At 58.6% G+C, this 57,671-nt stretch carries 49 protein-coding genes and 1 pseudogene (1 of these 50 running past the window's edge); 22 read left to right on the top strand and 28 right to left on the bottom strand.

Annotation, left to right across the window (positions count from 1 at the left end; translation table 11 throughout):
- The 5 genes from rbsA to ACB042_RS03960 form a co-directional block, all read left to right on the top strand.
- Positions 1-357, top strand: partial view of a ribose ABC transporter ATP-binding protein RbsA gene (rbsA, locus tag ACB042_RS03980; protein ID WP_371177852.1) — the final stretch only. Its footprint begins 1,173 nt before the window's first position; the window shows 357 of its 1,530 coding nt (coding positions 1,174-1,530); its start codon lies beyond the left edge, outside the window; its stop codon occupies positions 355-357.
- A complete protein-coding gene (gene rbsC, locus ACB042_RS03975; RefSeq protein WP_371177851.1) occupies positions 354-1,322 on the top strand; it encodes a ribose ABC transporter permease in 969 nt (322 codons plus the stop codon). Before rbsA ends, rbsC begins: the two co-directional genes overlap by 4 nt.
- A gap of 30 nt (positions 1,323-1,352) precedes the next feature.
- Positions 1,353-2,228 (top strand): ribose ABC transporter substrate-binding protein RbsB, encoded by an 876-nt coding sequence (rbsB, locus tag ACB042_RS03970; protein WP_005360585.1) that lies wholly within the window; start codon positions 1,353-1,355, stop codon positions 2,226-2,228.
- A gap of 108 nt (positions 2,229-2,336) precedes the next feature.
- On the top strand, positions 2,337-3,269 hold the full coding sequence (gene rbsK / locus ACB042_RS03965; RefSeq protein ID WP_144713129.1) for a ribokinase: 933 nt from the start codon (positions 2,337-2,339) through the stop codon (positions 3,267-3,269).
- The gene (locus ACB042_RS03960) at positions 3,269-4,273 is read left to right on the top strand and encodes a substrate-binding domain-containing protein (protein ID WP_371177850.1); all 1,005 of its coding nucleotides are present in this window, start codon (positions 3,269-3,271) and stop codon (positions 4,271-4,273) included. Before rbsK ends, ACB042_RS03960 begins: the two co-directional genes overlap by 1 nt.
- Positions 4,274-4,356: 83 nt before the next feature.
- Here the strand turns inward: ACB042_RS03960 and ACB042_RS03955 are convergent, their stop codons facing one another.
- The 14 genes from ACB042_RS03955 to ACB042_RS03890 form a co-directional block, all read right to left on the bottom strand.
- Positions 4,357-6,006, bottom strand: a complete 1,650-nt coding sequence (locus ACB042_RS03955; protein WP_371177849.1) for a diguanylate cyclase domain-containing protein — start codon at positions 6,004-6,006, stop codon at positions 4,357-4,359.
- On the bottom strand, positions 6,006-6,482 hold the full coding sequence (locus ACB042_RS03950) for a hypothetical protein (RefSeq protein ID WP_371177848.1): 477 nt from the start codon (positions 6,480-6,482) through the stop codon (positions 6,006-6,008). Before ACB042_RS03950 ends, ACB042_RS03955 begins: the two co-directional genes overlap by 1 nt.
- Positions 6,483-6,573: 91 nt before the next feature.
- Positions 6,574-7,347, bottom strand: coding sequence for a Sir2 family NAD+-dependent deacetylase (gene cobB / locus ACB042_RS03945; RefSeq protein ID WP_371177847.1), 774 nt, complete (start codon positions 7,345-7,347; stop codon positions 6,574-6,576).
- Positions 7,348-7,407: 60 nt separating this feature from the next.
- On the bottom strand, positions 7,408-8,049 hold the full coding sequence (locus tag ACB042_RS03940; protein WP_371177846.1) for a GNAT family N-acetyltransferase: 642 nt from the start codon (positions 8,047-8,049) through the stop codon (positions 7,408-7,410).
- A 3-nt stretch (positions 8,050-8,052) separates the two neighbouring features.
- A complete protein-coding gene (locus tag ACB042_RS03935) occupies positions 8,053-9,297 on the bottom strand; it encodes a response regulator (protein WP_069527574.1) in 1,245 nt (414 codons plus the stop codon).
- The gene (locus tag ACB042_RS03930) at positions 9,284-13,273 is read right to left on the bottom strand and encodes a response regulator (protein WP_371177845.1); all 3,990 of its coding nucleotides are present in this window, start codon (positions 13,271-13,273) and stop codon (positions 9,284-9,286) included. Before ACB042_RS03930 ends, ACB042_RS03935 begins: the two co-directional genes overlap by 14 nt.
- Positions 13,274-13,288: 15 nt before the next feature.
- On the bottom strand, positions 13,289-13,585 hold the full coding sequence (gene ihfA, locus ACB042_RS03925) for an integration host factor subunit alpha (protein ID WP_005300715.1): 297 nt from the start codon (positions 13,583-13,585) through the stop codon (positions 13,289-13,291).
- A 3-nt stretch (positions 13,586-13,588) separates the two neighbouring features.
- Positions 13,589-15,976 carry a phenylalanine--tRNA ligase subunit beta gene (gene pheT / locus ACB042_RS03920; protein ID WP_371177844.1) on the bottom strand — a complete coding sequence of 796 codons (2,388 nt, stop codon included), beginning with the start codon at positions 15,974-15,976 and terminating at the stop codon, positions 13,589-13,591.
- Positions 15,977-15,988: 12 nt separating this feature from the next.
- Positions 15,989-16,972: a phenylalanine--tRNA ligase subunit alpha gene (gene pheS / locus ACB042_RS03915; RefSeq protein ID WP_005336686.1), complete on the bottom strand. Its 984-nt coding sequence runs from the start codon at positions 16,970-16,972 to the stop codon at positions 15,989-15,991.
- A 379-nt stretch (positions 16,973-17,351) separates the two neighbouring features.
- The gene (gene rplT / locus ACB042_RS03910; RefSeq protein WP_005336687.1) at positions 17,352-17,708 is read right to left on the bottom strand and encodes a 50S ribosomal protein L20; all 357 of its coding nucleotides are present in this window, start codon (positions 17,706-17,708) and stop codon (positions 17,352-17,354) included.
- A gap of 15 nt (positions 17,709-17,723) precedes the next feature.
- Complete coding sequence (gene rpmI, locus ACB042_RS03905; RefSeq protein WP_005336688.1) at positions 17,724-17,921, bottom strand: 50S ribosomal protein L35; 198 nt, start codon at positions 17,919-17,921, stop codon at positions 17,724-17,726.
- Between the two features lie 87 nt (positions 17,922-18,008).
- Positions 18,009-18,539: a translation initiation factor IF-3 gene (gene infC / locus ACB042_RS03900; protein WP_196783562.1), complete on the bottom strand. Its 531-nt coding sequence runs from the start codon at positions 18,537-18,539 to the stop codon at positions 18,009-18,011.
- 21 nt (positions 18,540-18,560) lie between these two features.
- Positions 18,561-20,489: a threonine--tRNA ligase gene (thrS, locus tag ACB042_RS03895; RefSeq protein WP_202004655.1), complete on the bottom strand. Its 1,929-nt coding sequence runs from the start codon at positions 20,487-20,489 to the stop codon at positions 18,561-18,563.
- A gap of 232 nt (positions 20,490-20,721) precedes the next feature.
- Positions 20,722-21,309, bottom strand: a complete 588-nt coding sequence (locus ACB042_RS03890; protein ID WP_202004658.1) for a tetratricopeptide repeat protein — start codon at positions 21,307-21,309, stop codon at positions 20,722-20,724.
- 173 nt (positions 21,310-21,482) lie between these two features.
- On the opposite strand from ACB042_RS03890, the gene ACB042_RS03885 reads away from it, so the two are divergent.
- The gene (locus tag ACB042_RS03885) at positions 21,483-22,538 is read left to right on the top strand and encodes a PA0069 family radical SAM protein (RefSeq protein WP_371177843.1); all 1,056 of its coding nucleotides are present in this window, start codon (positions 21,483-21,485) and stop codon (positions 22,536-22,538) included.
- Positions 22,539-22,651: 113 nt separating this feature from the next.
- Here ACB042_RS03885 and ACB042_RS03880 read toward each other — a convergent pair whose 3' ends face one another.
- Positions 22,652-22,807: a hypothetical protein gene (locus ACB042_RS03880; protein ID WP_005345370.1), complete on the bottom strand. Its 156-nt coding sequence runs from the start codon at positions 22,805-22,807 to the stop codon at positions 22,652-22,654.
- Positions 22,808-23,069: 262 nt separating this feature from the next.
- Between ACB042_RS03880 and ACB042_RS03875 the strand changes: the two genes are divergently transcribed.
- A complete protein-coding gene (locus ACB042_RS03875; RefSeq protein WP_371177842.1) occupies positions 23,070-24,467 on the top strand; it encodes an alpha-amylase family protein in 1,398 nt (465 codons plus the stop codon).
- Positions 24,468-24,574: 107 nt separating this feature from the next.
- Here the strand turns inward: ACB042_RS03875 and gyrA are convergent, their stop codons facing one another.
- On the bottom strand, positions 24,575-27,337 hold the full coding sequence (gene gyrA / locus ACB042_RS03870; RefSeq protein WP_371177841.1) for a DNA topoisomerase (ATP-hydrolyzing) subunit A: 2,763 nt from the start codon (positions 27,335-27,337) through the stop codon (positions 24,575-24,577).
- 198 nt (positions 27,338-27,535) lie between these two features.
- Between gyrA and ubiG the strand changes: the two genes are divergently transcribed.
- From ubiG to yfaE, 5 genes are all read left to right on the top strand, one after another.
- The gene (ubiG, locus tag ACB042_RS03865) at positions 27,536-28,252 is read left to right on the top strand and encodes a bifunctional 2-polyprenyl-6-hydroxyphenol methylase/3-demethylubiquinol 3-O-methyltransferase UbiG (RefSeq protein ID WP_219263877.1); all 717 of its coding nucleotides are present in this window, start codon (positions 27,536-27,538) and stop codon (positions 28,250-28,252) included.
- Entirely contained in the window at positions 28,252-28,947 is a 696-nt protein-coding gene (locus ACB042_RS03860; protein WP_302247039.1) for an HAD family hydrolase, read from the top strand. The genes ubiG and ACB042_RS03860 overlap by 1 nt, the downstream gene beginning before the upstream one ends.
- Positions 28,948-29,570: 623 nt before the next feature.
- Positions 29,571-31,838, top strand: coding sequence for a class 1a ribonucleoside-diphosphate reductase subunit alpha (nrdA, locus tag ACB042_RS03855; protein ID WP_019838757.1), 2,268 nt, complete (start codon positions 29,571-29,573; stop codon positions 31,836-31,838).
- Positions 31,839-31,918: 80 nt separating this feature from the next.
- On the top strand, positions 31,919-33,052 hold the full coding sequence (gene nrdB, locus ACB042_RS03850) for a class Ia ribonucleoside-diphosphate reductase subunit beta (protein WP_005336708.1): 1,134 nt from the start codon (positions 31,919-31,921) through the stop codon (positions 33,050-33,052).
- Positions 33,049-33,372 (top strand): class I ribonucleotide reductase maintenance protein YfaE, encoded by a 324-nt coding sequence (gene yfaE / locus ACB042_RS03845; protein ID WP_019838758.1) that lies wholly within the window; start codon positions 33,049-33,051, stop codon positions 33,370-33,372. The genes nrdB and yfaE overlap by 4 nt, the downstream gene beginning before the upstream one ends.
- A 129-nt stretch (positions 33,373-33,501) precedes the next feature.
- On the opposite strand, the gene mltA is transcribed toward yfaE, so the two are convergent.
- Positions 33,502-34,653, bottom strand: coding sequence for a murein transglycosylase A (gene mltA, locus ACB042_RS03840; RefSeq protein ID WP_139741196.1), 1,152 nt, complete (start codon positions 34,651-34,653; stop codon positions 33,502-33,504).
- Between the two features lie 150 nt (positions 34,654-34,803).
- Between mltA and ACB042_RS03835 the strand changes: the two genes are divergently transcribed.
- Positions 34,804-35,055 (top strand): DUF1289 domain-containing protein, encoded by a 252-nt coding sequence (locus tag ACB042_RS03835; RefSeq protein ID WP_144713106.1) that lies wholly within the window; start codon positions 34,804-34,806, stop codon positions 35,053-35,055.
- Between the two features lie 105 nt (positions 35,056-35,160).
- On the opposite strand, the gene fruA is transcribed toward ACB042_RS03835, so the two are convergent.
- Genes fruA through fruB form a run of 3 tightly spaced genes read right to left on the bottom strand, consistent with a single transcriptional unit; the run spans position 35,161 to position 38,971 of the window.
- On the bottom strand, positions 35,161-36,885 hold the full coding sequence (gene fruA, locus ACB042_RS03830) for a PTS fructose transporter subunit IIBC (protein ID WP_323968344.1): 1,725 nt from the start codon (positions 36,883-36,885) through the stop codon (positions 35,161-35,163).
- Complete coding sequence (pfkB, locus tag ACB042_RS03825) at positions 36,882-37,871, bottom strand: 1-phosphofructokinase (RefSeq protein WP_371177840.1); 990 nt, start codon at positions 37,869-37,871, stop codon at positions 36,882-36,884. The genes fruA and pfkB overlap by 4 nt, the downstream gene beginning before the upstream one ends.
- Positions 37,871-38,971 (bottom strand): fused PTS fructose transporter subunit IIA/HPr protein, encoded by a 1,101-nt coding sequence (gene fruB / locus ACB042_RS03820; RefSeq protein WP_371177839.1) that lies wholly within the window; start codon positions 38,969-38,971, stop codon positions 37,871-37,873. Before fruB ends, pfkB begins: the two co-directional genes overlap by 1 nt.
- Before the next feature lie 296 nt (positions 38,972-39,267).
- On the opposite strand from fruB, the gene cra reads away from it, so the two are divergent.
- Complete coding sequence (cra, locus tag ACB042_RS03815) at positions 39,268-40,254, top strand: catabolite repressor/activator (RefSeq protein WP_371177838.1); 987 nt, start codon at positions 39,268-39,270, stop codon at positions 40,252-40,254.
- Between the two features lie 559 nt (positions 40,255-40,813).
- Positions 40,814-42,007, top strand: coding sequence for an aromatic amino acid transport family protein (locus ACB042_RS03810; RefSeq protein ID WP_216948658.1), 1,194 nt, complete (start codon positions 40,814-40,816; stop codon positions 42,005-42,007).
- Positions 42,008-42,133: 126 nt separating this feature from the next.
- Here the strand turns inward: ACB042_RS03810 and ACB042_RS03805 are convergent, their stop codons facing one another.
- Positions 42,134-42,766 (bottom strand): competence protein CoiA, encoded by a 633-nt coding sequence (locus tag ACB042_RS03805; RefSeq protein ID WP_201956927.1) that lies wholly within the window; start codon positions 42,764-42,766, stop codon positions 42,134-42,136.
- 588 nt (positions 42,767-43,354) lie between these two features.
- On the opposite strand from ACB042_RS03805, the gene ACB042_RS03800 reads away from it, so the two are divergent.
- From ACB042_RS03800 to ACB042_RS03790, 3 genes are all read left to right on the top strand, one after another.
- Complete coding sequence (locus ACB042_RS03800) at positions 43,355-43,912, top strand: hypothetical protein (protein ID WP_058057663.1); 558 nt, start codon at positions 43,355-43,357, stop codon at positions 43,910-43,912.
- Positions 43,913-44,136: 224 nt separating this feature from the next.
- Positions 44,137-44,523, top strand: coding sequence for an MAPEG family protein (locus ACB042_RS03795; protein ID WP_335841330.1), 387 nt, complete (start codon positions 44,137-44,139; stop codon positions 44,521-44,523).
- Positions 44,524-44,639: 116 nt separating this feature from the next.
- Complete coding sequence (locus ACB042_RS03790; RefSeq protein ID WP_088868985.1) at positions 44,640-45,290, top strand: hypothetical protein; 651 nt, start codon at positions 44,640-44,642, stop codon at positions 45,288-45,290.
- A 118-nt stretch (positions 45,291-45,408) separates the two neighbouring features.
- Here ACB042_RS03790 and ACB042_RS03785 read toward each other — a convergent pair whose 3' ends face one another.
- The gene (locus tag ACB042_RS03785; protein WP_005333194.1) at positions 45,409-46,809 is read right to left on the bottom strand and encodes a DEAD/DEAH box helicase; all 1,401 of its coding nucleotides are present in this window, start codon (positions 46,807-46,809) and stop codon (positions 45,409-45,411) included.
- A 348-nt stretch (positions 46,810-47,157) separates the two neighbouring features.
- Between ACB042_RS03785 and ACB042_RS03780 the strand changes: the two genes are divergently transcribed.
- Positions 47,158-47,988 carry an ABC transporter substrate-binding protein gene (locus ACB042_RS03780; RefSeq protein ID WP_199415852.1) on the top strand — a complete coding sequence of 277 codons (831 nt, stop codon included), beginning with the start codon at positions 47,158-47,160 and terminating at the stop codon, positions 47,986-47,988.
- Positions 47,989-48,099: 111 nt separating this feature from the next.
- Here ACB042_RS03780 and aroC read toward each other — a convergent pair whose 3' ends face one another.
- Together aroC and prmB are read right to left on the bottom strand one after the other, a co-directional pair.
- The gene (gene aroC, locus ACB042_RS03775; RefSeq protein ID WP_005345334.1) at positions 48,100-49,188 is read right to left on the bottom strand and encodes a chorismate synthase; all 1,089 of its coding nucleotides are present in this window, start codon (positions 49,186-49,188) and stop codon (positions 48,100-48,102) included.
- A gap of 12 nt (positions 49,189-49,200) precedes the next feature.
- Positions 49,201-50,136, bottom strand: coding sequence for a 50S ribosomal protein L3 N(5)-glutamine methyltransferase (gene prmB, locus ACB042_RS03770; RefSeq protein WP_005333197.1), 936 nt, complete (start codon positions 50,134-50,136; stop codon positions 49,201-49,203).
- An 82-nt stretch (positions 50,137-50,218) separates the two neighbouring features.
- Between prmB and smrB the strand changes: the two genes are divergently transcribed.
- Together smrB and ACB042_RS03760 are read left to right on the top strand one after the other, a co-directional pair.
- Entirely contained in the window at positions 50,219-50,743 is a 525-nt protein-coding gene (gene smrB, locus ACB042_RS03765; protein WP_005333198.1) for an endonuclease SmrB, read from the top strand.
- A 57-nt stretch (positions 50,744-50,800) separates the two neighbouring features.
- Positions 50,801-52,095, top strand: a pseudogene (locus ACB042_RS03760) (diguanylate cyclase).
- 130 nt (positions 52,096-52,225) lie between these two features.
- Here ACB042_RS03760 and ACB042_RS03755 read toward each other — a convergent pair.
- The 4 genes from ACB042_RS03755 to ACB042_RS03740 form a co-directional block, all read right to left on the bottom strand.
- A complete protein-coding gene (locus tag ACB042_RS03755) occupies positions 52,226-52,834 on the bottom strand; it encodes a histidine phosphatase family protein (protein WP_279462767.1) in 609 nt (202 codons plus the stop codon).
- Positions 52,835-52,865: 31 nt separating this feature from the next.
- Positions 52,866-53,213, bottom strand: coding sequence for a GFA family protein (locus ACB042_RS03750; RefSeq protein WP_118853807.1), 348 nt, complete (start codon positions 53,211-53,213; stop codon positions 52,866-52,868).
- Between the two features lie 564 nt (positions 53,214-53,777).
- Positions 53,778-55,184: a chitinase gene (locus ACB042_RS03745; protein ID WP_371177837.1), complete on the bottom strand. Its 1,407-nt coding sequence runs from the start codon at positions 55,182-55,184 to the stop codon at positions 53,778-53,780.
- A 307-nt stretch (positions 55,185-55,491) separates the two neighbouring features.
- Entirely contained in the window at positions 55,492-56,712 is a 1,221-nt protein-coding gene (locus ACB042_RS03740) for a methyltransferase (RefSeq protein WP_371177836.1), read from the bottom strand.
- Positions 56,713-56,895: 183 nt separating this feature from the next.
- Between ACB042_RS03740 and ACB042_RS03735 the strand changes: the two genes are divergently transcribed.
- Positions 56,896-57,474, top strand: coding sequence for an alkylphosphonate utilization protein (locus ACB042_RS03735; RefSeq protein ID WP_198303944.1), 579 nt, complete (start codon positions 56,896-56,898; stop codon positions 57,472-57,474).
- The last annotated feature ends 197 nt before the right edge of the window (positions 57,475-57,671 follow it).

The following is a 57,671-nucleotide window of genomic DNA, read 5'->3' as shown; positions in this document are numbered from 1 at the left end:
CCGAGTCAGGATCAGCTGATCAAACTGCTCTCCGGCGGCAACCAGCAGAAGGTGGCCATCGCCAAGGGACTGCTGACCCGGCCCAAGGTACTGATCCTCGACGAGCCGACCCGCGGCGTCGACGTGGGGGCGAAAAAGGAAATTTATCAGCTGATCAACCAGTTCAAGAAGGAGGGGATGAGCATCATTCTGGTCTCCTCAGAGATGCCGGAAGTGCTCGGCATGAGTGATCGCATCATGGTGATGCACGAAGGGCGCATCAGCGCAGAGTTCGACACCCGCGATGCCAATCAGGAGAAGCTGATGGCGGCGGCAGTCGGTAAACAGTGGCAAGCAGAGCAAGAGGCATCCCAATGACAACCCAAACCCTTTCCCGCCGTGGCGTTATGAGCAAGGCGTGGTGGATCGAGAACAAATCCCTGGTCGCGCTGCTGGTCCTGATTGGTGTGGTCTCCTTTCTGAGCCCCAACTTCTTCACCGCCGACAACCTGCTCAACATCCTGCGCCAGACCTCGGTCAACGCCATCATGGCGGTCGGTATGACGCTGGTTATCCTTACCGCCGGTATCGATCTGTCGGTCGGCTCGGTACTGGCCCTGTGCGGCGCGCTGGCCGCCACCATGGTCGCCATGGAGCTGCCGATCTGGCTGGTGGTGCCCCTCACTCTGGGTGCCGGTGCCCTGCTGGGCGGCGTCAGCGGCCTCATCATTGCCAAGGGCAAGGTGCAGGCATTTATCGCCACCCTGGTCACCATGACCGCCCTGCGCGGTATCACCATGGTCTATACCGAGGGTCGTCCCATCTCCACCGGTTTCAGTGATGGCGCCGACCACTTCGCCTGGCTCGGTACCGGTTACCTGTTCGGTCTGCCGGTGCCCATCTGGCTGATGGCCATCGTCTTCCTGCTCGCCTGGTTCATGCTCAACCACACCCGTCTCGGTCGCTACATCTACGCGCTGGGTGGCAACGAATCGGCAACCCGCCTCTCCGGTATCAATGTGGATCGGGTGAAGCTGGCGGTGTATGGTCTGTGCGGCGCGCTCTCGGCACTGGCAGGGCTTATCGTTACCTCTCGTCTCTCCTCTGCCCAGCCGACGGCGGGCATGGGTTACGAGCTTGATGCCATCGCCGCTGTGGTGCTGGGTGGTACCAGCCTGATGGGCGGCAAGGGTCGCATCATGGGGACCCTGATCGGTGCCTTGATCATCGGCTTCCTGAATAACGCCCTCAACCTGCTCGATGTCAGCTCCTATTACCAGATGATCGCCAAGGCCAGCGTGATCTTGCTTGCCATGATGATCGATAACAAAAGCAATCGTTGATAAGAAAAGCCACACACAAGGAATGAAATGATGAAAAAGCTCAATACCCTGCTCGCTGCCGCCATCATGTCCGTGCTGGGCACTGCCCAGGCCGCCGATCAAACCCTGGCCATGGTGGTCTCCACCCTCAACAACCCCTTCTTCGTCACCATGAAAGAGGGGGCCGAAGCAAAAGCCAAAGAGCTTGGCTACGAGCTGGTGGTACTGGATTCCCAGAATGACCCGGCCAAAGAGCTCTCCAACATGGAAGATCTCACCGTACGCAAGGTCGGCGCCATCCTGATCAACCCCACCGACTCCGAAGCGGTCGGCAACGCCATTCGTCTGGCCAACCGCGCCAGCATTCCGGTGCTGACCCTGGACCGTGGTGCTGCGCAGGGTGAGGTCAAGGCCCACATCGCCTCCGACAACGTGGCAGGCGGCAAGCTGGCCGGTGACTTCATCACCGAGAAACTGGGCACAGGTGCCAAGGTGATCCAGCTGGAAGGGATTGCCGGTACCTCCGCCGCCCGTGACCGTGGCGAAGGTTTTGCCCTGGCCGTGGCGGCCAACAAGCTGCAGGTGCTGGCTTCCCAGCCTGCCGACTTTGACCGCACCAAGGGTCTGAACGTTATGGAAAACCTGCTGGCGGCCCATCCGACCGTACAGGCCGTGTTCGCCCAGAACGACGAGATGGCGCTGGGTGCCATCCGTGCGGTGCAGGCTGCCGGTAAAGAGGTGATGATCGTCGGTTTCGACGGCACTGACGATGGCAAAGCCGCCGTTGCCAAGGGTAAACTGGCCGCCACCGTGGCCCAGCAGCCCGCGCTGATCGGTGCCATCGGCGTCGAGACTGCCGACAAGGTGCTTAAAGGCCAGCCGGTCGAGAAATCCATTCCGGTACCGCTGCAAGTGGTCAGCAAGTAAGTTTTTGAGGGGAGGTTCGCCTCCCCTTTTCCCTCTCGTTCAGGTGCCTCCCGGCTTGGGCTCACTCAATCACAGTGTTCAAGCCAAGATGCATCAGGAGTAGTCAACATGAATCGTCTCGTCGTTCTGGGCAGTGTCAATGCAGACCACGTGCTGCGCGTTCCCCACTTTCCTCGCCCGGGTGAAACCCTGACCGGTCACAGCTATCAGGTGGTACCGGGTGGCAAGGGGGCTAATCAGGCAGTCGCTGCCGCCCGCCTTGGCGCCCCCGTCTCCTTTATCGCCCGCATCGGTGATGACGCCATCGGCCACCAGATGAAGAGTGGCTTTGCCAAAGATGGCATCGACGTGAGCGCCGTCGAACTCGATCCCAAGCTCCCGACCGGTATTGCCATCATCTATGTGAGCGATGAGGGGGAGAACAGTATCGGTATCTCCGCCGAAGCCAACGGGGCCATCACTCCGGCTGTGGTGAAAAACCACGAAGCGATGATCGCCGGCGCCCACACCCTGCTGTTGCAACTGGAAGTGCCGCTGGAAAGCGTTCATGAAGCTGCACGCCTGGCCCGCACCCACGGCACCCGAGTGGTGCTCAACCCCGCCCCTGCCCGTCCGCTCTCAAGCGAACTGCTGGCACTGGTGGATCTTATCACCCCCAACCAGACCGAGGCCGAGCTGTTGACCGGCGTGAAAGTCACCGACGAAGCGAGTGCCCGCGAGGCGGCAGCCCGCTTCCACCAGATGGGCATTGCGGATGTGATGATCACCCTGGGGTCGCAGGGGGTCTATTGCAGCAACGCACAGCAGCAACAGCTGATCCCGGGCTTTCGGGTAAAGGCGGTGGATACCACTGCCGCAGGCGATACCTTCAACGGTGCCCTGCTGGCGGCGGAACTGGCGGGTGCCGATTTCCACAGCGCGGTGCGCTTTGCCCACGGGGCGGCGGCGCTCTCCGTCACCAGGTTCGGCGCCCAGAGCTCCATCCCGAGCAAGCAGGAGGTCGACACTTTCCTGCTTGAGCAGACTGCGCAGGGGCACTGATGGCCAATATCAAGGAGGTGGCGGCGAGGGCCCAGGTCTCTACCACCACCGTATCCCACGTCATCAACGAGACCCGCTTTGTGGCCGAGGAGACCCGCGAGCGGGTCTTCGCCGCCATGCGCGAGCTCAACTATGCCCCGAGTCTGGTGGCCCGCAGCCTCAAGGTGAAGGAGACCAACAGTATCGGCATGCTGGTCACCACCTCCAGCAACCCCTTCTTTGCCGAGGTGGTGCGCGGGGTGGAGCGTTACTGCTTCGAGCAGGGCTACAACCTGATGCTGGGCAACACCGAGGGGCAGGCAGAAACCGCTCTCTCCTACCTCAAGATGATGCTGCGCAAGCGGGTCGATGGCCTGCTGATCATGTGCAGCGAAGGCCAACAAGAGGTGTTCAACCAGCTCGACTGGCTCAAGAGCCTGCCGGTGGTGGTGATGGATTGGGGGCTGGTCAGCGAGGATGTGGATCTTATCGCCGACAACTCCTTCCACGGCGGTTATCTCGCAACCCGCCATCTGATTGAGCTGGGCCATACCGCCATCGGCTGCATCACAGGCCCCCATAGCCGCGCCCCCGCCAACCAGCGCCAAGCTGGCTTCGAGCAGGCGTTGCAGGAGGCGGGTCTCACGATCAATCAAGAGTGGATCCAGGAGGGGGATTTTGACTGCGCCAGCGGCCATCAGGCGATGACCCGTCTGCTGGCATTGCCCGAGCGTCCCACCGCCCTTTTTGTATGCAACGACATGATGGCGATGGGAGCAATCAGTGCCGCCCATCAGGCGGGGCTAGTGATCCCGCGCGACCTCTCCATCGTCGGCTACGACAATGTGGCGCTGGCTGAATTTATGTCGCCGCCACTCACCACCGTCAACCAGCCCAAAGAGGAGCTGGGGCGCCTTGCCGTCACCCGCCTGCTGGCGCGGATCAACGGCGAAACGGTGGAGAACCACCTGATTACCGTCGACCCGGATCTGGTGATCAGGCAATCCTGCGCCCCTCGCCCCTGACGTTCAGGGGCAATAAACGAACAAGGCGACCCCGAGGTCGCCTTGTGTCATTTTATCTCTGCCGTGCAATACCGCTTTTGCCCTCAGGCCAGCGACCTGGTCTCCCTGGTTGCCAGCACTTGCAGTGGCACCAGCCCCAATCGTCTGGCCAGAGGTTGCAACAACTCGCCATCTTCATCACCCTGCGGCAACCAGTAGCGAACAGGCCAGCCTGCTGCCAGCTGCGCCGCGGTGGTGCTGCCAATCTCTCTGAGCGCCAGAGTGCAACCCTGCTGCCGCAATCCCGCCAGCAAGACACCATCCGGCTGCAGCGTCGGTATCAGCAACACCAGCGGCGCACGGGAAGCCTCCGGCAAATAGGCCAGTAGATGGGTCAGCTGGGCCTGGTTGTCGAGCGGGACCAGCAGTGCCTGACCATCGGCATACTGCGCCTCGTGCGTTTGCAGCACACGGGCCAACACGGGCCCAAGCACACCGCACTCCTGCAGCCAGCGCATATGGCAAGGCACTCCCTGCTCACGCCACTCAAGCGCCAATTGCCACATCTCGTTGCCCTGCCCGTCCGTCAGCTCCTGCAATGCCACTCGCAGCGGTGCAGGCTCGCGCCCCGCCAGCCACTCTCGCAGCTGATGAAGCTGCTGCTGACTCAACTGCAACTGCTGCAGCATGGCTGGCTCAAACCAGCTGATCGCCCCCTCCTGGCTACGCTTGGCCTGGTTGAGGGCCAGGATGGCCTGATCCAGCAACCGGGCGGCATCCTGTTGCTGCGCCTTGGCGACCCCGAGTCGACAGGCCAGATCGAAGCTGCACTCCCGGGTCACGAACTCGAAATGGAGCAGATCCACCAGCTCATGAATGGCGGTTTCCAGCGCATCATCCGCCTTGGTCAGCACCACGGCAAATTCGTCACCACCGAGCCGGTAAGCGTGACTGCCATGGGCCTGTTGCAGCTTGTTGGCCACCATCTGCAACAACCGATCACCGACCTGATAACCCAGCAGATCATTGACCTGCTTGAAGCGCTTGAGATCGAGCACCACCAAAGCGCTCACCTCGCCGGCATGCAGAGCGCGAGAGAGCTGCTCCTGCAGGGCACGGCGGTTGCCAAGCTGGGTCAGAGGATCGAGCAGGGCCAGCCGACGGTTCGCCAGATTGGCGCGAATGAGGGCAGCGACCAGAGCGCCACCGGTCAGCAACAGGAGCAGTTGCCAGATCTGCAGCCAGAACAGGCTGTTGCGGATCTGGCTGACCGAATGCTCCCGCTCCTGGCCGGAGAGGATCTGATCCCCTATCTGTTCGATGAGACGGGTCTGGCTGGCGATCGCCTCCTGCAAGCGGGTAAGCTCAGCCCCCTCGCGCAGCGCACCGGCCTCCATCTGGGGTTCGAGCTGCTTGATCTGCTCGAACAGGGTGGCCAGCACTTTTCCGAGCCCGTGCCGCTGGCGCATCTCGGCGGTTTCACTGCTGATGAGGAAGATGTCGAGCCGGTTCCACAGCAGATCGTAATCGAGGCTCAGGGTCTCCATCGACTGTCTGCCAGCCCGATAGAGCTGCAGGTCGTAGAGGAAACGCTGGGATTCGAGCATTACCTGGCTGATGTTCCAGTGGACATTGCGGTAGAAAGTATCGACCAGCTGCTCCTGCCGATACTGCAGATAGAGGCTGCTGCCCGACGAGAGCAGAAACAGCAGCGACACCGCAACCAACAGCAGATTTTGGCGGGATAGCCCCATCAATCGACGATCTCGATGCGGGTCACCTGCCACACCATACAGTTGTGAATGGCAGGGACGTCCAGCTTGGGATAGGTGGTGAACGGGATGAGCAGCCAGAGCGGCCCCTTGTTGCGCCGGGTCAGCGGTTTGCCGTCCTCCTGACGCACCAGGGTCAGCGGCACGCCGTCGAACAGGGCCAGATCCACCACCTGCTGATAGCCGTTGAGGGCCGAAACGGCGATCTTGCGAGCATCCGGGATCCCTTGCGCCGCCAGCATGGCTGACAGGGTCGGCCCGCGATAGTGGTGGGTGCCCTGAGTCCAGGGGGTAGTGGTGGTGAATTCGGTCTGTGGCAAGGCGGAGAGGGCCGACTCATCAAGGGTCACCTGCTGGCCATCTGGCAGTACCAGGGTCATCAGGGGGATGGAGGCCGATGCACTGGCACTGGCCAGCATCAGGAGAAAAAAAGCGATCCATTGCTTTACTGCGGTCATGGTAATTTGCGCCAACTGCGTCCCATTTTTTAAATGGTTGCCAGTGTGGCGATTTCACCGAACCATTGCAACTGTCCCGTCGCACAGTAGCTCAGGGACCGCGCATCTCCATCCAGTTGTGCCCCTCGACTTGCCTCGGTTGATGAATGCCGCACGCCTCCAGCAACTCATCGACATAGGCGGGCACCAGCAGGGATGCTGGGCCATAGCGTTTTTCGTCAAACTGGCTACCTACCTCGCTCGGTTCGAGATTGAGCTCGATGGTGTGCGCCCCGTTGAGGCCCGCCTCATGGACAAACCCGGCGGCCGGATAGACAGCGCCAGAGGTGCCGATGGAGATAAAGAGATCGCACTGGGCCAGCGCGCTGTAGATGCGATCCAGCCCGATCGGCATTTCACCAAACCAGACCACATGGGGACGCATCGGCTGGGGGAACTGGCAGCAAGAGCAGAGCTCGTCCTGATGGAGATCGCCGCGCCACTCGATCACCTGACCGGACTCGGGGCAGCGGGCCTTGAGCAGCTCCCCGTGCATATGGATAAGGTTCTTGCTGCCCGCGCTCTCATGCAGATTGTCGATGTTCTGGGTGACCAGGGTGACTGTGCCGGGCAGCAGTCGCTCGAGGCGGGCCAGCGCATAGTGGGCCGGATTGGGATGAACCTGGGGCTGTTGCAGCTGTTTGCGGCGGGAATTGTAAAAGCGCAGCACCAGTTCGGGATCCCGGGCATACCCCTCGGGGGTCGCCACATCCTCGACCTTGTGCTCTTCCCACAAACCGTCGCAGGCACGAAAAGTCTTGATGCCGGATTCGGCAGAGATCCCCGCTCCGGTCAGGATCACGATATGTTTATATGACTGCGCCATAAGCTGCTCCGTCTATCCCCGCACAATAAATGTGACCTTAGCACAGGGAAAAAAGTGTCACTATTCGCCCTTGGTCTTAAGCGGCGCCGCTGGCGGCACGGGCAACCAGGCATCCAGTACTGACAGATCCAGCCTGACAAAGACCATCTCCCGTCCGGTCACCAGGGTCAGCGGCAAGCCAAGGCGCTTGAGCAGGGTCAGCATGGGCCGGTTCTGGGCCAGCACTTCCGCCGTCCACTCCCGGATCCCGTCTGCCCTGGCCAGCAGTGCCAGCGCCAACAGAATGCGCCGCCCCGCCCCCTTGTGCTGAAAGTGATCCGCTACGATGCAAGAAAACTCCGCCCGATCGGGATGAAGGCGGCGGCGGATTGATTGCGCCTGAGCCAGCGGCTCACCAGCCAGATCGGTCAGCAACAGCGAAATCTGTTGCTCGGGATGGTAATTAAGAAATTGGGCTACCTGTTCCGGTGGCGGCGTCCGTTTCGGGCGCATAAAGCGCAGATAGATGCTCTCTTCACTCAATGCATCGTAAGCGGCCAGCATGCGGGCAGGCTCCACCCCATGCAGCTCGCGCAGCAGGCAAGGCACCCCGGAGACCTCCATAGCCAGTGGCAGCGCGGCCCGGGAAACCGGATGGGGCCAGCCCTCCAGCCCTTTGCCAAGGCGCTCCCGGTGCATGGGCCAGCAGAGGTAGCGCGGCATGGCTTACCAGCGCCCCGTCATACCGCGCTCTCGCCACACCTCGACGTCGAGCAGGTTGTAAGGATCATCCAGATAGACGGCGATCCCCAGCTCCCGAACCCGGGCCATAAAGCGTCCCAGCAGGGAGTCACCGGTCAAGGACTCCATCTCCGGCAAGATCCCCTGCCCCAGCAGCAAGGCTTGCAGCGGCAAACGCTCCAGCAGATCGAATGGCAGATGCTGGCTGTTATCGAGCAGCAGCGCCAGCTTGCTCCCCGCCAGACTGGCTTGCAGCACCAGCGCGAAGCGATCGGCATTGCCGAGCAGGTGGTCACGACGGTGGATCAGCAGGGTCAGTTCGGCTGGGGTACGCGACTGCTCCGTCAGCCAATCCTTGAGCGCCTCCCAGCGGCTGGGCAAGCCGGTCACCGCCAGCCAGACCGGATGAGGGGTCGCGGGACTGGAGAGCAACCCTAGCTGACCCTGCACCTCCCCCTGCCACCGGCGGATGGAGCGGCGCTGGCCGCTCAAGCGCTGCTGACGCAGCGGGCCCAGATAGAGTCGACGCAGCAACCTGAGCAGCTCGTCGCAATCAAGCGGCTTGGCCAGCGCCGCCAGAATATTGAAACCGGCATCGTGCAGCAGGCGGCGGGCACCGTCGATCAGCGTCTGCTCATGGGCCGAAAGCAGCACAATGGGCAGCCCGGCCTCCTGCAACTGGGGCTGGTTCATCAGCAGACTGATGGCATCTTGCTCCACCAGACTGAGATCGCACACCAGCAGGCTGATGTCGCCCGCCGACAATGCCGCAAGGCAGGCCGATTCATCCTGTACCCACTGACAGGAGAGCCCCAACCCGGCGATGGTCTGTTGCAGTTGCATCCCCTGAAATGGGTGATCCTCGAGCAGCAACACCTTGTTAGCGGCCAGCCAGTTGCACCAGTTACGGTAACTGGCGGCAAGCCCCCCCAGCCAATCCTCGCCGATAGCGTAGATCCCCTCATGCTGCTGCAACTGGGGGAAATAGTCCGCCTGCTGATGAGCGGCAGGGTCGTAAAGGGCAATGGCACCTGCTGCAAACAACCCTTCCCACTGCCAGCAGGCATCCGGTCGGGTACGGTGCAGCGTGACATAGGAGGGCAATGTCATGGTGCTGGCCAACTCATGGGCGGTGCTATCGAGGGCATAGAGCACAATGGGGCAAAATCCTGCCGCCTCATGCTCTTCCGAATCGAGCAACGCCAGTAATTCTTCATCAGTGATGATCATCTTGAGCCCTCTTTGAAAACTGCTGGCTGAACTCATCCAGTGCCCGGTTCAATCTGGCTTGCAGCATCGGATGGGGCGCCTGTTGCCACTCTTCAATGACCGCCACCAACGCAGTCGCCCCTACCATTCTGGCGGCCCCCTTCAACTTGTGTAAAGCAGCATTCACGCCAACTTCATCTTCTTCTGTGCTGCAGCGCTCAAGTTCGGCCAAATCATCACGGGTAGCCTTCAGATAAAGGGCGGCCAGTTCATCGGTCAGCAGCGAGGCAACCGGTGTCGGGGCGACAACATTGCTCCCTTCTTTGGCAATATGGCGCAGCAAGGTCGCCAGCTCCTTGAGGGCGACCGGCTTGTCCAGATGGCCATCGCAACCGCAGGATTGCAGCTCCCTTGCCGCCTGATCACTGAGATCTGCGGTGATCACATAGACCGGCAGACGAGCCCAACGGGCGGATTGGCGCAATTGCCTGCACAGCTCGGCCCCGTTCATCACCGGCATCTGCAGATCGGTCAGCACAAAATCCACCTCTTGCTGCGCCAGCATCTCCAGCGCCAGCTGCCCGTTGGCGGCAGTGATAACGCTGGCACCAAGTTGCCCCAGTTGCAGGCTGATCAGCTCGCGATTGACATCGTGATCTTCAACCAGCAGTACCCGCATGCCAAGCCCTGGCTGGGTGCCGGCCACCGGTTGATCCGGGGTCAAGCGTGGTTGCAGCAGGGTGATGATGGTCCCGGGCACCCAGGACTCCCCTTGCCATGCCCAATAGTAGAGCCCCTTCTCGTCCACCTCCGCTTGCAGCGTATCAACGGCGTTGCTAACGGTGGCGATCCCCAATCGGCTTAACCAGGGCGACAGCGCTTGCGCCTCATCGTGGGGTAAAGAGAGTGCCAGCTGCCGCACATTGGGTTGCCAGTCCGGCTCCTGCTGTACCCGCTTCAGGGGCAACTCGCAATAGAAGCGGCTACCGCCACCGACACGCCCCTCGACATCGATAAGCCCCCCCATCTGCTCGATCAGCTGCTTGCAGATCGCCAGACCAAGACCTGTGCCCGGCGCCCGCAGCTGCCCTTCAACGGCAAACTGCTCGAACGGCATAAAGAGCGTGGTGCGCATCTTGGCGGTGATCCCCGGTCCCTGATCATCCACACCAAAGCGCAAGGTCGATGTGACCACCTCGGCCCACAGCACCACTTCCCCACGCAGGCTGAACTTGATGGCATTGGAGAGCAGGTTGTGGAGCACTTGCCGAACCCGGTGAGGGTCGAGGGTCTGCAGGGCTGGCAGAGCCGGATCCAACTTAAGGCGCAGTTGCAATCCCTTGGCCCGCGCCTTGGTCCAGTGCACCGCCGCCACGTGCTCGCACAGCTCGGCAAAATCGGTTGGCTGGGGCGAGAGGGAGAGTTTGCTGTTTTCGTTGCGGCTAAAGTCGAGCACATCGTTGAGCAGGCCGAGCAGCTCATCCCCCGCCTGACGCACCCGCGCCAGCGCAGAGTCTTGCTCTCTCGACAAAGGAGTACTGGCCAGCCACTCCAGCAAGCCGAGCATGGCGTTCATCGGCGTGCGGATCTCGTGGCTGATGGCGGCCAAAAAGCGCCCCTTGGCCAGAACTGCCTGTTGCGCCTGCTCATGGGAGTGCTGCAATACCTGATCCTGCTCGACCCGGGCAGTGGCATCCTGCATCACCGCATAAATTCGCCACCCCTGCGGCTGACTGCGGCCACGGCCATAGAGCTGCAACCAGCGCAGACCCTTGGTCGGATGGTGATAGCGCAGGGTGAACGCGAAGGGTTTACCCGCCTGCAACATGGCGAACATCTCACGGCGTACCCGACGGCGATCCTCGCGCTCCAGCATAATGAGCACCCGTTTGGGCTCACGACGGATCTGCTGGCTCGCCAGCCCCAGCTGCTCGTAACAGCCCCTGCTGATAAACTCGATCCCCCCTACCCGTCCCCGCTCGAACATAAACTGCAGCACCACGCCGGGCACGGTATTGGTCAGGGCGCGCAGGCGGCGCTCTGCCTGACGCAGAAAACGAGCCTGCTCACGCAGCACACTGATATCCGACAGGGCGATGAGATCGGTGGCAGGTGCCTGCTTGTCCAGCCGCAGCGGATGCTGGGCATAGGCGAAGACCTGATCCCCCAGCACCAACTCCCCTTCACTCTTCTGAGGCTGTACCGGCGGCAACATCAACTGCTGCGAATAGCGCAGGGCCAGACGTCGCCCCTGTTTATTGGATTTGATCACCTTGCCCTGGCTGTTGCGCAGATAGACGGGCACCGGCAACGCCTGAAACATGGTTTCCCGCAGCTCGCTCTCGATGGCCAGCGCCTTCTCGGCGGCGTGACGCTGGGCCACTTCCCTCGCCAGTTGCTGGCGGGAACGCCAGATCCCGCCGATGACGATACCGCTGATCAGCAGTGCCATGGCGATGGAGCCAAACCAGGCGGCGTAGCTCACGCCGGGCTGCTGAACGACGAGCAAGCGGCGCCAGCGCTGGTTAAGTTCGTCGAGCTGGGTGCTGGTCAGCGCCATCAGGTTGCGATCCATCACCCCGGCCAGTTCGGTCTGACTCTTGTTGATGGCAAAGCCAAGACTGAAGCGATCTTCCAGCTCCTCGATATCGAGCCCTTCCAACAAGTTGGTACGCTGGGGATATTGCAGCTGATAAAGCTCGCTCAGCATGGCGTCAGCCTTGCCCTGTTTGATCGCTGCCAACCCCTGCTCGATGCCGTCGGTACGAACCCACTCCTGATCACCGAGCAGGGCGAGCAAGGAGGGATCGTAGAGGGATTCCGGCACCAGAATACGCTGCCGCTTGAGTTGGGTAATGCGATCGGCAGCCAGCTTGCGCTTGCTGATCAAGGCAAACCGGTTGGTGGAGATCGTCCGACTGAAAATGAACTGATCCGTCAATGCCGGGGATTCCGGCAAGCCGGCCATCATATCCGCCTCACCACGGCGCAGCTTTTCTACGGCCTCCGCCTTGCTGGCGGCAGGCACCAGCTTGTATTTCAGGCCGGTCTCCTGGGTGACCCAGCGCAGCACATCCGCGCTCCACCCTTTCGCCTCCCCCAGATCATTGACACCGCTATAGGGCATCAACTCGGGATTGACCACCAGGCGAATGGTGCGCCCGCGGCCGGATAACCAGGCCTGCTCGGTATCGCTGAAGTGGGGTTGGTTGACGTAGAGCGACCCCTGATCGAGATAGCGAGCCAGATCGGTATAGATAGTACCGGCGGGCATATGACGGATCAGGGTGTCCACCAGATTGGCCAACTCAGGCTGATCACGCATCATCAGGCGATAGCTGATGATCCGATCCTCACCAAACAGGCGGCGCAGACGCAAACCATCGGCCGGAAACTCGCGCATCAGATAGCGCAGTTGCAGATAGTCCCCCAGATAGGCGTCACCCTTGCCACTCTGCAGCGCGTCGTAGACCTTCTCTCCGCTCTTTAGGGAAATAATGCGCGCCTGTGGATATAGCTCGTGCAGCAGGCGGGCAGAGTCTGCCACCGAGTAGACCAGAAAGCGGGCCTGTTTGAGATTTTCACCCTTGTAGAGGATGGCGGCATCGGTCTCCATCATCGGACGGCTTAACCGCATGCCCTCCACGGCCTTCTTGCGGGTTCCGACATAGGGAATGATGTCGCATTCCCCCTCTGCGAGCCCGTTGCGCAATGTCTGCCAATCGGGCAGCTCTTTGAGCACAAGCGGAATCGGGAACAGCTCCTGCAAACGGGCGAGACGATCCTTGAGCAGTCCCCCCTCGGCCATCAGGTATGGTGGAGGAAGCGTCGCAGGATAGCAGAGCGAAAGCTGGCTCAGTGAATTTACATAAGCTTGGGTCGCCGGCGCCAACGGCAGCACTATGGTCTGCAAAGGCTTGGCGTGCAATGACAGTGCCAGTACGGCACCCAGAAGAAAAACGGGGAATTTGGTCATCTGAAAACAAAAGCCAGGCATCTGCCTGGCTTTTTATCACTCGTTGGGTTCAACATTTTCTACCCTGGCCTTGAGCTTCTGGCCAGGCCGGAAGGTCACCACGCGGCGGGCGCTGATAGGAATATCCTCGCCCGTCTTGGGGTTGCGTCCGGGACGCTGATTCTTCTCACGAAGGTCAAAGTTACCGAAGCCTGAAATCTTGACTTGTTCACCACGCTCAAGCGCCTGTCGGATTTCCTCAAAGAAGGCTTCCACCATATCTTTGGCTTCACGCTTGCTCATCCCGAGCTGGGTGAACAGGTGCTCTGCAATGTCGGCTTTGGTAAGCGCCATAGATCAATCCCTCAAGGATGCATTCAACTCTTCACCAAGGGCCCGCACGACATTGTCTACGGTCTCGGCAATCTCTTTCTCCTCCAGGGTGCGCTGGGTGTCTTGCAATACAAGACTGATGGCCAGGCTCTTCTTGTCCTCTGCCATACCAGCACCCTGGTATACGTCAAACAAGTTTATTCCAACTACCTGATTTCCGCCAACTTTTTTAATTACCGCAAGCACATCACCTGCCAGAACCTGACGATCGACCACGACGGCGATGTCGCGACGGTTCGCCGGGAACTTGGAAACTTCGGCTGCCACAGGCACCTTGGCCGGGGTCAGCTTGTCCAGCTCCAGCTCAAACATCACCGCGCGGCTCTTGAGGCCCAGCTTCTTCTCGAGGCTCGGGTGGATCACGCCGATGTGGCCGATGATCTCGCCATTGCGCAGGATGGCTGCGCTCTGGCCCGGGTGCAGGGCGCTGTGCTCGGTGCGCTCGAAGGTAAAGGTGGCCCCTTCGGCGGTCAAGTCCAGCACCGCTTCCAGATCCCCTTTCAAATCAAAGAAGTCGGCTGCGCGGGTTTTGATATCCCAGTGCTCGTCGCTCTGGTTGCCAGTGATGATACCGGCCAGCATCGGCTCCTGACGGATGCCGTTCTCGGCGCTTTCATCCTTGATGAAACGCAGACCCTGCTCGAACAGACGCACGCGCGGCTGCTGACGGTTCTGGTTGTAAACGACGGCCTGCACCAGACCCGGGAACAGAGAGACGCGCATGGCGGACATCTCGACCGAGATTGGGTTCGGCAGCACGATGGCATCGCTCTGCGGGAACAGGGTTTGCTGGGTCTTGGGATCGACGAAGCTGTAGGTGATCGCTTCCTGGAAACCGCGGTCAACCAGCAGGTCGCGCACGCGCTTCAGGGTCACCTGCCCTTCTGCCTGCTCCACCATCGCCAAGGAGGCAGCTGGTTTCAGGTTCGGGATGTTGTTGTAGCCGTAGATGCGAGCCACTTCCTCGATGAGATCTTCCTCGATGGCGATATCGAAACGCCAGGAGGGTGCCAGCGCAGTCCAACCGTCAGCATCCACAGTAACCTGCATGCCGAGGCGAGTCAGGATCTCGACCACCTGAGCGTCAGCCACGCTGATACCGATCACCTTGTCGAGCTTGCTGCGACGCAGCTTGATGGGTGCCGCTTTCGGCAGATGGGCATCGGATTTGACCTCGATGACCGGACCCGCTTCGCCGCCGCAGATATCCAGCAGCAGACGGGTGGCTCTGTCCATCACCTTGGCCTGCAGCTGCGGATCAACCCCCCGCTCGAAGCGATGGGAAGAGTCGGTGTGCAGACCGTAGGCACGGGCACGGCCTGTGATGGAGAGCGGCGCGAAGAAGGCACACTCCAGCAGGATGTCGGTGGTGGTCTCGGAAACACCGGTGCGATTGCCACCGAAGATACCGGCCATGCAGGCAGGACCTTTGGCATCGGCAATCACCAGGGTGGTCTCTTTGAGCCTCACTTCGTTGCCATCGAGCAGGGTCATCGGCTCATCGGCGTGGGCACGACGCACCACCAGTTCCCCTTCCAGGGTAGCCAGATCGAAGGCGTGCATCGGCTGACCGTATTCCAGCAGCAGGTAGTTGGTGATGTCGACGATGGCGTCGATGGAACGAATGCCGCCCCGACGCAGCTTCTCTTGCATCCAGAGCGGGCTCTGGGCCTGCAGGTTCAGCCCCTTGATGACGCGCCCCAGATACCGGGGGCAATCGGCTGTTGCTTCAACCCGGATCGGAAAAGTTGCATCAATGGTGGCAACAGCAGGTGCCCAGGTCGGCTCGACCACGTCCACACTGTTGAGCACACCAATTTCACGAGCCAGACCGGCGATACCGAGGCAATCGGCACGGTTCGGAGTCAGATCCACATCGATGGAGACGTCGTTCAGATTGAGGTAGTCGCGAATATCGGTACCGATGGGGGCATCGGCTGGCAGCTCGATGATGCCATCTGCTTCAACGTCGATACCCAGCTCACTGAACGAGCAGAGCATGCCGTGAGACGGCTGGCCACGCAGCTTGGCTTTCTTGATGGTGAAATCACCCGGCAGGGTCGCCCCTACTTTGGCCACACATACTTTCAAGCCCTGACGGCAGTTCGGCGCGCCACAGACGATGTCCAGCAGCTCGGCTTCACCCACGTTGACCTTGGTCACCCGCAGCTTGTCGGCGTCAGGATGCTGGGCGCACTCGACCACTTCACCCACAACCACATTGTTGAACTGGCCAGCCACCGCTTCCACGGCGTCCACTTCCAGACCGGCCATGGTGATCTGTTCGGCCAGCGCATTGTCACTTAACTCGGTGCGGACCCACTCCATCACCCAGGATTTACTGAATTTCATGTTCTCTCGCCCTTACTTGAACTGCTTGAGGAAGCGCAGGTCGTTTTCGAAGAAGGCACGCAGGTCGTTGACCCCGTAACGCAGCATGGTCAGGCGCTCAACGCCCATGCCGAAGGCAAAGCCCGAGTATTTTTCCGGATCGATGCCGACCGAACGCAGTACGTTCGGGTGCACCATGCCGCAGCCCAGCACTTCCAGCCACTTGCCGTTCTTGCCCATCACGTCCACTTCAGCGCTCGGCTCGGTAAACGGGAAATAGGAAGGACGGAAGCGAATGGTCAGGTCTTCCTCGAAGTAGTTGCGCAGGAAGTCGTGCAGAATGCCCTTCAGCTCGGTAAAGCTGGCATGCTCGTCAACCAGCAGGCCTTCAACCTGATGGAACATCGGGGTGTGGGTCATATCGTAGTCGTTACGATAGACGCGGCCCGGTGCAATGATGCGGATCGGCGGCTGCTGATGTTCCATGGTGCGGATCTGCACGCCCGAGGTGTGGGTACGCAGCATCAGATCAGGATTGAAGTAGAAGGTATCGTGATCGGTACGCGCCGGGTGATGAGCCGGAATGTTCAGCGCATCGAAGTTGTGGAAGCCATCTTCAATCTCGGGACCACGGGCAACCTTGAAGCCCATCTCGCCAAACAGGCGCTCGATACGTTCAATGGTGCGGGTTACCGGATGCAGACCGCCATTCTCGATGCGGCGGCCCGGCAGGCTGACATCGATGGTCTCGGCGGCCAGCTTCTGGTTCAGCACGGCGACTTCGAGGGCTTCACGACGCTCATTCAGCGCATCCTGAACCTGCTGTTTGGCCTGGTTGATCACGGCACCCGCGGCAGGACGCTCTTCGGCAGACAAGGCACCTAGGCCCTTCATCTGCTCGGTAAAAAAGCCCTTTTTACCCAGATATTTGACCCGGATTTCGTCGAGGGTCGCGATATCGCTCACGCCCTCAATTTCGGCTCTGGCTTGGCCGACTACTTCTTCAAGCTGTTGCATGTCTTCCTCGTCACCACTCCCGGTACAGGAGCCTTTAGGCTAAATAAGGTCAAGGGGGGAATAATACAAAAAAAGCCCCTTCGCTGACCATAGCTAAGGTTGGCTTTTCTCCCTACAAATCATTTTGTTATATCAAGCGAGTCTTATCGGTTCACCGTCACTCCTGAAATAATGGAACAAACATCTAGTTTGTTGGCATATAAACTATTTGTAGAACAGGTCATCTCGCACATATCACCTTGTGTGGAGAAATATGCAGCTCGTGTAAAACAGTGGACAGAGTATGGGCGGGAGAAAGGAAAAAGTAATGTAAAACAGAGAGTTATAGATACAAAAAAGGAGGCCTGAGCCTCCTTTTAGCGTTTATAACAGAACTGGATTAAACCAGAGCTGCTTTAGCTTTTTCAACCAGGGCGGTGAAAGCCATTTTGTCGTGAACGGCGATATCGGACAGGATCTTGCGATCGATCTCGATAGAAGCCTTCTTCAGACCGTTGATCAGACGGCTGTAGGACAGACCGTTCTGACGGGCTGCAGCGTTGATACGCGCAATCCACAGCTGACGGAACTGACGCTTTTTCTGGCGACGGTCACGGTAGGCATACTGACCAGCTTTGGTTACCGCTTGTACCGCTACGCGGTAAACACGGGAACGGGCGCCGTAGTAACCTTTGGCGGCTTTCATTACTTTCTTGTGACGAGCTCGAGCAGTCACACCACGTTTAACTCTTGGCATTTTTCACATCCCCCCTTATGCGTACGGCAGACAAGCGACAACACGTTTGTGGTCGGCAGCAGAAACCATGAATTTCGGCCCCAGCTGACGCTTACGCTTGCTGCTCTTCTTGGTCAGGATGTGACGCAGGTGGTTGTGCTTGCACTTGAAGCGACCCGAGCCAGTCTTTTTGAAGCGCTTTGCAGCACCCCGGTTGGTTTTCATCTTCGGCATTTCATACTCCGCATTGTGAGTGACAACAAAATCGCAAGGCGAACCAACTCATGGGGGCGAGCCCCATGAGTCAATTTCTTGTGGGCCTTAAGATTTCTTCTTAGGTGCGAGGACCATCACAGCTTGACGGCCTTCGACTTTCGGGAACGACTCGACTACGGCCAACTCTTCCAGATCGTTCTTGACGCGCTCCAGAACCTTGATACCAAGATCCTGGTGGGCCATTTCACGACCACGGAAGCGCAGGGTGACCTTAGCCTTGTCCCCGTCTTCCAGAAAGCGAACCAGGTTGCGTAGTTTTACCTGATAGTCGCCTTCGTCAGTGCCAGGACGGAATTTGATTTCCTTGACCTGGACGACTTTCTGCTTTTTCTTCTGTTCTTTGGTTGTTTTGCTCTTTTCGTAGAGGAATTTGCCGTAATCCATGATCCGGCAAACGGGCGGCTCAGCATTTGGACTGATCTCTACCAGATCAACTCCGGCCTCTGCGGCCAAGTTCAGAGCATCCTGAATGGAGGTAATGCCAATGGCTTCACCATCCAGACCAGTCAGACGAACTTCTTTCAGACGGATCTCTTCATTGATCCGGTGAGCGCGGGCTTGCGGTTGCTTGCCCAGTTTTTTTCCGCCTTTTATAGCTTATTCCTCCACTTTCTTTTGTCCGCGGGTCTGAACTTCCTGGGTCAACAGAGCGATGAACTCTTCAACAGGATAAGTGCCCAGGTCAGCCCCTTTACGAGTCCGTACTGCAATCTTACCGGCTTCAACTTCTTTATCGCCGCAGACCAGCATGAAAGGTACTCGCTTCAAAGTATGCTCGCGGATTTTAAAGCCAATCTTCTCATTTCTCAAGTCCGCTTTTGCGCGAAGGCCCGCATCATTCAATGCTTTGGCTACTTTCACCGCATAATCGGCCTGATTATCCGTGATATTCATGACCACAGCCTGAGTCGGTGCCAACCAGGTCGGGAACAGACCGGCGTACTCTTCAGTCAGAATACCGATGAAGCGCTCGATAGAACCCAGGATGGCCCGATGGATCATCACGGGTACATGGCGCTCGTTGTTTTCGCCCACATAAGTGGCGCCCAGACGACCAGGCAGGGCAAAGTCGAGCTGCACGGTACCACATTGCCACGCACGATCAAGGCAATCGTGCAGGGTAAATTCAATTTTGGGACCGTAGAACGCCCCTTCACCCGGCTGCAGATCGTACTTCAGACCGTTGAGCTCCAGCGCTTCGGCCAGGGCTTTCTCGGCGCGATCCCACATCTCGTCGGAGCCGATACGCTGCTCGGGACGAGTAGAGAGCTTGACCACGATGTTCTCGAAGCCAAAGGTACCGTAGACGTCATAGACCATACGAATACAGCCGGAGACCTCTTCCATGATCTGCTCTTCGGTACAGAAGATGTGCGCGTCATCCTGAGTGAAACCACGTACCCGCATCAGACCGTGTAGGGAACCGGACGGCTCGTTGCGGTGGCAGGAACCAAACTCGGCCATACGCAGCGGCAAATCACGGTAGGACTTCAGACCCTGGTTGAAGATCTGGACGTGACCCGGGCAGTTCATCGGCTTGATGGCGTACTCGCGGTTTTCGGACTGGGTGGTGAACATGGCCTGGGCGTATTTCTCCCAGTGACCTGAACGCTCCCACAGGACGCGGTCCATCATGAACGGACCTTTCACTTCCTGATAGTCGTACTCTTTGAGCTTGCCGCGGATAAAGGTTTCCAGCTCACGGAAGATGGTCCAGCCATCGTTGTGCCAGAACACCATACCGGGTGCTTCTTCCTGCATGTGATACAGGTCGAGCTGCTTGCCGATCTTGCGGTGGTCGCGCTTGGCGGCCTCTTCCAGACGCTGCAGATAGGCCTTGAGCTGCTTCTTGTCAGCCCAGGCGGTACCGTAGATACGCTGCAGCATCTTGTTGTTGGAGTCGCCACGCCAGTAGGCGCCGGACATCTTCAGCAACTTGAAGTGGTGGCAGTGACGCATGTTGGGCACGTGCGGGCCGCGACACATGTCGATGTACTCTTCGTGATGATAGAGACCTGGCTGGTCATCACGGGCAATGTTCTGATCCAGGATTTCGACTTTGTAAGACTCGCCGCGCGCCTCGAATACATCGCGCGCTTCTTGCCAGGAGACTTTCTTCTTGATGACGTCGTAATCCTTGGCTACCAGCGCCAGCATGCGCTCTTCCAGGGCAGCCAGATCTTCATCGGTCAGGGTACGGTCAAGATCAACGTCATAGTAGAAGCCGTTGTCGATGACAGGACCGATGGCCATCTTGGTCTGGGGCCAGAGTTGCTTGATAGCATGACCCAGCAAGTGGGCGCAGGAGTGGCGCAGGATGTCCAGACCTTCTTCGTCTTTGGCGGTGATGATGGCCAGCGAGGCATCGGCTTCGATCAGCTCGCACGCATCCACCAGTTCACCGTTTACCCGACCGGCAATGCACGCCTTGGCGAGACCGGGACCGATGTCCGCAGCCACATCCATGACGGAAACAGAGTGGGCAAATTGACGTTGGCTGCCGTCAGGCAGAGTAATGATTGGCATTATGTGTTTCCTTATACAGTGGTGACCCCTACCAAAGGTCACATGCGGGATAGAAAAGAGATTCAAAAAGGTGATGTTTTGGTTCTCCACAGCACTTTGCGAAGACGGCCTGACACGTAAACCACATGTCTAACGTGACAAACCAAGCCAAAACGGCCCCATGCTACCAGAAGTCGGGCGTGCTGTATCGGATTTGCAGATATTTTCTACAGTCAAATGAGTCGCCTGCCGACTATTCACCAAGCAGGGATTGCCAGTTGAAGTCAAAGTCACTGCTCCCCTCCTCGGCCAGCGCCAGCTCTTGCAGCACCTGAAGCGCCAGCTTGTTGCCCTTTTGTGCCGCCTGATAGAGCCACTGTTTCGCCTGAGGCAAATCGACCCTGCCGCTGACCCCCATCAGATGAAGGACGCCGACTTTCAGCATGGCCGGGACGTCACCATTACGGGCAGCCTGATCCATCCAGTGAAAGGCTTGGCGCAGATCTCGCTTGACCCCGACACCGCGCAGATAGAGCTCTGCCAGCCGATATTGGCCGAAGGGATCCCCTGCCTGCGCCGACTGGCGATAGAGGCTGATGGCCTGATGGATATCCTGCTCGCTCCCCTGCCCCACTTCATGGCTCCAGCCCATCAAGGCTTGCGCCCTAGGTTGCCCTTGCGCCGCCAGTGGCGACCAGATCCGGGTCGCCTCATCGAAGTGACCGGTACGCCAGGCACGGTTGGCAGCAGCCATCTCCTGCTCGGTGGAGAGCGGAAGCAGACGCCAGATAACCAGCGCAATCAGACCGATAAATAGCCAACGGGAAGTGGTGGGGCTCATGATGATTTCCGTGATCCAGTTCTCATTTCGTCTATGTAAACGAAATGTAGCGCCGCAATCAAGCAAGAGATCCCTGCAACAACCCTTTTTGCACCCGGTCGCTCAGCAGTAGTTGTCATTTATCCGGGGCACCTGCAAAATAGCTGTATATATAAACAGTGCTGGTGCGCACCATGGCAGGACGAGGCAGTCCCCACAATATCGATCACCGTTTTAACGGCCCCCTTGTCGAAGCGGTTGATGACGGCTGGCAATCGTCCGATTGGGATGCCACCTTCACTCCTTCTGTGCCTGGCACCGAGGTGCGGGAGATCGATGCACGCAGCATCATCAGCTACAACAGTTCGCCAGATGTGCCTTTTGGTCGCTCCATCAACCCCTATCAGGGGTGCGAACATGGCTGCATCTACTGCTATGCCAGACCCAGCCATGCCTATCTGGAGCTCTCCCCTGGCCTCGATTTCGAGAGCAAGCTGTTTGCCAAACGCAATGCAGCCGACCTGCTGCGCCGGGAGTTTGCCAAACCAGCCTATCAGCCACAGACCATCTTCATTGGCGCCAATACCGACCCCTATCAACCCATCGAGCAGCGCTATCGCCTCACCCGGCAGTTGCTGGAAGTGATGCTGGCTCACCGCCATCCGGTCGGACTCATTACCAAGAGCGCCATGATCTTGCGCGACCTCGATCTGTTGACCGAGCTGGCAAGCGAGGGACTGTGTCAGGTGATGGTGTCGGTGACGACATTAAATGAAACCCTGCGGCGACAGCTGGAGCCCCGCGCCAGCACGGGCGCAGGCCGCTTGAAAGTGATCGAGAAGCTGGCCAACGCTGGCGTGCAGGTGGGGGTACTGGCCGCCCCCATGATCCCGCGGCTTAATGAACCTGAGCTGGAGCAGATCATCAAATCAGCCGCCGAGGCAGGCGCCAGTTGCGCAGATTACATCCTGCTGCGGTTACCCCACGAGTTGGCGCCGCTATTTGGGGACTGGCTCGATACCCACTACCCGGGCCAGAAGGAAGCTATTTTAAATCAGTTGCGAGCCAGCCGCGGTGGCGGGCTCAACAGTACCGCCTTCGGTACCCGCATGCGCGGTGAGGGGCACTTTGCCGATCTGCTGGCCCAGCGCTTTCGCCTCATCAGCAAGCGCCTCGATCTGGGCAAACGTCATATTCAGCTCAGGCTGGATGGGTTTATCCGCCCCGGGGAGCAGCTGTCGCTCTTCTAATCCCCCTCTCATGCACTGCATATATCAGGTGCACAGTCCTTGCCTGCCAAGAGGTCTATAGGAAGGATTGTCGCGACAGGATCGCGCTATCTGGTAAAGAGAGGGCTAACGCCTTAGCCTGCGCGCTGATCCCGACCCTGCTGCACCATTTCAACCGGTAGTCGCGAGGGTTCATGAGCCACTTCGTGCTCATCCTCTTCATACAGCGGCACCTCTGACTCGCCCCATACCCGGCTCCACCAAATTTCCCACGTGATCCAACTGGTCATATGCAGCTCCTGACGGTGAAGGTGATAGCAACAACGCACCACTCGCCCGGCAGGATAGCGACTGGGAATGACAGGGAAATGACAAAAAAATCACTTGTAAAAAGGCAACTGGCGGTGGCGAGGAAAAGCCGAAACAGTTCACATATTCGGCGAAATCACTCTGAAAGCGGTCACAAATCTGCAGGTTGTGGATTGCAGCACATCCTGTTCCCGCCAAAGCTGGGTTGCCCATTCAGGCATCTATAAAAACAGGGACACAATAATGAAACACACAGCGGGAATATGGGCGATCGCAGGCATCCTGATCGCCCCCTTGGCGCAAGCCGACGTCATACTGCACGCCTTCAACTGGAAGTACAGTGAAGTGACGGCCAAAGCCGACCTTATCAAGTCGGCCGGTTACAAACAGGTACTCATCTCGCCGCCTCTCAAGTCATCAGGCAACGAGTGGTGGGCTCGTTACCAGCCGCAGGATCTGCGTCTTGTCGACTCCCCTCTTGGCAACAAGCAGGATCTCGAGCAGCTGATTGCCGCCATGAAGGCGCGGGGTATCGCCGTCTATGCCGATGTGGTGCTCAACCACATGGCCAACGAAAGCTGGAAACGCAGCGATCTCAACTATCCTGGCAACGAGCTGCTGCAAAGCTACGCCAGCAACCCGGCCTATTTCGAGCGCCAGAAACTGTTTGGCGATCTCGGGCAAAACTTCCTCTCCGGTCAGGATTTTCATCCCGAAGGGTGCATCAGCGACTGGAGCGATCCGGGTCATGTCCAGTATTGGCGTCTCTGTGGCGGTGCCGGTGACAAGGGGCTGCCGGACCTGGATCCCAACAACTGGGTGGTAAGCCAGCAACAGGCCTATCTCAAGGCACTCAAGGGGATGGGGATCAAGGGTTTTCGGGTCGATGCGGTCAAACACATGAGCGATTACCAGATCAATGCCGTGTTCACCCCCGAAATCAAACAGGGGATGCACGTGTTTGGCGAGGTGATCACCACAGGGGGGGCTGGCAGCACCGATTACGAGCGCTTTCTCAAACCCTACCTCGACAGCAGCGGTCAGGGAGCCTATGACTTTCCGCTGTTTGCCTCCCTGCGCGGTGCCTTCAGTTACGGTGGCAGCATGAACCTGCTGGCGGATCCGAGCGCCTACGGTCAGGCGCTACCGGGCAGTCGAGCCGTCACCTTTGCCGTGACCCACGACATCCCCACCAACGACGGCTTCCGCTATCAGATCTTAAGCCAGACTGACGAGAAGCTGGCCTACGCCTACCTGCTTGGGCGCGATGGTGGCTCGCCGCTGGTCTATTCGGATCACGGCGAGACCCAGGCCAAGGATGGACTGCGCTGGCAGGATTACTACCAGCGCGCCGATCTCAAGGGGATGATCCGCTTCCACAATGCGGTGCAGGGTCAACCCATGCAGCTGATCGGCAGCGGTGACTGCTTCGTGCTGTTCAAACGGGGCAAACAGGGGCTGGTCGGCATCAACAAGTGCGACTATGAGCAGGAGTATTGGCTCGATACCGCCAAGTTCGAGATGAACTGGTATCGCAACTATCGTGACGTGCTCGACCAAGGCGCCGTGGTCAACGTGCAGAGCCAGTGGGTACGGGTCGCCATTCCCGCCCGCAGCGCCAGAATGTGGCTGCAGGAGTGATCCAGCCGTAAGATCAGCGGAGAGTCATAAAAAGCAGACTAATAAAAAGAGCGACCACCAGGGTCGCTCTTTTTGCTCAGAGACGTTGCTCGGGTAACTGGTGACGATTACTCGTCGCCCGCTTCCCCAGCATCGACCGCATCAGTGCCGGTCGCGGTATCGGTACCTTCAGATACCTCACCGTCAACGGCCAGCGCGTCGTTCTCGTCTTCGTCGCTCTCGGCGATGCGCTGCAGGCCCACCACGGTCTCGTCTTCACCGGTACGGATCAGACGGACACCGCCGGTGTTACGGCCAATGACACTCACCTCGGCAACACGGGTACGCACCAGGGTACCGCCGTTGGTGATCAGCATGATCTGGTCGGTATCTTCGACCTGGATCGCATCGATCACCTTGCCATTACGCTCATCCACCTTGATGGAGATAACGCCCTGGGTACCACGGCTCTTGGTCGGGTATTCGGCCAACGCAGTCCGCTTGCCGTAACCGTTCTCGGTGGCGGTGAGGATGGCACCTTCGCCGCGCGGAACAATGAGGGAAACCACCTTGTCACCGGCGCCCAGCTTGATGCCGCGCACACCGGCTGCGGTACGACCCATGGGACGAACGCCCTTGAAGGTACCCTTGCTTTCGGTGCCTTCGCCGTTGTCGCTGCCATCATCGTCATTGCCGGCATCGTCGTCGGTTTCAACGTCATCGCTGACATCGGCATCAACGCGATCTGTTTCCGAACGACCGCTGCCTTCGGCGAAGCGAACAACTTTGCCCGCGTCGGAGAAGAGCATGATCTCGTTGCTGCCGTCGGTGATATCCACCCCAATCAGCTCATCACCCTCTTTGAGGTTGATGGCACGAATACCGGAGGAGAGCGGACGGCTGAAGTCAGAGAGGCTGGTCTTCTTCACGGTACCGTTGGCGGTGGCGAAGAACACATACTTCTCGGCGTCATACTCCTTCACCGGCAAGATAGCGGTGATACGCTCACCCTCTTCCAGCGGCAGCAGGTTGATGATCGGACGACCACGGGCGCCACGGGACGCTTCCGGCAGCTGGTAAACCTTGAGCCAGTAGACCTTGCCACGGGTGGAGAAGCACAAAATGGTGTCGTGGGTGTTGGCCACCAGCAGACGCTCCACAAAGTCCTCTTCCTTGATCCGGGTGGCCGACTTGCCACGACCGCCGCGGCGCTGGGCCTCGTAGTCGGATAGCGGCTGATACTTCACATAGCCCTGGTGAGACAGGGTAACCACCACGTCTTCCGGGGTGATCAGATCTTCGATGTTGATCTCGGCACTGGACATGCTGATCTCGGTGCGACGCTCGTCGCCATACTGCTCACGCACGGCCAGCAGTTCATCGCGGATCACTTCCATCAGACGAGCCGGGCTCGCCAGGATGTGCAGCAACTCGGCAATCAGATCCAGCAGAGACTGGTACTCTTCCAGGATCTTCTCGTGCTCGAGGCCAGTCAGCTTGTGCAGACGCAGGTCAAGGATGGCCTGGGCTTGCTGTTCGGTCAGGAAGTATTGACCTTCACGGATACCGAACTCCGGCTCCAGCCACTCTGGCCGTGCCGCGTCGTCGCCCGCTTTTTCCAGCATGGCGGCCACGTTGCCGAGTTCCCAGCCCTTGGCAACCAGGCCCGCTTTCGCGTCGGCCGGGGTCGCGCTGTGGCGGATCAGCTCGATGATGGGATCGATGTTGGCCAGCGCAACCGCCAGACCTTCCAAAATGTGCGCCCGATCCCGCGCCTTGCGCAGTTCGAACACGGTCCGGCGAGTCACCACTTCACGGCGGTGCAGCAGGAACGCATCCAGGATCTCTTTAAGGTTCATCACCTTGGGCTGGTTGTTATCGAGCGCCACCATGTTGATGCCGAACGTGGTCTGCATCTGGGTGTGCTTGTAGAGATTGTTCAGCACAATCTCGCCGGACTCGCCGCGCTTGATCTCGATAACGATGCGCATGCCGTCTTTGTCAGACTCATCGCGCAGGGCACTGATGCCCTCGATCTTCTTCTCTTTGACCAGCTCGGCGATCTTTTCGATCAGTCGAGCCTTGTTCACCTGATAGGGGATCTCGTGAACGATGATGGTCTCGCGACTGGTCTTCTCGTCCACTTCCACTTCAGCTTTGGCCCGCACATAGATGGAGCCACGACCGGTACGGTACGCCTGCACGATGCCGGAACGACCGTTGATAATGCCGCCGGTGGGGAAATCCGGGCCGGTAATGTAGGTCATCAGCTCATCAATGGTGAGGTCGCCATTTTCGATCAGCGCCAGACAGCCATTGACAATCTCGGTGAGGTTGTGAGGCGGAATGTTGGTCGCCATGCCCACCGCGATACCGGAGGAGCCGTTGACCAGCAGGTTGGGAACCTTGGTAGGCATGACAGCCGGGATCATCTCGGTGCCGTCATAGTTCGGCACCCAGTCCACGGTCTCTTTGTCCAGATCAGCCAGCAGCTCGTGGGAGATGCGGGCCATCCGCACTTCGGTATAACGCATCGCCGCGGCGCTGTCGCCGTCGACTGAACCGAAGTTGCCCTGACCATCGACCAGCATGTAACGCATGGAGAAATCCTGCGCCATCCGGACAATGGTGTCATACACAGCGCTATCGCCGTGCGGGTGATATTTACCGATTACGTCACCGACCACACGGGCCGATTTTTTATAGGGCTTGTTCCAGTCGTTCCCCAACTCGTTCATTGCATACAGAACGCGGCGGTGAACCGGTTTCAAGCCATCACGCACATCCGGCAGAGCTCGTCCTACGATCACGCTCATGGCGTAATCAAGATAGGAACTCTTGAGCTCTTCTTCGATGTTGACCGGCGTGATCTCTCTGGCCAGATCGCTCATAGAAAGCCTTATCCCTAATTAGTTGTTCTTTGGCTTAAACAGCGCGACATGGTAACACACTGAGCCAAATACCTTAAGCCACAAATCGGGGATCAGATCGGGCTGGTGTGACAAAGTCCGTCCGTTATAATGCCCGCCAGGACAATAGATTGCGCCCATGACTCAGAAGCGGGCGCCCTGCCACAGGATCTTCGAAAAATGAACAGTGATGCCAATGTCGATCTGACAGAAATCGCCAAGTTTGAAGCCATCGCCTCCCGCTGGTGGGACATGGAAGGTGAATTCAAACCCCTGCATCAAATCAATCCGGTACGCCTTGACTGGATCACCGACAAAAGTGGCGGTCTGTTTGGCAAGCGCATTCTCGATATCGGCTGCGGTGGTGGCATTCTCTCCGAGAGCATGGCCCGCCGTGGCGCTAGGGTCACCGGCATCGACATGGGCAAGGAGCCTCTCGGCGTTGCCCGCCTGCACGCCCTGGAGCAGGGTGTCGAGCTCGAGTACCGCCAGATCACTGCCGAAGCCCATGCCGCCGAAGTGCCGGGCCAGTATGACGTGGTCACCTGCATGGAGATGCTGGAGCATGTGCCGGACCCCGCCTCCGTGCTGCGCGCCATCGCGACTCTGGTACGCCCGGGCGGCCGGGTGTTCGTCTCCACCATCAACCGCAACCCCAAATCCTATCTGATGATGATCATCGGGGCCGAATACCTGATGAAGATGGTGCCCAAGGGTACCCACGATCACAAAAAATTCATCACCCCGGCCGAACTGTGTCGCATGGGGGAAGCAGCTGGCCTGCTGGTGCGGGACATGAGCGGCGTCCACTACACCCCCCTCACCAACCAGTTCAAGCTCGGCAAAAATGTCGACGTCAACTATATGGTGGAGTTTGTCCGCCCGGAGCACGGCTGATGAGCGCCTCTCGCCCTCTTCCCCTGCGCGGTGTGCTGTTCGATCTGGATGGCACCCTGCTCGACACAGCCCCGGATCTGGGTGCCGCCGTCAACCACGTGCTGATCAGCGAAGGCTTTGCGCCGCTCTCTGACGACATCATTCGTCAGACCACTTCCCACGGAGCGCTCGGGCTGCTGAAAGCGGGTCTTGGCGACGAACTGCTTGAAGAGCTGGGGGCCACCCGCCTGCGCAATGCCCTGCTCGACTACTACGCGGCCAACCTCTGTGTCGGGACCCGTCCCTATGAGGGAATGGTGGATCTTATCGAGTGGCTCGACGAGAAACAGCTCCCCTGGGGCATAGTCACCAACAAGCCGGGCTTTCTCACCGAGCCGCTGCTGGCGGCCCTGCCACAGCTTGCCAGCTGCGGCGTCACCGTCAGCGCCGACACCCTGCCGGTACGCAAGCCCGACCCCGCCCCCATGTTCTTTGCTTGTGAGAAGCTGGGGGTCGAGGCGGCTCACTGCCTCTATGTGGGTGATCATGTGCGGGATATCGAAGCGGGCCGCAATGCTGGCATGCGCACCGCGGTCGCTGGCTGGGGCTATCTCAATGATGAGGAAGATCCCGCCCAGTGGGGCGCCGATCTGCACTTTGATACCGTGCAGGCTCTGCACCACTGGCTGCGCTATGAGTTGACGGCCAAAGCGTAACGCGCAGCCTTACCGGCTGACATGCGATAACGGGGCGAAGAGACTCTCCGCCCCTTGCATCTTTTCCTTTACGCTCCTGCTTCCTGCGCCACCATCACTCGTCTATTCATGGATAATAAAGGCGGCTTTCTGCCTGTTGGATACCCATTTGACAAGCTCACAGCCGTCACAAAGCGGCTACAAACCACCGTCATCTGATGCAAAGCCCTTGCCACGCTGAGCCCGCGGCTGCGACAACTGGACAGCTTTTGACCCTTGTTGCATAAGGGATAATCAGCCGCCGTTTGCTAGTAAAAAGCCCCCCGTTTCGCAAGCAAAAAAAGTTATTTAAATTTTCCATCTTCGATCGGGAGACTTGCATTTAGCGGAGCGGACGAATGAAAACCCGCTCACTGTGAGCAGTCACTAACTGATGGGGCAAGACTCACAATTTATCCACAGCTCGTCACTTATCCACACATTGCAATGGCGGGCTGACCTCACTATCTTGTAGCTCGAACTTAAAATAACACTACATCTTGTGATTCATCGCACAATCTCTACCCAACTCCCGCATATCGCCGGGGCAAGGGTAGCGCCATTGTGCGATGGTTTTTCGGGAATCAACTGAAGGTCATCAGCCAATGAACTTGTTTGTGACGAAGCGTAACGGACACAAAGAACCCATCGATCTGGATAAAATTCACCGCGTGCTGGACTGGGCCGCCGAAGGGCTCGACAACGTGTCGGTCTCCCAGGTAGAGCTCAAATCCCACATCCAGTTCTATGACGGTATCCGTACCGCCGACATTCACGAAACCATCATCAAGGCAACGGCTGACCTCATCTCCGAGCAGACCCCGGACTACCAGTACATGGCAGCCCGTCTGGCCATCTTCCACCTGCGCAAGAAGGCCTACGGCCAGTTCGAACCGCCCCACCTCTACCAGCACGTGGCTCGTCTGGTGGACATGGGCAAGTACGACAAGCACCTGCTGGAAGACTACACCCAGGCCGAATTCGAAGAGCTGAACACCCATCTGGATCACTGGCGCGACATGGATTTCTCCTACGCGGCAGTCAAACAGCTGGAAGGCAAATATCTGGTCCAGAACCGCGTCACCGGCGAGATCTACGAGAGCCCGCAGTTCCTCTATATGCTGGTTGCGGCCTGCCTCTTCTCCAAGTATCCGAAAGATACCCGTCTGGACTACATCAAGCGCTTCTATGATGCGGTCTCGACCTTCAAGATCTCCCTGCCGACCCCGATCATGAGCGGCGTGCGCACCCCGACCCGTCAGTTCAGCTCCTGCGTACTGATCGAGTGCGACGACAGCCTGGACTCCATCAACGCCACCGCCAGCTCCATCGTGCGTTACGTTTCTCAGCGCGCCGGTATCGGCATCAACGCCGGTCGCATCCGCGGTCTGGGCAGCCCCATCCGTGGCGGCGAAGCGTTCCACACCGGTTGCATCCCCTTCTACAAATACTTCCAGACTGCCGTGAAGTGCTGCTCCCAGGGCGGCGTGCGCGGCGGTGCGGCCACCCTGTTCTACCCGCTGTGGCACACCGAAGTGGAAAGCCTGCTGGTGCTGAAGAACAACCGCGGCGTGGAAGAGAACCGTGTTCGTCACATGGACTACGGCGTGCAGATCAACAAGCTGATGTACCAGCGCCTCATCAAGGGCGGTGACATCACACTGTTCTCCCCGTCCGATGCGCCGGGTCTGTACGACGCCTTCTTCGCCGATCAGGACAAGTTTGAAGAGCTCTACGTCAAGTACGAGCAGGATCCGGCCATTCGCAAGAAGACCCTGAAAGCGGTAGACCTCTTCTCCCTGATGATGCAGGAGCGTGCCGGTACCGGTCGCATCTACATCCAGAACGTGGATCACTGCAACACCCACAGCCCGTTCGACCCGAGCGTGGCGCCGGTGCGCCAGTCCAACCTCTGCCTCGAGATTGCGCTGCCGACCAAGCCGCTCAACAACATCGACGATGAGAGTGGCGAAATCGCCCTGTGCACCCTCTCCGCCTTCAACCTCGGTGCCATCGAGAAACTGGAAGATCTGGAAGAGATGGCCGATCTGGCCGTGCGTGCCCTCGACGCCCTGCTCGACTATCAGGACTACCCGATTGCCGCCGCCAAGAAGGGCAGCATGGGTCGTCGTACCCTGGGTATCGGCGTCATCAACTACGCCTACTACCTGGCCAAAAACGGTGCCCGTTACTCCGACGGCTCCGGTCTGGCCCTGACTCACCGTACCTTCGAGGCCATTCAGTACTACCTGCTGAAAGCCTCCGTGCAGCTGGCCCGCGAGTTCGGCCCCTGCCCGCTGTTTGGCGAGACCACCTATGCTCAGGGCATCCTGCCCATCGACACCTACAAAAAAGATCTGGATGCGCTGTGTAACGAGCCGCTGCATCTGGATTGGGAAAGTCTGCGTGAAGAGATCAAGTCCGTTGGCTTGCGCAACTCCACCCTGACCGCCCTGATGCCGAGCGAGACTTCCAGCCAGATCTCCAACGCCACCAACGGTATCGAGCCGCCGCGCGGTCTGGTGTCGGTCAAGGCCTCCAAAGACGGCATTCTCAAACAGGTGGTGCCCGAGTATGATCGCCTGAAAGATCAATACGAATTGCTCTGGAAGCAACCGAGCGTTGACGGCTACCTGCAGCTGGTCGGTATCATGCAGAAGTTTGTGGATCAGGCGATCTCCGCCAACACCAACTACGACCCTGCCCGTTTCGAAGGCAACAAGGTCCCGATGAAACAGCTGCTCAAGGACTTGCTGACCGCCTACAAATACGGCCTCAAGACCCTGTACTATCACAACACCCGTGATGGTGCAGACGATGCCCAGACCGACCTGCAAGATGACGGTTGCGCTGGCGGGGCTTGCAAAATCTAAGTCACGGCAAGAACTGATAACCGGGCGGGAGCATGAAGCTCCCGCTCTCCTGTTTTCTCTATTCACATATTCTGGTAACCATGGCCTATTCAACTTTCTGCCAAACCCAAAACGACCAGCTCAAAGAGCCGATGTTTTTTGGCCAATCGGTCAACGTAGCCCGTTATGATCAACAAAAGCACGAAGTGTTCGAGCGGCTGATCGAGAAGCAGCTCTCCTTCTTCTGGCGCCCGGAAGAGGTGGATGTCTCCCGTGATCGCATCGACTATCAGGCCCTGCCGCCCCACGAGCAGCACATCTTCATCTCTAACCTGAAGTACCAGACCCTGCTGGACTCCATTCAGGGCCGCAGCCCCAACGTGGCGCTGCTGCCGCTGGTCTCCATTCCGGAGCTGGAAACCTGGATTGAGACCTGGGCCTTCTCGGAGACCATCCACTCTCGCTCCTACACCCATATCATCCGCAATATCGTCAACACCCCCGCCCAGGTGTTCGACGACATCGTGACCAACGAGCAGATCTTGAAGCGCGCCGGCTCCATCAGCCACTTCTACGACGACCTGATCGAAGCGACCGCCCTCTACAACCTGCACGGTGAAGGGACCCACACCGTCGCGGGCCGCGAAGTGACCATCACCTTGCGCGAGCTCAAGAAGAAGCTCTATCTCTGCCTGATGAGCGTCAACGCGCTGGAAGCAATTCGCTTTTACGTCAGCTTCGCCTGCTCCTTTGCCTTCGCCGAGCGTGAACTGATGGAAGGCAACGCCAAGATCATCAAGATGATCGCCCGCGACGAAGCGCTGCACCTCACCGGCACCCAGCACATGCTGAACCTGATGCGCACCGGCCAGGATGACCCGGAGATGGCCGAGATCGCCGCCGAGTGCGAACAGGCATGCTTCGAGATCTTCAAGGAAGCGGCCATTCAGGAGAAAGAGTGGGCCGAGTACCTGTTCCAGGACGGCTCCATGATCGGCTTGAACAAGGACATCCTCTGCCAGTACGTGGAGTACATCACCAACCTGCGCATGAGTGCGGTCGGCCTGCAGCCAGCCTTTGCCGGCACCAAGCAAAACCCGATCCCCTGGATCAACACCTGGCTGTCATCCGACAACGTGCAGGTCGCCCCGCAAGAGGTGGAGGTCAGCTCCTATCTGGTCGGTCAGATCGACAGCGAAGTCAATGCCGATGACCTGGGTGATTTCGAGCTGTGAGTGATGCCACCAACACGCTGACCCCTGCCCCGCACGCAGCTGCTGAACAGCAGGCGGTCGTGGCACCACGGGTACATACCCGGGATGGTGCCGTGCTGCACGCCCATCCCGGCGAAAGCGTGTTGGAGACCCTGGAGCGCCATGGTCATCATGTGGAATTTCAGTGTCGCAGCGGCTATTGCGGCGCCTGCCGCACTCCGCTGATGGCTGGCAAGGTGCACTATCCTGCGGTGCCCTTGGCATTCGTCGCCCAGGGGGAGTGCCTCCCCTGCTGCTGCAAACCGGTCGGCGCCATCCGGCTGGATATCCAGAAGAGCTGACGCAGCCACAGACTGGCAACTCGCACAAAATAGAAAGCCGCCGGAGCAATCCGGCGGCTTTTTTTGTCTCTTCATCTTTGCTCGGGTTTGCTCGGGCGCCCGATTACAGACGCCCAAAGCCTCAGAGGATTACAACCAGGGGGCGGCAGTCGGCCCGTGGTGCAGACCCAGCTTCCAGACCCGGCCGAAGTGCTTGTAGTGACCGGCCGCGACACCAGCCTTCTCGCCCATGCCATGGTAGAGGTCGAGGTGGCCCTTCTTCACCGCCCCGCCCACATCCAGCGCAATCAACAGCCGCAGCTGGTGCTTGCCGGTCCAGTTGCCCTCTTTATCGAGCAAGGGGACTTCGGCGAGGATAGGGGTACCCATCGGCAACAGGGTCTTGTCGGCAGCAACGGCCGCCAGCGGCAGCAGCGGGATACCGGCCGCGCCGATCACATCATTGGTCGGGCGGCGCTCGAAGAAGACATAGGAGGGGTTCTGCTCCACCAGCTCCTTGACGCTCTCCTCCGGCTGTCGGTTGGCCCACTCCTTGATGGCCTTCATCGACATCTGCTCTTTGGGCACTTCACCGCGGTCGATCAGTACCCGACCAATACTCACGTAACCGTGGCCGTTCTTGCCGCTGTAGCCCAGATATTGCAGCCGATCGTCATCCCCGTAGTGGACAAAGCCAGAGCCCTGCACATCCATCAGGAAGTTGTCGATGAGGGATTTGCTGTAACCCAGCTCCAGCCCGCGGTTGGCCAAGGCCCCCTGATGGATCTCGGCCCGGGTCGGACAGCGACCGCCACATTTGGGCATGGCATAGATGGGGTATTTGTACTTGGCATCCGGGCGGTGGCGCACCTCCAGCACCGGCGAGTAGTAACCTGTAAAGAGCACGTTACCCATGCGATCGGCGCCGCCCAGCTGAGCCAGGCTGATACCGTAACGGGTGATGTCGGCAGGATTGCCGCCGCCCGCCACCCAGCGGGAGAGCTGGTGATAGAGCTCGCCATAACGGCGGGTCATCTTGCCGGAGCGTTCCAATACCAGTCGGCTTTGCGGGCCAAACTTGCTGTAGTCGGCACGCGCACGGCTATTGACCCGATCTACCCTCACCAGATCCTCTGACAAGGTCCCGTCCAGATACTGCTTGCCCAGATTTTCCGGCACCTCGCAGTTAAGAAAACATCTGTTGTCGGTCTGTTTTTTGGGCACTTCTGCTTTGTCAGAGTTGCCCGCACAACCGGCCAGTCCCAGCACTGCGGCGGTCAGCCAGTACGCGTGTTTGTTCATATGTCCTCATATAACGCCAAGAGCCATGCTCGGCGGGGAAGATGCCAAATTTGCAGGGGGAAAGCAAACGACATCAATCACTTGAAGCAGGATTTCTCCAAAGGGGATCCGCTGGGTTATAACAAGGTGACAGGATGTGCGAGGTGATGGATGGAACAGCTCGAAATATTCCCGCTGCAGAGCCCCTGCATCGGGGTCTGCGAAGTGAACAACAAAGGCTACTGCAAGGGGTGCCTGCGCAATCGCGAAGAGCGTTTCAACTGGCTCACCATGACCCCTGCCCAGCAACAAGAGGTGATGCGCCTGTGCCGGGATCGCAAACGCCGGGTCGAGGCTGCCCGCCGCAAGGCACAGGAGGAAACCCAATCCGAGCAGCCAGAACAACCGAGCTGGGATTTTTGACATCTGCCTACCAGTAATCCTCCTCATAGATCATCAATTCCCCAGCAAAATAAAAAGCGGCCCGCAGGCCGCTTTGGGTTATGACGTGTTGTCGGGTGGCAAGGCTTATGCCGTGGCCAGCTTGGCCTGCTCTTCACCGCGCTTGAGCATGGCGTAGGAGACACCGGTCAGCAACGAGCCTGCGGCAATGGCAACGATATACATCATGACGTTGCTGATGGCGTGCGGAATGAACAGCACGAACAGGCCGCCGTGGGGTGCCATCAGCTCGCAGCCGAACAGCATGGAGAGCGCACCGGTCAGGGCGCCGCCGACCATGCAGGCCGGGATAACGCGCATCGGATCCTTGGCGGCAAACGGAATGGCCCCCTCGGAGATAAAGCACAGACCCAGCACGAAGGATGCCTTGCCCGCTTCCTGCTCCGCCTTGATGAACTTGGTGCGGGCCAGGAAGGTGGCAATCCCCATGCCCAGCGCCGGCACCATACCGGCGGCCATCACCGCAGCCATCGGGGCATAGGTTTTGGAGGCCAGCAGGCCGACACCGAAGGCGTAGGCCGCCTTGTTGACCGGGCCACCCATGTCAAAGCACATCATGGCACCGATGATGACACCCAGCAGCACGGCGTTGGCAGAGCCCATGTTGTTGAGGAACTCTGTCATGGCATTCATGATGCCGGCCACCGGGCCACCCACCACATAGATCATCACCAGACCGGTAAAGAGGCTGGCAAAGAGCGGAATGATAAGGATCGGCTTGAGCGCTTCCAGGGTCACCGGCAGGCGCACCTTGTCGCTCAGGTACTTGGCGCTGTAACCGGCCAGGAAACCGGCCACGATGCCGCCGAGGAAACCGGCGCCCAACGAGCTTGCCAGCATACCGCCGATCATGCCGGGAGCGAGACCCGGACGGTCAGCGATGGAGTAGGCAATGTAACCGGCCAGCACCGGGATCATCAGGGCGAAGGCGGAGCCACCACCGATCTTCATCAGGGCCGCAGCCAGAGTGCCTTCCACCTTGAACGCTTCGATACCGAACACAAACGAGAGCGCGATGATAAGGCCGCCCGCCACCACCATGGGCAGCATGAAGGAGACGCCGGTCAACAGGTGCTTGTAGGGGCCTGCTTTTTCCTCTTTCTTGGGCTGGCTGGCACCGCTGTGGCGATAGGTTTTCGCCTCACTCCAAGCCTTGTCCAGCTCGGCGCGGGTTTTCTTCAATGCCGCACCCGTGCTGGTGCGATAAACCTGCTTGCCATCGAAACGGGCCATGTCCACTTCGATATCGGTGGCGAGGAACACCAGATCGGCAGATGCAATCTCCTCGGCAGTCAGGGCATTCTGGGCACCGACCGAGCCTTGAGTCTCGACGCGGATCTGATAACCCAGCTGTTTGGCCATGGTCTCCAGCGCTTCTGCCGACATAAAGGTGTGGGCCACACCGGTCGGACAGGCGGTCACCGCCACAATGCGCTTGCCAGCGGCGGCCGGTTTGGCGGCAGCGGGCGCGGCTTGATGACGATAGACGCTGGCACCGCTGGTTGCGGCTTCCAGCAAGGCAGCCGGATCCTGCAGGGCGAGATCCATGCTGCCCTGATAGACTCGCTTGCCATCATAGGCGGCGAGATCCACCGGGGCACTGGCGACAACCACCACCAGATCGGCGGCGGCAATCTGCTCCTTGCTCGGTACTTGGCGGGGCTGCACGCTGGAGCCGACGTCGAGGGTGAGTTCCCAGCCAGCCAGTTTGGCCTGCTGTTCTATCCGTTTTGCAGCGAGAAAGCTGGTGGCAATGCCCGCCGGGCAAGCCGTAACCAAGATTGCTTTCATTGGGCATCTCCTGAGTTTTCCATTGAGGGGGTATGGCATTGAACTTGTGCCAGCGCATCCAGACGCTCTACGCGCACCTGTTCAAGTAAGGGGTTAAGCACACTGATATCGTCAAAGCCGACCGCAACCTGACTGACCGCCAAGGCCGAGACGGCAGTGGCCAGCCGCAGGGTCTGCTCCGGTGCCCAGCCAAGGCTCAGACCATGGGCGAGACCGGCCACCAGGGAGTCGCCGGCACCCACAGTGCTGACCACCTGCATCCGCGGCGGAATGGCCTGCCAGACGGCATCCGGGGCAAACCAGATGAGGCCATCGGCGCCGTTGGAGATCACCACGTTGGGGATCCCGCTTGCCTGCAGCGCGCGGGCACACTCGGCCTGCTCGCTCAGGGTCTTGATGGGTCGACCCGCCCACTGGCTCAGCTCCTCCAGATTGGGTTTGACCAGGGTCGGCGCCGCCTTGATCCCTTCGCTTAACGCCGCGCCGCTGCAATCGAAGATCACCTGCTTGCCTTTGGCCTTGAGCAGGCGGATCAGATGAGCGCAGTAATCCAGGGCCACCCCTTTGGGCAGGCTGCCCGCCAGCACGAACCACTCAGCATGCGCAGCCAATTGGTCGATGGCCTGCTCCAGCGCGCTCACTTCCCCTTGCTGGATGGTGAGCCCCGGCAAGTTGAGATCGGTGACTCGACCGGACTGCTCGGAAATCTTGACGTTTATGCGGGTGCTGCCCGCGACACGGACAAAGTGATCATCCAGCGCACGTTCTGCAAACAGGGAGACAAAGCTCTGCTCATTGTCTGCGCCCAGCCAGCCGGTGACGCCCACCTCGCGGCCCAAGTCCTTGAGCACCATGGCGACGTTGATCCCCTTGCCTGCGGCACGCAGGTTGGCCTCGCTCACCAGATTGACCTCGCCCAGGCTCATCGCCTCAAGGCGAGTAGTGAGATCAAGGGCGGGGTTGAGGGTGATGGTAACAATCTTCATCAATGCGCCCCCTCGCCGAGACCAGCGGCGATCGCCTCACCGATCCCCTTGAGAGCCGCTTCGGCATCTGCCCCTTCGGCGCGAAATGCCAGACGATGCCCGCACTTGACGCCAAGGCCGATCACCTTCATCAGGCTCTTGGCGGAGACTGCCTCGCCGCTGCCATCCAGATTGGCAACCCGGATGTCGGATTCAAACTCTTTGGCCACCTTGACCAGCATGGCGCCGGGACGAGCGTGCAAGCCGTGGGGATTGATGATGGTGAAGGTTTCGGAAAGACCGCTCGCCGGCCCAGCTTGCAGCATGGCCAGCCCCTCGCCGCCCGCCAGCGTCGCCAGCTGACCGGCAGCCGCCAGTTTGGCCAGATTCTCCAGCTGCGGCAGATGGCCGCTATCTGCGGCACAGAGCAGCAGCATGGCGCTGACCGTTTGTTCCCCTACCATAAGTGCGCTGCTCGGGGTGGCCAACACCCAGCCGGTCTGGGCCGCTTGTGCTCGAGCGAGCCAGACACCCTCGCCCAGATAGGCGGGATCGCTTGCCAGCAGCGCGCTCACCATGGCGGCATCGCCCCAGCCCGCCGATTTGGCGCGGGCGGCTGCTCCCAGCAGCAGTTGGTCGCGATCATCGGCCGGGAAGTCAGCCAGGCTCAGGTATTGCACCTCTTTCGCGGCAGTGGCGCCAGTCAGGATGTTGATGATGGTGTCGGCATCGGTGGCCTCTTTGAGCTGGGCTGCCGCCTGCTCATCACCCAGCACATGGGTGAGCTGGCGCAAAATGCCCAGATGCTCGTCGGACTTGGCGGCGATGCCGATGGCGACATAGGCGATCTGCCCCTCATCCCACTCGATACCATTGGGGAACTGGGCCACCATGACGCCGGTGCTCTTCACCAAATGACGGGTATCGGTGGTGCCGTGTGGAATGGCGATGCCGCTGCCAAGATAGGTGGCATGCTGCGCTTCACGGGCCAGCATCCCATCCACATAGCCCGCTTCCACCAGACCGGCTTCGGTCAGTTTGCCTGCCAGCAGGGCAATGGCGTCCGACTTGGTTGCCACCGACTGTCCCAGCAAGATCTGCTCTCGCGCCAACTTCAACATAGAGACTCTCCATCAGGTTCCGGCCGCGCCGGTACGTCACAATTGAACATTCGGATAACTCGCCAGCTGACAATAGACCCGAACACGGTTCACTGTGATCGGGGCCCGATTTTCAGGCCACTGGGTCTCTTCGTTGCTGACAGGCTGAATCGTTTCACTTACACTCAGACTGAATCGTTTCAGCGAATTGATCAAGTACCCACAAAGAGTGCTTTTCAATGATATGATCCCGCGCACACTTTTCGGTGCCCTCACCCGGCAGTGACCGTGGGCCTTGCAACTCAAACAGAGCCAATATGATGAAACTGGATGAAATCGCCGCCCTCGCCGGTGTCTCGCGCACCACGGCAAGCTATGTGATCAATGGCAAGGCCGACCAATACCGCATCAGTCAGGCTACCCGCGACAAGGTGATGGCCGTGGTCACCGCCCATAACTATCAGCCGGACAGCCGCGCCGCCTCCCTGCGCGGCGGCCAGACCAAGACTCTGGGCTTTATCCTGCCCGACCTTGAGAACGCCAGTTACGCCAAGCTGGCCAAACGGCTGGAACAGGGGGCCCGGGCGCAGGGATATCAGCTGCTGATCGTCTGCTCGGAAGATGAGCCCGCCACCGAAAAAGAGCTGGCCCAGATGCTGGTGAGCCGCCATGTGGACGCCCTGCTGGTCGCCAGTTGCCTGCCGCCAGACGACCCCTTCTACGGCAAATTGCAGGCGCAAGGCAGCCAAATCCTCGCCATCGACCGGGCGATGGCCGCCGACAAGTTCGTCACCGTCGCCAGTGAAAACGAGAAAGCGAGCTTTGATCTCACCAGCTCCCTGCTCACCCCGAACTTACGCCATATCGCATTGATCACCGCGCTGCCGGCGCTCACGATCAGTCAGGAGCGCCAAGCCGGTTTCGAGCAGGCGGTCGCCAGTCACAGCGCGGCTCGCCATCTGTGTGAGGGGGATCACTTCTCCCGCCTTGAGGGGTATCGCCTGATCAAGGATCTGCACCAGCAGCTGGGTCAGCTGCCCGAAGCGCTGATCACTACTTCCTATATCCTGATGGAAGGGGTACTCGACTACCTGTTGGAACAAGAGATCGATATGAGCCAGCTCGCCATGGCCACCTTCGGGGACGATCGCCTGCTTGACTTCCTCCCCTTTGGCATCAACTCCCTGCCCCAGCAGCACGACGCGCTGGCGAGCCAGGCGCTGGATCTGGCGCTCAAGGCGGTGAACGGCGAATACCAGACCGGGCTGCACTATGTGAGCCGCACCCTCAAGCGCCGCCGCTAACCTGCTCGAAGCAGACCCGATTTGCTGTCAATGGGTTGGTAAAACGAACAGATGACAATAAGGCTGCCAGGATTGGCAGCCTTATTGTTTTCCCCCACAACCCTACCCGCCCGCTTGGCTTTCTCTACCACCTGACCAACTAAACAACCGGCCTCCACACTCCTTTCACCCCGCAAATAAACGCCAACGCCACGACAAGGCACTCCCCCATCCGTGCTGCAACCACTTCGCTGACCTGTATCAATGAGCCACTGCCAGTCATTTTTTCGGCGCTTTTTTCTGCAATTAGCTACCACTGTCATCATTTATTTCCACTTGTTGCCACAAGCCAGTACAAAATCCGTATAAAAGGGGTTGTTTCCGCTATTTTGATCCGCTAACGTGGCAACCATCTTTTACAACTGACAGGTTTTAGGTACAGATGTTCCCGTTCCGATATTGCTAGCCTCCGGCCCTATCACCGGAGGCACCTTCTGATAACGCCAATTGGCCCCCTCTTGTTGACGTCAATGCTGACATCGCCTGTTTGCACTGACACCGCTACGTTCGGATGGATAACATGAATACCAAAACCCTGGGTTGTACCCTGTTGATTGCCGGCACCACTATAGGCGCCGGCATGCTGGCCCTGCCGCTGGCCTCCTCCTCCCTCGGCGGCCCCGCCACCCTGATGTTGATGGTCGGCCTCTGGGCTCTGATGGCCTTCACCGCCATGCTGCAAGTAGAGGCAAGCCTGAACACCGGCAAGTGGTACCTGCACCAGCTGGCGGATCATCTGCTCGGCCCCTGGGGCAAGCGCATCGCCTCCTTCTGTATCCTGATGCTGTTCTACTCGCTGGCCTCCGCCTACATCAGCGGCGGCAGCAGCCTGCTGGCACAGGCGCTGGCCGATGCGGGCATGCCCCTCAGCCAGGAGCAGGCCGCCTGGGCCTTTACTCTGCTGTTTGGCGGCATGGTCTGTGTCGGTACCCGCTCGGTGGATTACCTCAACCGGCTGATGTTCACCGTCAAACTGGTGATCATGGTGGTGGTGCTGGCGTTGCTGCTGCCCCGCACCGAAGGGCAGCATCTGCTCTCGATGCCGCTGGGTCAGGGCCTGTTGCTGGCGGGCCTGCCGGTCATCTTCACCTCGTTCGGCTTTCACGGCTCCATTCCGAGTGTGATGCTTTACCTCGGTGACTGCCCCAAGCAGTTGCGTCGGGTCTTTGTCTGGGGCTCAGCCCTGCCGCTGATCCTCTACGTGCTGTGGCAGGTGGCGATCCTCGGTCTGCTCGGCCAGCAAGCCCTGCTGCAAACCGGCGGCGCGCTGGACAGCCTGCTGGCCAACGTCGGCAAGCTGGTGAGCTGGCCCGCGTTTAATCAGGCGATGCACCTGTTTGCCGATCTGGCGCTCGCCACCTCCTTCCTCGGGGTGACGCTGGGGCTGTTCGACTTTATGGCCAAGGTGACCCGCCGCAAGGACAACTGGCAGGGCCGCACCCAGACCGGCCTCATCACCTTCGTGCCGCCATTGCTGTTTGCCCTCTACTTCCCGCAGGGCTTTATCATGGCCCTCGGCTACGCAGCCATTGCGCTGGCGATCCTGGCGGTACTGCTGCCGGTGGCGCTGGTATGGCAGAGCCGCAAACAGGCACCTGCCCACCACTACCGCGCCCCAGGTGGCGTAGTGGCGCTTGGAGTGGCCGCCGCCATGGGCTTACTGATTGTCGGCGTACAGGTCAGCGTCAGTATGGGGCTGCTGCCCGCGCTATAGCCCTCGCCGATAGGTAATTCCCAAACAACAAAGCCCCGCCAATCTGATTGGCGGGGCTTTGTGTTGGTGAGATCGTTAAAAAGTGCATGTTAATCTTCAAAGGGTTAAGATACCTAAAAATAATCGCTAGTAATATCTCCCACCAAGTTGATTTACTAGCTGCTCCTTCGATATCGCTTTGACCATACCTTTTTTACTCTCTGGATCAAATTGTAATAGCAGCCAAACTAAATCCGTTCCAAAATCAAAATAAACTGGTTTCGTAGCTTGAGACCACTTAGCAAATATCTTACTGCGACCATGCCATCTCAACATACGTAGAGAAGTATCTTCTGTATGAGCTGCACCAACACTTAAACCAAAATTTATTCTATCGAAATCATTTTTGCAACCATCTACTATCCAAATCATTTTATTATAAAACGTCTCTCTTAAACGAGCTTCCTCGTCTTTTATCGAATAGCTCTGCATTTCAATAACCACACCATTAGTAAACACATCTGCGATATGTTTCTCATTAGTGATCGGTTGGCTGAATACTATTTCCTGTGACTCTACTGGAAAATAACTTTTCCATTTTCGATGCCATTCTCCCTCATTTTCCCACCAAGGGTCACAGTTTACTTTTGATTTATGAGCCCAATGATGCACTTTGAAACGACCACATTTTGCAATTGTTTCACTTCCACAACAGATGCATATACCTAACCCACCTTTAAATGCCTCTTTTTTAACATGGTCTACAATTGCAAATTTCATAGTGCCTCTTATTTATTCAGACCAAAATAGATGGCCAAAAAAAGCATATTTACCCATCCCATTTAAATAAAATCCCACCTACTTATCTCACCATGAAAAACTGACCTCCATTAATATCAGGATAAAAGCAACCACATAGAATCGCCTCATGTAAGCAATATTAAGTTATATTAATATTGATACAACCATCCGATACAACTCACTTGTTTTTCATGACTCTGGATAGGAGTCGTGTGTACATACAGGGTATCAAACGCAAACCAATTTAGTGAGCATAAAGTTATCTACAGCTCTGATTTAAACCTGTTTTTTGATGGAGATCAGTTTTATGATACTAACGAAATGAAAGAATAATATTTAGTTCGCTGATGCAGATACAACTTATAACCACCTCTAGATGCACTCATCCATGTAACTCTCTCGCCCCCCATCTGTCGAACAAACAACACACGCCATCTAACCATCCCCCAAACCTTCAGCTATATACCGACCTTTTTACTACCCAATCCTGAATAATCAGTTCAAAAACCGTTCATGCCCCTTCGCTACACTGCCCGCTCGTTTATCGCGTTCAGGAGTTTGAAAACAATGATGTTGCACCTCAAGAAGAGCACCCTTGCCCTCGTCCTGCTTGCCGCCAGCGGCGCACTTAGCGCCGCCGAAATCGCCAACAACAATATTACCGAGGCGGAGATCAAGGCCGCGCAGGATGGTTGGGGCGCGGCGCTTATCAAGATCAGCGATGACTATCGCGCCGGTGGGATTGAGCGCGCCAAGGCGACTGCCGAGTCGGTGCTCGACAGCGCTTATGGCTACCAGCAGGGGCCGGTGCTGTTCAAACCCACCCTCGCCGGTGGCGAGCAGACCTTTCGCACCAACCGCGAGGGGGCGCTGGCCTACTTTGTCGGCAACAACAGCGCCTACCCCACCGACAAAGGGTTCGCCCTGAAAAACTGGCAGAGCTATCGCTATGACAATGCCGCCGTCTATATCAACGGCGACATGGCGCTGACCATGGGCAAGGTACATCTGGTAGATCGCGACAACAAGGAAACTACAGTCGACAAGACCTGGGGTTTCAAGAAGGGGGATGATGGCAAGGTGCGCATCGTGCTGCACCACTCCTCCCTCCCTTATGAGGGGTAATGACGGGGCCCTGCTCTGCCCACCATCAATATGATCAATAAACAGCCCTGCCACCTCGGCAGGGCTGTTTTTTTGCGCCTGCGCTTGGCCGATGGCAAGTGAATAGATGACGGTCGTGCTAAGGCAGTTTGCTGCTACCCTCAAGGCAAGCCATTGAGATGCCGAGCAATATCACGTCTCTGAACACCAGCCACTCGATATCATCACACAAGGATCCAGATACCATGACCATACTGCCTGTTTACGCGGCCCTGCTCGCGCTGCTGTTTGTGTTGCTGAGCATTCGTACCATTCGCACCCGCCATAGCCGCAAGGTGGCGCTGGGGCATGGGGATGACCCCGCCATGTTGCGGGCCATGCGGGTACACGCCAACTTTGCCGAGTATGTCCCCCTCGCCCTGCTGCTCATCTATTTCGTCGAAACCGGCAGCCATGCCCCCTGGCTGGTTCATTTGCTGGGGAGTGCCTTGCTGCTTGGTCGCCTCTGCCACGCCTTTGGCATGAGCCGCACGCCGGAGAACTTCCGTTATCGTGTGGCGGGAATGGGGCTGACCTTCACTGTGATCCTGGTGAGCACCGTCCATATCCTGATCACTGCGCTGCTCCCCTGACCCGGCCGTCACGAATAGCTGGCGAAGCGGTCTGGCAGCCATCCACATCGGCTATTCTTTACTGCACAGATAGTCGCAACAGTTCTGCTTGAACAAGCCCGATTCAGGAGTGCGATATGAAGTGGATTGGCTGGTTACTGCTTGTCGGGCTGACTCCCGTTGCCCACGCAACCCCGCTAAAGCTGGCGGCAGCGGTCGAACACACTGCGATATTGCGCCCTTTTATTCATGACTGGTTTGGCCGAGCCGGCATCGACTTTCAGTTGATCCCCTGCACTTATGCCCGCTGCGAAAAGTTGATTGAGGCAGACCATGCCGTCGATGGCGATATGGCCAGGATCAAGGGCTTTGATCAGACCTATCCCCACTTGCTGCAGATCGGTGCCCCCATCTCGGAGGCGGCGATTTATGGTCAGCCACGGGATAACCCGAGCTGGCCCCCTGCCGAGGGTACCGTGATTGGCTGCCTGCGCGGCATCCAGTGGTGCGAACGCTTCCTCGGCAACTATCAGGTCATCTGGTTGAACGATGAGAAGCAGGGGCTTGCCCAACTGCATCGAGGCAAAGTGGACTGGCTCATCAAGATGCGCCCCGCCTCTCAACCCGCACTGGCGTCCCCCTGGCAGAAGATCACCAAAGAGCAGGTCTTTCTCTACCTCGATAAAAAGCACCGGGCGGAAATTGCGGCCCTGCTCAAGGTACAGCTGGCGTTTATCAATAACGGCCGCTGGCTGGCAATGCAAAAGCAGTACCTCTCCGCCATCTAGCGCTGTTCTCGCAGCACCACACAGTGCCGATTACATGGCTGAAAAAACAAAAAGCCCTGCCAGATTGGCAGGGCTTTTCAGTCAACCGCATAGCTGGGGAGTCAAACTCCCGAGCCGCTTACTGGTTGTGGGTAGAGCGACGGGGGCGACGGGCCTGAGCCGGTTTGCCAGCGCCATCAGCCGGACGTTGACCACCTTGCGGCTTGGGCTTGCCACCGTTACCGGTACGTGCACCACCCGCATTGCCATTGGAGGCGGAACGACCGGCACCTTGACGCTGGCCTTGACCTTGCGGACGCGGCGCACGGCGCTGCTCGCTCGGATCACGGGGCTCTTTGCGCAGCGGCGCGCCGATACCACGGGCGATGTTGTCGAGGGTCTCGCGGGAGGCTTCAAAACCGGCCACCTGCTCGCACGGGATGTTCTGCTTGGTCAGACGCTCGATCGCCTTGATAAGCTTGCCTTCATCGGCAGCCACCAGCGAGATGGCGTGACCGGCAGCACCTGCACGGCCGGTACGACCGATACGGTGCACGTAATCTTCCGCCACGTTAGGCAACTCGAAGTTGACCACTTGCGGCAACTTGTCGATGTCCAGACCACGGGCGGCGATGTCGGTTGCCACCAGCACCTTGACGCTACCATCCTTGAAACCGGCCAGCGCGCGAGTACGGGCACCCTGGCTCTTGTTGCCGTGGATGGCGGCTGCGCTGACGCCGTTCTTGTCGAGGGTTTCGGCAACACGGTTGGCCATGTGCTTGGTACGGGTGAACACCAGTACCTGCTGCCAGTTGTTGCTGGTGACCAGATGGCTCAGCAGCGCGATCTTGTTGGCCTTGTCGCACGGATGCACCAGCTGCTCGATACGCTCGGCAGTGCTGTTGCGCGGGGCGACTTCGATCACCGCCGGGTTATCCAGCAGACCGGTGGCCAGTTCGCGGATCTCGTCGGCGAAGGTGGCGGAGAAGAGCAGGTTCTGGCGCTTCTTCGGCATCAGGGCCAGGATGCGGCGGATGTCGCGGATAAAGCCCATGTCGAGCATGCGGTCCGCTTCGTCCAGTACCAGGATCTCCACTTCGTCGAACTTGACGGCGTTCTGGTTGTAAAGATCCATCAGGCGGCCGGGACAGGCCACCAGCACGTCCAGACCACGGCGAGTCGCCATCATCTGCGGATTGATGCTGACGCCGCCGAACACGACGTGGCTGCGCATCGGCAGGTGTTTGCCGTAGTTACGCACGCTCTCGCCCACTTGGGCGGCCAGCTCGCGAGTCGGGGTCAGCACCAGCGCACGAATGCGGTTCGGAGAAACCTTGCGCTTGCTCTCCATCAGACGTTGCAGCATCGGCAGGGTAAAGCCTGCGGTCTTGCCGGTCCCTGTTTGGGCCGCCGCCATCAGATCGCGGCCAGCCAGAACGGCAGGGATCGCTTGCTGCTGAATGGGAGACGGGGTGTCGTAGCCTTGTTCGGCAACGGCACGCAACAAGGGTTCGGCCAGACCGAGGGAAGTAAAACTCATAGTTACCTGCTAGAGATAGGGGCGCCGGGGATTTGTGGTGGGGCTCCTCTGCTGAGCCGATGCCATCTCACAAGATCTGGGCCTATTGAGAAAACAACGATTTCCCCGGGGAGCAGAGCAAAGGGGAAAGAATAGAGGCGCAGTCTAACGGAGTTGCCCGGGATAAACGAGAAAAATGTGATGTTCCTCCCAGCACGAACAGAAAATCCCCCTCCTGCCCCCCGAATAATCCCGTTGATTGATGTAACACGCACCACACTATTAACTGGCAACACAATATCAGCCCTCGCAGGCATGACTCGCGGGGCAAAAGCACGGGATAGAAGAACACAATAACGAGGTTTAGCTATGACCACGCCATATCGTCCCCGCGGCAGCTGGCAGGCAAGGATTGGCCTGCTGCTTCTGCTGCTAAGCCCTATGCTGCAGGCCAGTCAGACCCTGACCGTGGCCTGGAGTCACTGGCCCCCCTTCAGCCAAATCAACAACCGGGGTGAGCTGGATGGGCTGGATGTCAGCCTGACCCGCCAGATCCTCACCCAGGCGGGCTTTGCCCCCAAGTTTCGCGAGCTTCCCTGGGCGCGGGCACTGCATCTGGTAGAACACGATCAGCTGGATGTGGCGATGGCTGCCCTCCCTCTGCCGGAGCGCCAGAGCTATGCCCGCTTCTCGACCCCCTACCGCCAGAGTGCCTATGTGCTGCTGAGCAATGACCCGATTCCCGGCCATCAGGATCGCTGGGCGCAGCTCGATAATCTGCCCGCGTTGTGCAACGAGAAAGGGCTCAAGATAGGCAAGTTGCGCGGCACTCGCCCCATGCATCAGATGGATAGCTGCCCGGCGCTTAAAATGGCGACCGAATACAACGCCGATGAGCGGATGATCGATCTGCTGCTGGCTCGCCGCCTCGATGGCATCATCATGGAGTGGCAATATGCTCGCTACCGGCTGGCCCAGCTGGGGGCCGAAGAGTTTATCAGCTGCCAACTGTTGCTACACCACCAGCCGGTCAGCTTGATGTTTGCCAAAAACAGCGTGAGCGAAGAACAGATCCTCAAAGTCAACGAGGCCATTCATGCCTTGCCCAAACCCCACAACAAGTTCTCGCCCCCAAGGTGTCGCCTCAATGCCGATCCGGGCGCCGCGGATCTGTTGACCCGCACCCTCCGCAAGCATTGACGGGATAAGCCGCCACCTGAAATAGCAAAGGCGACCCGAAGGTCGCCTTTTTGGTATTGTCGAACTTGTTCCCCAAACAGGGAGCGATCAGTCGATAAGCAGCAACAGCGATCAGCGCAGCTGCGGGGTATGGGTCAACACCCCCTGGTTCTGGGCGCGATGGCGCAGCAGGTGATCCATCAACACCAGCGCCAGCATGGCTTCGGCGATGGGCACGGCGCGAATGCCGACACAAGGATCGTGACGACCCTTGGTGATCATCTCGATTGCCTCGCCTTCGGTATTGATGGTCTTTCCCGGCACAGTGATGCTGGAAGTCGGTTTGAGCGCCATGCTCACCACGATATCCTGACCCGACGAGATCCCACCCAGAATGCCGCCCGCGTGGTTGCTGGCAAAGCCCGCCGGGGTCATCTCGTCGCGATGCTCGGAGCCTTTTTGCTCCACTACCGCGAAACCGTCACCGATCTCCACCCCTTTCACCGCATTGATGCCCATCATGGCGTGGGCGATATCGGCGTCGAGGCGATCAAACACCGGCTCACCCAGGCCCACCGGCACATTGCTGGCAATGACCTGCACTTTGGCACCGATACTGTTGCCCTCTTTTTTCAGGTCGCGCATGTATTGATCGAGCTCTTCCAGCTTGCCCGCATCGGGGAAGAAGAAGGGATTCTGCTCAATCTGCGCCGCGTCAAACGCCTCAGCCTTGATGGGGCCGAGCTGGGAGAGAAAACCGGTGATCTCGATGCCATGCACCTGTTTCAGATACTTCTTGGCAATGGCCCCCGCCGCTACCCGCATCGCGGTCTCGCGTGCCGAGGAGCGACCACCGCCGCGATAGTCCCGCTGACCATACTTCTGGTGGTAGGTGTAGTCAGCGTGACCCGGCCGGAACAGATCCTTGATGTCGGAGTAATCCTTGGAGCGCTGATCGGTATTCTCGATAAGCAACCCGATGGAGGTGCCGGTGGTCTTGCCCTCGAACACCCCGGAGAGGATCTTCACCTCATCCGGCTCACGGCGCGGCGTGGTGTAGCGAGAAGTGCCCGGCTTGCGCCGATCCAGATCCCCCTGCAGATCCGCTTCGCTGATCTCCAGCCCAGGCGGGCAACCATCGACCACGGCGCCCAGCGCCAGGCCGTGGCTCTCGCCAAAGGTAGTGACCCGAAAGAGTTGACCAAAACTGTTCCCTGCCATGCGCGCTCCTGCTTAGTTCTTGTAGATGGCGAAATGATCCTGATACTGCACCAGCTCGTCACGGGTCATCACAAAGACGCCGTGGCCGCCGTTTTCGAATTCAACCCAGGTAAAGGGGATCTCGGGGAACTGGGCTTCCAGATGGATCATGCTGTTGCCCACTTCGACCACCAGCACGCCCTTATCCTTGAGGAAATCTGCCGCATGGGCCAGTAGACGCTTGGTCAGCTTGAGACCATCGGAGCCGGACGCCAGCGCCAGCTCGGGCTCGTGACGGAACTCGTCCGGCAGATCCGACATATCTTCGGAGTCCACATAGGGCGGATTGGAGACGATGAGATCGTACTTGTCGCCCGCCGGCAGATCGCGGAACAGATCGGAGCGGATCGGAATGACCTGCTGCTCCAGCCCGTGATCGTTGATATTGCGCTCGGCCACGTTCAGCGCATCGATGCTGATGTCGATGGCATCGACTTCCGCTTCCGGGAACTCGTGGGCCATGATGATGGCGATACAGCCGGAGCCGGTGCACAGGTCCATGATCCGGGTCGGTTCATGTTTGAGGAAGGGCGCGAAACGGTTGGCCACCATCTCGGCAATGGGGGAACGGGGAATGAGCACCCGCTCGTCCACGTAGAACTCCCAACCGGCATACCAGGCCTTGTTGGTCAGATAGGCGGCCGGTACCCGCTCCTGTACGCGGCGGATAATCAGCTCGGCGATACGGTGACGCTCGCTGCTGGTGAGACGGGAGTGGCGCATGGCAGGGTCTACATCCGGTGGCAGATGTAACGCGGGCAGTACCAGCTGCACAGCTTCATCCCAGGCGTTGTCGGTTCCATGACCGTAAAAAATCCCGGCGTCGTTGAAACGACTCATGGCCCAACGCAACATGTCCTGGATGGTGTGCATCTCGGCAACCACCTCATCGATAAATATCTTGTCCAAATCCACCTCCAAGTCGAGTAATATCCGGCCCGAGCCCCGTTTACGTTGCGGGCAAGACGCATACCTAATACATGAGCATCTGATGAAAAAAACGCCCTCACCGACAGACGAGGAAACCCTGCTGTTCCGCGATGCGATAAAAGGTACCCGGAAAATCAAGCAAGATACCATAAGGGCCGAGTTACGCCCGGTCAAGCAGAAACGCGAATTGCGCGAAACCCGCGAAAAGCTTGGGGTTGACCACTATTTCAGCGATGAGTATCAGCCCCATCTCGACGATGATGGGCCGACCCGTTACGTGCGGGAAGATGTGTCAAAATTTGAGCTGAAAAAGCTCAAGCGGGGCATTTATCCGCCGGAGATCTACCTGGATCTGCACGGCATGAACCAGCAGCAGGCAAAACAGGAGCTGGCCGCCCTGCTCACCCTCTGCCAGAAAGAGAACATTCACGTCGCCTCGGTGATGCACGGCATCGGCAAACATATTCTCAAGCAGCGCATTCCCAGCTGGCTGGCCCAGCACCCCAATGTGCGCGCCTTCCATCAGGCCCCCCGCGAATGGGGTGGCGACAGCGCCATTCTGGTGTTGCTGGATATCGAAGAGTAGTTAGCCAAACGACCACACTATACTGAATATCAATATGTTATTCGCCGTGGAGGTCGCATGTTTACACAGGGTTCCCATGCCGACATAAAGTCATCTCTCGACGCCATCGGCGCAGCCGTGGCGGTGTTCAGCCTCGACAAGGATGATCACTTTGTGCTGGTCTCTGCCAACGATACCTTTGCCAAGGCGTTCGAGCTGGATGTCCTTGGCAGCATTGGCAAACAGTTGAGCGAGATGTTTCCCCGCTACATCACCAATACCATCGAGCCGCCAATGCACGAATGTGTGCGCATGCAGACCGGGCTCGAGAGCGAGCTGCCCATCGACAGCCTCTCGCGCACCAGTTGGTGGCGCTTTATTCTCTCCCCCATCATCCCCGAGCAGGCACGGATCAACCGGATCATCGTGACCGCCATCGACATCACCGCCAGGATGCAGCTGGAAGAGGCGCTCACCACCAGTCGCCGTCGCTTCGAAGCGGTGGTCAACTCCGCCTATGACGGCATCATCAGTGTCAGCAGCGAGTCACGCATCGAGCTTATCAATACCGCCGCCTGCGAGATGTTCGGCATCGACGAAAGCTATCTCGGCAAGCGGCTGGAAACCCTGCTGCCACAGCGTTTTCGCGCCAATCACGAAACCTATTTCAAAGCTTTCAGCAGCTCCCCCATCAATTCGCGCCCGATGCATGCCCGCGCCTCGGTGATGGGTCTGCGCCGCGACGGTAGCGAATTTCCGCTGGAGGTGACTATCGCCAAGATCAATCTGGGCCCGACCACCGAGATGACCGCCATCTTGCGGGATATCTCGGAGCGAGCCCGACTGGTGGAGGAGTTGAAGGTCGCCGCCACCACGGATCCCCTCACCGGCATTGCCAACCGGCGCCGCTTCAACGAGCTGGTCAACGCCGAGATGCAACGCTGCCAGCGTTTTGGCCATACCATGAGCCTGCTGCTGATCGATATCGACCACTTCAAGGAAGTCAACGACACCTTTGGCCATCAGCAGGGAGATCTGGCAATCCTGAGTCTGGTGAAACGGATCTGCAAACAGCTGCGGGAGGTGGACATGCTGGGTCGCTGGGGTGGCGAAGAGTTTATCGTGCTGCTACCGGAAACCTCCCTCGAGCTCGCCTGGGCCAGCGCCGAGCGGATCAGGCTATCCACGAATCCCAGCACCATGCACTGGAGGGGGCTCTTGAGATCTCCCTCACCATCAGTATCGGGATCAGCGCCAGCAAGGGCAGCCATGACACTGTAGAGAAGATGGTTAGACGAGCCGACACCGCCCTCTATCTGGCCAAGAAACAGGGGCGCAACTGCTGCCGCAAAGAGGAACCGGAGCCAATCTGATGGCGCACGCCCTTCCCTCTGGTGACACTGCTAACCAGTGCCTGCAGAGATAACCAACCACAACGTACACAAAAAGCAGGCTACTCTCTTCGGTAGCGCTGCTTTTTTCATTCTGCTTTTGGTGCACTTTTCAATCACAACCATCAAGGGGACGGCTAAAGCGCAGTGGGCCGCCATCAGCCAGAGAGAGCCTCACCGACAGCATGCCGCCGTTGGGCAATTGCCACTCGAAGAAGTCATCAAATCCGGCAATCGTTACGGCACGGATCACCTTGGCGACCACACCATGCGCCACCAGCAATATCCGCTCCCCGTGCATGGTCGAAGCAAGTTCTGTTAGTCCCTGCGAGACCCGGGCAATCACCTCATCAATGGTTTCACCACCGGGTGGAGATTCAGCCCAGCGCCGGGTGATATTGCGCGCCCACAGCTCGGGATAGCGTGTTCTTGCCTCTACCTGCGTTAGCCCTTCAAACAGGCCGACATCCCGCTCACGAAAGGCAGGCACAAGCTCCACAGGCAATCCCAGCTGACGAGACAAGATGGCAGCACTCTCCCTTGTTCGCAGCAGGGGGGACGCCAGCAGCCGATCGAACGGCGGCTCTGTCACAGCCACCTTCTCAGCCAGACAAGAGATCTGGCGCACGCCATCGTCATTAAGCCCGATATCCAGTGCACCTTGATACCGTCCTTCCGCATTGGCTTGCGTCTCGCCATGGCGGATAACTACCAGCTCCATGTCAACCTCCCTTGTTGGGGCTACCTTGGTTTTACTTCCCTTTACGATAACGGGGATGCTCGTCCTGGATCGACAACCAGGGCAGCTGGCTGTCAGTATGGATGTGATAGGTTGGCGCAATAGCCTCTGGATTATCGAGAGAGGCGATAGCCAACGTGAGATAGTCAGGGTACTGGGTGCTGCGATACGTGAGGGTGGAGCCACACTCGGCGCAAAATCCCCGTCGGATAAAATCTGAAGACGCATACTCGGTCGGTTTGCCGCATAACCACTGCACCTGTTCGGCGTGAAAGTCCATCCAGGCCCCGACCGGTGCCCCCGTGGTGCGCTGGCAATCCCGACAGTGACAAAAATCGGCCGCAAAAGGTGCAGTCAGCATCTCATAACGGATCGCCCCGCAATGACAACCCCCCTTCATCTCTCCCCCTCGTTGCAATTTTGCACAAGCCAAAGAGATTACCAATATAAACCTGCCGTTTACATCTATTTTCTCAAGGGAATAAGCGACAATGTACCGAGATAAAGCTGAGTGATATAGCAAGACCTCACCATTTCAGGTGATAAATGACAGTTTACCAATAGAGAAGATACTCCTCATATTCTCAATGAGATGTTTCATTTTATGGTGGAAAATGAATTCGCAAGTAACGCACTACGCTCATCATAAGACGCTAGTTTATGGGGGCTAACGAACCTGAATATAAACTTTATTCTTAACTTTGATTCAACACTATTTCATTTCAATTTTCAGATAGAAACTCACCTTATCAGTTAGAACATAAGCACCATTAAAAACACAAGATAATATTCAGTAATGCACTGTTGATAATTAACGAGGAGAAGGAGTTATCCGCCCTCTCCTCTTTGGGAGTGAAATTACGCCATCTTATTTGGCAGGAACTACAACCCAGGGGCCGCCTTTGGCGGGATCATCCCCCTGTGTTCACCATTTGGCCTGATAGACGGCGCCCTTGTAGCTCACCTTGCTGCCAGCGGTGTAGACCTTGGTCGCTTCCCATGCCGGGTTGCCACCGATGGGTGGTTCACTCGGATCGACCGGTGGTGGAGTCAGTTTGTCCACAACCCGCACTTTCGGCCAGTTGGCGTGGGAGCCGTAGAAGTTGGTCACGCACTTCTCGTAATCACCCGGCACCAGCGCAGAATAAGCGGTCTGAAAGCCCACCAGCTCGCACTCGAAGGAGTAACCGCCCGGGCGATCCGGATAGTACTTCCAGTTGCCATCCCAGTTGGTATAGAGCACGTCGGTAGCACCGTTGAGATTGAGGCTGCCATAGGGAGTCTGCTGCCAGCAGGTGTTCTTCTCATCCGCCTTGATCGGGATCTGGTAGTGGTTGGCCAGCCCTTCCCAATAGCGGATGCGATTGACCGGCTGCCCCTTGTCCTTGTTCTGTTCACCACACTCGATGCCGCCGTTGATGACGTTGATGGTGGTACCAAAGCCGTAGCCGATACCGGCATCCACTTCCCGTTTGGAGGGTACCCAGGTGCGATCAATCACGTGCAGCATGGCCGGTTTCGGGGCCTGCGGGGTGAGGAAAAACCATATGGCAGAAGCGAGGTTGAGCCAGGAGTCAGCCACCAGCCCCGGGTTGTTGAGCAGCACGGAGGCATCGCCATCAAACATCGCCTCGGAGAAGGCACCGTAGTTGAAGTGGTAAGAAAGCTGCTTGGCGCCGCGGCCGAAGTACCCCTGACCCGTGCTGCAAGGCCACTTCTTGTTCTGCCAGTCGTTCTGGCCACAGCCGGTGGTGTAGCCGGTCTGTCCCTCTGACCAGCCCATCTCCCGCACATGCACCAGCGCCTGTTGCCACTCCTCCAGCCCCAGCGGGTTATCGGAGACGTTCTCCTTGGCAATATGGCCACCGGTCTCCTGAGAGAAGTGGGCAAAGGCCGTCACAATGGATTTTTTACAGATCGCATCAGAGTCGCGACCGTCGGTATATTCGCCACAGAACGCAGGGAATTTACCGATGGCTCGCAAGAAGCGGACATAAGTATATTCCGGCGCTGCCATCTGGGTTAAATATTCCCATTCAGATTGGGGAAATACCCGTTCAACCCGTTTTACGTTGTCAGGATTACTTGCCAGACCCGGCTCAATGGCATCAACGATTTTATTGGACCGGGTGGCCAATGCCTTGGCCCATATTGCATACATGGGATTAGCCGTCTTGGCTTTTTCCACGGCGGCCAGATCCGGGGCCGCAATCACATATCCTCCCGCATTTTGCGGATCGGGTTGAATATTCATGGCTGCACTCATTGCGGCATAGCTTGGCAATGCGCAGGCGGCAGCGATTAGCCAGGCACAACGCTTGGGTTTGAACATGTTTATCGTCCTTGTTTGAATTAATGCGTTCCAAGAGTAGGTGTTTCAACAACTAAATTCACGATGAGAATTAAGAAATAAGCAGAATTTGTGAGCCATTTCACCTTGTGATATTCAGTGCAGCTGAAACAAAGAAAAAGAACCCAAACGAAAACGTCATAGCGTGATCTTTCGCCCATTTTTAGAACAGTTGAGACGGCCGGGTGGCATGCCATACGGTCATTGTTCGTGATGAAAAAAATGGCTGACAGGCTCAACCTGTCAGCAATCATCAATGTTCAAGAAAAATGCTCAAAATAGCCGGATGTCAGGCACGCACGGCACGGATCAGGATATTGCGCGGGGTCATGGGTTTGGCACAGAACTCCCCCACTTCGACCCGATAGCCCTGCTCTTGCAAAAAGAGCGCGCGATCCAGCGCCAGCCAGATCTCGAGGGGACGGCGAAACAGGTGGCGCACCAGCTCCATGCGGGCGACATCACCAAAGCGGCGCTCCCCGTGTTCCAACCAGGCGGGGTAGTCCAGCCCGGCGGGCAGCACAATCCCTTTGCGCTCTGCAGCCCAAACGCAGAATGCCTCGAAGGTGCCGGTCAGCAGACTCTTTTGCATATTGGGCACCGGCAGATACTCATCCACCCCGCGCACCTGACGCTGCAGGCAGTCAAACCCGAGCCGCCACACCACTTCCTGCTCGCGCAGGCGGGCGATCCGCGCACCGCCAGTCACCGTCTCCTGTAGCGGCAACTTGAGATCCGCCTTGCTCAACACCAGCTCGCTGGCGCTGGCCGCGGCTGACAGCGGGCGATAGTGGCTGGTACGGATCAGGTGGTAACAACAGGGAGAGATGGTCACTCCGCGGGCACTGCGCTCGGCCACCCGCTCCAGCAGATGGGTGTGCAGCTCGCCGCAGGCATGGAGTGCCATAGCGTGATGTTCGGGGGCGATCAGCGCCGCCGACTCGGGGGCAAAAGCATCGGCGCAGGTAAAGGTCATATTGGCGCCATCCCGCTCGGCCAGCAGCCGACCTTCGTCACAAAGCTGCCCTTGCAACTCCAGACTGAGGATCGGAGCCTGTCGATGAAGTGACACCAGCCGCCCAAGATGCCCCTTGCCAGCACACCACTCCAGATAGGGGCCCTGATGGGCAGGCAGACAGGCGGTGAACGACTCGATCTGAGCCTGCTTGCGCCCCGGCATATGCAGCGCCATCTCCTTGCTGCAGGTGATGGGCTCCGGGGTAAACGGGGCAAGCTGGCTGAGTTGCTGCAGCTCGGCGCCCTCGGCAATCCAGGGGACAAGCTGCGTGCTGAGTGCATCCATATCCGCATCGAGCTCCGCCAACTGGGCAAAGGTCAGCCCATTGAGCAGCGCCGCCAGTTCGGGCGCCTCATCGGCAAAGGCCATGGTCAAATGATGATATGGCTGATATTGCCACCAGCGCCGGTAGCGGGTGAGCAGTCGATCCAGTTGTTGAAAACGTTGAGCCAGCACGAATGCCCCTGCCTTGCAGTCAAAAAGGAGGCTCATTCTAGCGATCCCGCTTCAAATTGCACTCTCAATACCTGACGATCAGCGCCGCGCAACAGCACAGCCAACCTTGTGAGCCAGGGCAGACCTGACAAAGTACGGGGTTTTATGCTATATTCCGCCCCCTCTTTCACGCGCCCCGCCCAACGCGGGTCGCTTTACACTAGCTATGGGACCAACAACATGACCATCAACGCCATTCTGCAAGCGCGCGCGGGCGCCAAGTGTGAACTGTGCAGCGCCGAGCAGGCGCTGACCGCCTTCGTGGTGCCTCACTCCCCCGCCAGCGACGATGATCACAGCGTTGCTATCTGTGACACCTGCCGTGGTCAGCTGGAACAACCGGATACCCTGGTGGTGAACCACTGGCGTTGCCTGAGTGACAGCATGTGGAGCCAGGTGCCTGCGGTGCAGGTGATGGCATGGCGCCAGCTCAAAGCACTCTCCGGCAAGGGTGAAGTGTGGGCTCAGGATCTGCTGGACATGATGTACATGGAAGACGAAGCCAAGGCCTGGGCTGATGCTGGTATTGCTGACGAAGATGACGACAGCGTACCGACTGTTGACTCCAACGGCGCCGTGCTGCAAGAGGGCGACTCCGTCACCCTGATCAAGGATCTGGACGTGAAAGGCGCCGGTTTCACCGCCAAGCGCGGCACCCTGGTCAAGGGCATCCGTCTGACCAACAACCCGCTCCATATCGAAGGCAAGGTCAACGGCGTGCAGATCGTACTGGTTGCTGCCTACCTTAAAAAGGCCTAAGCCAAGGGCGATTGCTCTGCTGTCTACTACCAGAGCACAAGCACAACGAAAAAGGATGACGTCACGCCATCCTTTTTTTATACCTGTGTCCCGTCCTGAATATGGTTTACACCTTTCCCCCCAATAAATGGAGAACCCGATGGGACAAGGTGTGAAACGGACACAGCGCGATTACTCGCTGACTTTTAAACTGGCGC

This window comes from Aeromonas sp. S13(2024) (assembly GCF_041402405.1).
GTDB lineage: Bacteria > Pseudomonadota > Gammaproteobacteria > Enterobacterales > Aeromonadaceae > Aeromonas > Aeromonas veronii.
Note: the sequence above shows the minus strand (reverse complement) of the source record. Positions and strands in the feature narration are given on the sequence as shown.

Coding starts and splice junctions, on each gene's coding strand:
- rbsC (WP_371177851.1), top strand. CDS start 354: ATGACAACCCAAACCCTTTCCCGCCGTGGCGTTATGAGCAAGGCGTGG.
- rbsB (WP_005360585.1), top strand. CDS start 1,353: ATGAAAAAGCTCAATACCCTGCTCGCTGCCGCCATCATGTCCGTGCTG.
- rbsK (WP_144713129.1), top strand. CDS start 2,337: ATGAATCGTCTCGTCGTTCTGGGCAGTGTCAATGCAGACCACGTGCTG.
- ACB042_RS03960 (WP_371177850.1), top strand. CDS start 3,269: ATGGCCAATATCAAGGAGGTGGCGGCGAGGGCCCAGGTCTCTACCACC.
- ACB042_RS03955 (WP_371177849.1), bottom strand. CDS start 6,006: ATGGGGCTATCCCGCCAAAATCTGCTGTTGGTTGCGGTGTCGCTGCTG.
- ACB042_RS03950 (WP_371177848.1), bottom strand. CDS start 6,482: ATGACCGCAGTAAAGCAATGGATCGCTTTTTTTCTCCTGATGCTGGCC.
- cobB (WP_371177847.1), bottom strand. CDS start 7,347: ATGGCGCAGTCATATAAACATATCGTGATCCTGACCGGAGCGGGGATC.
- ACB042_RS03940 (WP_371177846.1), bottom strand. CDS start 8,049: ATGCCGCGCTACCTCTGCTGGCCCATGCACCGGGAGCGCCTTGGCAAA.
- ACB042_RS03935 (WP_069527574.1), bottom strand. CDS start 9,297: ATGATCATCACTGATGAAGAATTACTGGCGTTGCTCGATTCGGAAGAG.
- ACB042_RS03930 (WP_371177845.1), bottom strand. CDS start 13,273: ATGCCTGGCTTTTGTTTTCAGATGACCAAATTCCCCGTTTTTCTTCTG.
- ihfA (WP_005300715.1), bottom strand. CDS start 13,585: ATGGCGCTTACCAAAGCCGACATTGCAGAGCACCTGTTCACCCAGCTC.
- pheT (WP_371177844.1), bottom strand. CDS start 15,976: ATGAAATTCAGTAAATCCTGGGTGATGGAGTGGGTCCGCACCGAGTTA.
- pheS (WP_005336686.1), bottom strand. CDS start 16,972: ATGCAACAGCTTGAAGAAGTAGTCGGCCAAGCCAGAGCCGAAATTGAG.
- rplT (WP_005336687.1), bottom strand. CDS start 17,708: ATGCCAAGAGTTAAACGTGGTGTGACTGCTCGAGCTCGTCACAAGAAA.
- rpmI (WP_005336688.1), bottom strand. CDS start 17,921: ATGCCGAAGATGAAAACCAACCGGGGTGCTGCAAAGCGCTTCAAAAAG.
- thrS (WP_202004655.1), bottom strand. CDS start 20,489: ATGCCAATCATTACTCTGCCTGACGGCAGCCAACGTCAATTTGCCCAC.
- ACB042_RS03890 (WP_202004658.1), bottom strand. CDS start 21,309: ATGAGCCCCACCACTTCCCGTTGGCTATTTATCGGTCTGATTGCGCTG.
- ACB042_RS03885 (WP_371177843.1), top strand. CDS start 21,483: ATGGCAGGACGAGGCAGTCCCCACAATATCGATCACCGTTTTAACGGC.
- ACB042_RS03880 (WP_005345370.1), bottom strand. CDS start 22,807: ATGACCAGTTGGATCACGTGGGAAATTTGGTGGAGCCGGGTATGGGGC.
- ACB042_RS03875 (WP_371177842.1), top strand. CDS start 23,070: ATGAAACACACAGCGGGAATATGGGCGATCGCAGGCATCCTGATCGCC.
- gyrA (WP_371177841.1), bottom strand. CDS start 27,337: ATGAGCGATCTGGCCAGAGAGATCACGCCGGTCAACATCGAAGAAGAG.
- ubiG (WP_219263877.1), top strand. CDS start 27,536: ATGAACAGTGATGCCAATGTCGATCTGACAGAAATCGCCAAGTTTGAA.
- ACB042_RS03860 (WP_302247039.1), top strand. CDS start 28,252: ATGAGCGCCTCTCGCCCTCTTCCCCTGCGCGGTGTGCTGTTCGATCTG.
- nrdA (WP_019838757.1), top strand. CDS start 29,571: ATGAACTTGTTTGTGACGAAGCGTAACGGACACAAAGAACCCATCGAT.
- nrdB (WP_005336708.1), top strand. CDS start 31,919: ATGGCCTATTCAACTTTCTGCCAAACCCAAAACGACCAGCTCAAAGAG.
- mltA (WP_139741196.1), bottom strand. CDS start 34,653: ATGAACAAACACGCGTACTGGCTGACCGCCGCAGTGCTGGGACTGGCC.
- ACB042_RS03835 (WP_144713106.1), top strand. CDS start 34,804: ATGGAACAGCTCGAAATATTCCCGCTGCAGAGCCCCTGCATCGGGGTC.
- fruA (WP_323968344.1), bottom strand. CDS start 36,885: ATGAAAGCAATCTTGGTTACGGCTTGCCCGGCGGGCATTGCCACCAGC.
- pfkB (WP_371177840.1), bottom strand. CDS start 37,871: ATGAAGATTGTTACCATCACCCTCAACCCCGCCCTTGATCTCACTACT.
- fruB (WP_371177839.1), bottom strand. CDS start 38,971: ATGTTGAAGTTGGCGCGAGAGCAGATCTTGCTGGGACAGTCGGTGGCA.
- cra (WP_371177838.1), top strand. CDS start 39,268: ATGATGAAACTGGATGAAATCGCCGCCCTCGCCGGTGTCTCGCGCACC.
- ACB042_RS03810 (WP_216948658.1), top strand. CDS start 40,814: ATGAATACCAAAACCCTGGGTTGTACCCTGTTGATTGCCGGCACCACT.
- ACB042_RS03805 (WP_201956927.1), bottom strand. CDS start 42,766: ATGAAATTTGCAATTGTAGACCATGTTAAAAAAGAGGCATTTAAAGGT.
- ACB042_RS03800 (WP_058057663.1), top strand. CDS start 43,355: ATGATGTTGCACCTCAAGAAGAGCACCCTTGCCCTCGTCCTGCTTGCC.
- ACB042_RS03795 (WP_335841330.1), top strand. CDS start 44,137: ATGACCATACTGCCTGTTTACGCGGCCCTGCTCGCGCTGCTGTTTGTG.
- ACB042_RS03790 (WP_088868985.1), top strand. CDS start 44,640: ATGAAGTGGATTGGCTGGTTACTGCTTGTCGGGCTGACTCCCGTTGCC.
- ACB042_RS03785 (WP_005333194.1), bottom strand. CDS start 46,809: ATGAGTTTTACTTCCCTCGGTCTGGCCGAACCCTTGTTGCGTGCCGTT.
- ACB042_RS03780 (WP_199415852.1), top strand. CDS start 47,158: ATGACCACGCCATATCGTCCCCGCGGCAGCTGGCAGGCAAGGATTGGC.
- aroC (WP_005345334.1), bottom strand. CDS start 49,188: ATGGCAGGGAACAGTTTTGGTCAACTCTTTCGGGTCACTACCTTTGGC.
- smrB (WP_005333198.1), top strand. CDS start 50,219: ATGAAAAAAACGCCCTCACCGACAGACGAGGAAACCCTGCTGTTCCGC.
- ACB042_RS03755 (WP_279462767.1), bottom strand. CDS start 52,834: ATGGAGCTGGTAGTTATCCGCCATGGCGAGACGCAAGCCAATGCGGAA.
- ACB042_RS03750 (WP_118853807.1), bottom strand. CDS start 53,213: ATGCTGACTGCACCTTTTGCGGCCGATTTTTGTCACTGTCGGGATTGC.
- ACB042_RS03745 (WP_371177837.1), bottom strand. CDS start 55,184: ATGTTCAAACCCAAGCGTTGTGCCTGGCTAATCGCTGCCGCCTGCGCA.
- ACB042_RS03740 (WP_371177836.1), bottom strand. CDS start 56,712: ATGAGCCTCCTTTTTGACTGCAAGGCAGGGGCATTCGTGCTGGCTCAA.
- ACB042_RS03735 (WP_198303944.1), top strand. CDS start 56,896: ATGACCATCAACGCCATTCTGCAAGCGCGCGCGGGCGCCAAGTGTGAA.